The organism is Streptomyces nanhaiensis (assembly GCF_046614825.1).
GTDB classification, from domain to species: domain Bacteria; phylum Actinomycetota; class Actinomycetes; order Streptomycetales; family Streptomycetaceae; genus Streptomyces; species Streptomyces radiopugnans.
In genome coordinates this window covers 1-55,281 of record NZ_JBKJFM010000022.1, presented here as the reverse complement: position 1 = coordinate 55,281, position 55,281 = coordinate 1, and the positions used below count along the sequence as shown (strand labels likewise).

The window sequence follows — 55,281 nt, the reverse complement described above, 5'->3', positions numbered from 1 at the left end:
AGACGGCCGACCGGGTGCGGGCGGAGGCGAACGCCGCCGCCGAGCGCATGGGCGCCGAGGCGGCCGAGGCGCTGGCCGCCGCCCAGGAGGAGGCCTCCAGGCGCCGCCGCGAGGCCGAGGAGCTGCTCACCGGCGCCCGCCAGGAGGCGGACCGCGAGCGGGCCCAGGCCCGTGAGCAGAGCGAGGAGTTGCTCGCCTCGGCCCGCAAGCGGGTCGAGGAGGCGCAGGCCGAGGCCGAGCGGCTGGTGGCCGAGGCCGAGCGGCGGGCGGCCGAACTGGTCTCCGCCGCCGAGCAGAAGGCCCAGCAGGTACGCGACTCGGTCGCCGGCATGCACCAGCAGGCCGAGGAGGAGATCGCCGGTCTGCGTTCCGCGGCCGAGCACGCCGCGGCGACCCTGCGCCGGGAGGCGAAGGAGGAGACGGACGCCGCCAAGTCGCTGGCGGAGCGCACCGTTTCGGAGGCGATCGCCGAGGCGGACCGGGTCCGGGCCACGGCGGACGAGGAGGCCGAGCGCACGCGCGCCGAGGCCGACCGCGTACGGGACGAGGCCCGTGAGGCGGCGGCGCGCCGGCTGGGCGACGCGGCCGAGCAGGCCGACCGGCTGGTCACCGAGGCCCGCGAGGAGGCCGTACGCATCGCGGCGGCCGCCGAGGAGCAGGCGGACACCATGGTGGGCGTCGCCCGCAAGGAGGCCGGGCGGCTGGTGGCCGAGGCGCGGAGCGAGAGCACCTCGCTGGTGGAGAAGTCCCGCAGCGACTCCGACACCATGCTGGAGGAGGCCCGCCGCGACGCGAGCGCCATCCGGGAGCGGGCCGAGGAGCTGCGCTCGCGCACCGAGGCCGAGGTCGAGGAACTGCACGAGCGGGCGCGCCGGGAGGCCGCCGAGGCGGTGCGGTCCGCCGGCGAGCGCGTGGACAAGCTGGTGAAGGCGGCCGACGAGCAGCTGGCCGAGGCGAAGGAGAAGGCCCGTCAGACCCGCGCGGAGGCCGACTCCGAGGCGAGCAGGGTCCGTATCGCCGCGGTGCGCAAGGCCGAGGGGCTGCTCAAGGAGGCCGAGCAGAAGAAGGCCGCGATCGTCCGGGAGGCCGAGAAGGTGCTCGCCGAGGCGGAGGCCGAGGCGAAGCGGACCCTGGAGAAGGGCAAGCGCGAGCTGGAGGTGCTGACCCGCCGTCGTGAGGACATCAACGCCGAGATCTCGCGCGTGCAGGACGTACTGGAGGCTCTGGAGTCCTTCGAGTCACCCGGCAGGGGCAAGTCCGACAAGGACGGCAAGGGGGGAAAGGGCTCTGACGGAGGATCGAACGGAGCGATCAAGGCCGGTGTGGGAGCGGGAGCGGCGCATGGCGGCGGCAAACAGGGCAAGAACTGAGCCACTCGAACGGGCGTACATTCTGCATATCAAACCGGCATCTTCTCGAAGACACGCCGTTTTCCCCCCTAGGATTCCCTCTATCACTCTCCCGTCCGACCCCGTCTGACCGACAGGAACCCCATGAGCGACAACACCTCTCCCTTCGGCTTCGAGCTCGTGCGGCGCGGCTACGACCGCGGTCAGGTGGACGACCGCATCGCGAAGCTCGTCGCCGACCGTGACAACGCGCTGGCCCGTATCGCCTCGCTGGAGAAGCGCATCGAGGAGCTGCACCTCGAGACGCAGAACGCACAGGCGCAGATCAACGACTCCGAGCCGTCGTACGCCGGACTGGGCGCCCGTGTCGAGAAGATCCTCCGTCTCGCCGAGGAGGAGGCCAAGGACCTGCGCGAGGAGGCCCGCCGGGCCGCCGAGCAGCACCGGGAGCTGGCCGAGTCCGCCGCGCAGCAGGTGCGCAACGACGCCGAGGCGTACGCCGTCGACCGCAAGGCCAAGGCGGAGGACGAGGGAGCCCGGATCGTCGAGAAGGCCAAGGGCGAGGCCGCCACGCTGCGCGCGGACGCGCAGAAGGACGCCCAGGCCAAGCGCGAGGAGGCCGACGCCCTCTTCGAGGACACCCGGGCCAAGGCCGCGCAGGCCGCCGCCGATTTCGAGACCAACCTGGCCAAGCGCCGCGAGCAGTCCGAGCGCGACCTGGCGTCCCGTCAGGCCAAGGCCGAGAAGCGGCTGGCGGAGATCGAGCACCGCGCCGAGCAGCTCCGCCTGGAGGCCGAGAAGCTGCGCACCGACGCCGAGCGCCGCGCCCGCCAGACGGTGGAGACCGCCCAGCGCCAGGCCGAGGACATCGTGGCCGACGCCAACGCCAAGGCCGACCGCATCCGCAGCGAGTCCGAGCGCGAGCTGGCGGCGCTCACCAACCGCCGCGACAGCATCAACGCCCAGCTCACCAACGTCCGCGAGATGCTGGCCACGCTCACCGGCGCGGCCGTCGCCGCGACCGGGCAGCCGAGCACCGACAGCGGCGAGGAGTCGCTGGGCGTCCCCGCCCAGCAGTCGCGCTGAGGCACGCCGACCGGGTCGGCCGCACCGGCAGACGGTGGGACACCGCGCCCCGTACCGCCCTTCGGCGGTGCGGGGCGCCGCCGTCTCCGCCCCCTTTCGCGGAGAACGCCGCGCCCCGGGGCGGACGGGAACCGGACTCCCCCCGGTAGCCTCCTAGTCCAGACGGGGCCCAGCGCCCGGACCGCGACGGCCAGCAGGGGCGGAAGAAGCATGATCGAAGCAGTCGGCCTGACGAAGCGCTACGGCGCCAAGACGGCCGTGTACAACCTCTCCTTCCGGGTGAGGCCGGGGATGGTCACCGGCTTCCTGGGCCCCAACGGCTCGGGGAAGTCCACCACCATGCGGATGATCCTGGGGCTGGACGCCCCCACCGAGGGGCGCGTCACCATCGGCGGCCACCCGTACCGCGGGCTCCCCAACGCGCCCCGGCAGGTGGGCGCCCTGCTGGACGCCAAGGCGGTGCACGGCGGGCGCAGCGCCTACAACCACCTGCTCTGCCTGGCCCAGCTCTCCGGCATCCCCGCGCGCCGTGTGGACGAGGTGCTGGGCGTCGTGGGCCTGCGGGAGGTGGCGAAGAAGCGCTCCAAGGGCTTCTCGCTCGGCATGGGTCAGCGGCTGGGCATCGCCGCGGCGCTGCTGGGCGATCCGCAGGTGCTGCTGTTCGACGAGCCGGTCAACGGCCTCGACCCGGAGGGCATCCTCTGGATCCGCAACCTGATGAAGAAGCTGGCCTCCGAGGGGCGCACGGTCTTCGTCTCCAGCCATCTGATGAGCGAGATGGCCCTGACGGCCGACCATCTGATCGTCATCGGCCGCGGCCAGTTGCTCGCGGACATGTCCGTGAAGGACTTCATCGCGCACAACTCCGCCGACTTCGCCCGGGTGCGCACCCCCGACGGCGCACCGGAGCAGCGCGACAGGCTCACCGCCGCCCTCACCGAGGCCGGCGGCGCCGTCCGGCCGGAACCGGACGGCGCGCTGCGGGTGTCCGGGCTGCCGCTGCCGCGGATCAGCGACCTGGCGCACGGGGCGGACGTACGGCTGTGGGAGCTCTCCCCGCACTCGGCCTCCCTGGAGGAGGCGTACATGCGCATGACGCAGGGCGCGGTGGACTACCGGTCCACCGAGGACACGCGGGCCGGGCTCCTGGCGCAGCCGGCGGCGGGGTACGCGGGTCCGCCCGCGGGGTACGCGGCGCCGCCGGCGGCGGGGCAGAACCCGGGGTGGCCGAACCCGTACGCGGTACCGCCGCAGCAGACCTGGCAGCCGCCGCAGCCGCACGTGCCCGCGCCGGTGCCCGCCCCCGCCGACCCGACCGAGCGCGACAGCGAGGACGCCCGATGAGCACTCCCCAGCAGAGCCAGGCCGTGCCCCCCGTGCCGCCGGGCGCCCAGCAGGCGGCCGCACCGCAGAACACACCGCAGACCGCACCGCAGGCGTTCTCCGGCCCGCCCCCCGGCGGCCACGGCTACGCCTCGCCGATCCCCGTCCGGCGCACCCACCTCGGGCACGCCGTCGCCTCCGAGTGGACCAAGATCCGCTCGGTGCGCTCGACGGTGTGGACGCTCGCCGTGATGTTCGTCCTCGTCGTCGGCGTCGGCCTGCTCATGGCCCTCGCCCTCGGCAGCCAGGACGGCCTCGGGATGCCGGTGCTGGCCGGCGGTTTCTTCGGCCTGATGCTGGGCCAGCTGTGCGTGATCACGCTCGGGGTGCTGGTGATCACCTCCGAGTACAGCACCGGGATGATCCGCACCACCCTCACCGCCTGCCCGCGGCGCGGCCGGGTGCTTGTCGCCAAGGCGCTGGTCTTCTTCCTGCTGTCCTTCACGGTGACGCTGGTCGCCTGCGCGCTGACCGCGTTCCTCCAGGCGGCGATGATCGAGGGCAAGCCCGTCCCCGAGTACATCGATCCGCAGATGCTCAACGAGCAGACGACCGCCACCGGGCAGGCCGTCGCGTCCGCCGGCGAGTGGCTGGGCGCGACGGTCGGCGCCGCGCTCTACGTGGCGCTGCTGGGCCTGCTGTCGCTGGCGGTCGGCACACTGCTGCGCAGCACCCCGGGCGCGATCACCACCATGCTCGGGCTGGTGCTGCTGCCCTTCATCGTCTCCCTGTTCCTCTTCACCGAGAGCGTGCGGGAGTTCGGCGAGAAGCTGCGGGAGTACTCGGTGCTCAACGGCCTGTCCTCGCTGTTCCGCATCCCGTTCGAGGGCGGTTCGGCCGACACCGGTTGGCCACTGCTCTGGCTGCTGGCGGGTGTCACGCTCGCCGCGCTGATCGGCGCGTACGCCCGCATCTCCGCCCGCGACGTCTGACGGGCGCCTGCGCCCCGCGCGGTCAGTACCGCGGGGCCTGACGGGACCGCTGGAGCCGTGCGCTCCGGCGGTCCCTGGCGTTCCAGCACGCCCGGTGCCAGTGCCGCCGGTCGTCCACCCGCCCTTCGCGCTGCCAGGCCACGACGTGCGGCACCCCGGGCGGGATCTCCTGGTCGCAGCCGGGGCAGCGGTAGTGCTTGGCGGCGGACTGCCCGCTGATCTGCCGCACCACCCACTCCTCGCCGCGCCAGTCGTCGGTGCGCTCCATGCCGTAGCGGCCGTCCGCCTCCCCGTCGCGGCGGGCGGACCTGCCACCGCCGCGCGGGCGGTTTCGACGCGGGGACAACAGGCACCTCACGTGGTCTCGGGGGCTTTCGGGCCCGTCGGCGGACTGCTCCGTCCAGCCTACGCAGGTCGCGGGCGGCCTCGCGCCGCACGCCCTCGCTCCCCTCCTCTTCCCGTCTCCCGTGCGGTCCGAAAAAATTCCCGGCAGGCCGTGCCCTTGGCACGTGTCAGGCGTTGTTGCCTGAAGGGGATCGCTCGGAGACCCGTCACGGGGCGGCGCCGGGGCGGTCCGGTACCGGGCAGGAGGCTGTGGTGACGCACATCGGGACATTCGTACTGGCGGGGCAGTTCCCGGGGCAGGGGCAGGGGGAGGCGCTCCACCGCGCCCTGCGCTCCGCTGAGGCCGCCGAGCGGGCCGGACTGGACTCCGTGTGGGTGGCCGAGCACCACTTCGTCCCCTACGGGGTCTGCCCCTCGGCGATCACCATGGCCGCGCTGCTGCTGGGGCGCACCCGGCGCATCGAGGTGGGCACGGCCGTGAGTGTGCTCCCCACCGTGCATCCGGTCGCCCTGGGCGAGCAGACCGCGCTGCTGCACCTCGTCTCCGGCGGCCGGTTCACCCTCGGCGTCGGCCGCGGCGGCCCCTGGGTGGACCTGGAGGTCTTCGGCGGCGGCGCCGAGGCGTACGAGCGGGGCTTCCCCGAGTCGCTGGACCTGCTGCTGCGCTGGCTGCGCGAGCCGCGCGTCGGCGCGGACGGCGAGCGCTACCGCTTCCGCGAGGTTCCCGTCGTACCGCGCCCGGACCAGGGCCTGGGCGGGCCGGACGCACCGCCCGTGCTGGTCGCCTGCACCTCCCCGACCTCCGTACGGCTGGCCGCGGCACGCGGGCTGCCGATGCTGCTGGGCATGCACTGCGGGGACGAGGAGAAGGCGGACATGGTCGCCCTGTGGCGGCGCGAGGCGCTGGCGGCGGGAGCCGACCCGGAGGCCGTGGCGGCGGCCGGACACGTGTCGGCCGGGGTGGCGCAGGTGGCCGACACCCGCGACGAGGCCGTGGAGACGCTCACCAAGGCGATGCCCGGCTGGCTGCGGCAGGGGCTGGAGGCCCACACGACCGTGGACGGCCGGGCGCGCTCGATGCGCGACCCGCTCGCCTACACCGAACTGCTGTGCTCACTGCACCCGGTCGGCCCGCCCCGGCTGTGCGCGGACCGGCTCGCGGCCACCGCCGAGCGGACCGGGATCGGCCGGTTCGCACTGCTGGTCGAGGGCTCCGGCGACCTGGCCGGCACCGAACTGAACGTTCAGCGCCTGGGCGCCGAGGTGCTGCCGCTCCTCCCCCGAGCAGCGGCAGCCCTTGCGCCTTCGGGCACGCCATCGGGCACAGCGCCGGACGAGGGCGCGGGGACGGGTGAGGGCGCGGGGACGGGCGAGGCGCCCTGACCGGCCGCCGGCCCGCTCGCCGCCGCTCACCGCCCGCCCGCGGTCAGCAGTCGCGCAGTTCCGGCGACTGGTTGAGGAGCTGACCTCGGACGGAGGTGAAGCGGGCGAGCCGCTCGTCCGCGGAGGGGTCCAGCGGGAAGACCGCGACCCGGTGGCAGTTCTGGAAGGCCAGTCTCACACCGAAGTGGCGCTCCAGCGCACCGCGTATCGCGTCGCTGGCCAGTGCGCGCAGCAGCTGGCCACGCGCCTGCTCGTCCGGCGGCGGTGTCTGGTTGTCGGCGAACTCCCCGCCGTCCACCCTGAGTTCGGCCACCAGAGAACTGATCATGTCCCATGCGTAGGGCAGGGACGTACGGACGCAGTCGACGAAGGCCGCCTCGTCGACCTCGCCTCGCTCGGCCTGCTCCAGGAGGGCCGGTGAGACGTCGAGCGACATGGGTTCTCCTCTCGCGATCCCGGGCATACCAGGACCTCAGGGACGGAATGTCGGGGCTGCGCGTAACCGAACGATCTCGTACGGCGACCCCCAGGCTGCAACGTTATGCCCGCGCGTACCGCGGCACCAGGCTCGTGGGCACACAACAAGCCACGCCCGAACGGTGATCGAACGGGGAGAAGCAGGGGCGAATCGCGTGGACAGCCCGTCGTCCAGTAGCGTGGCCGACCATGCGTCTCGTCATCGCCCGCTGCTCCGTGGACTACGCCGGAAGGCTCACAGCCCACCTCCCGTCGGCTCCCCGTCTCATCCTGGTGAAGGCCGACGGATCGGTCTCGGTCCATGCGGACGACAGGGCCTACAAGCCCCTCAACTGGATGTCTCCGCCATGCACCCTCAAAGAGGGCGAGGAGGACGGCGTCGGCGTCTGGACGGTGGTCAACAAATCGGGGGAGAAACTCATCATCACGATGGAGGAGGTCCTGCACGACTCCTCGCACGAACTCGGCGTCGATCCCGGCCTGATCAAGGACGGCGTGGAGGCCCACCTACAGGAACTCCTCGCTGACCGAATGGAGACCCTCGGCGAGGGCTGGTCGCTGATACGGCGTGAGTACCCCACCGCCATCGGGCCGGTGGACATCCTGTGCCGGGACGCGGAGGGGACCACCGTCGCGATCGAGATCAAGCGGCGCGGCGAGATCGACGGCGTCGAGCAGCTCACCCGCTATCTGGAACTGCTCAACCGCGATCCCCACCTCGCCCCGGTGCGCGGGGTGTTCGCGGCCCAGGAGATCAAGCCGCAGGCACGCGTGCTGGCCACGGACCGCGGCATCGACTGCGTCGTCCTCGACTACGACGCGCTGCGCGGCATCGAGGACGACAAGCTGCGGCTGTTCTGACCTCCCCTCACCCACCCGGTACGCACGCCGGGGCCGGGGCCGCGCACCGAGCGCGGGACTCCGGCCCCGGCGTGTCCGGCCGGGCTCCGGTCAGATGACCGGGCTCTCCGTGGAGTCCTGGGACGCCTGGCCGCTGCTCGGCGCGGCACTGTCGGACGCCGTCCCGCTGGCGGTGACGCTTCCGCCGGCTCCGCCCGTCGTCGGCTCCGAGGAGGTGGATGTGGAAGGAGACGGGGACGGGGACTCGTCTCCTGGCGGGGGGTCCTCGCTACCAGGGTCTCCCGACGTACCGCCCGAGGGCGGGTCCTCGTCGTCCGGGTCTCCTGCACCGCCCGCGCCGGAGCCGCCCGAGTCCGAACCGCCGGAGTCCGAACCACCCGAACCGCCGCCCGAGGTGGTCGACCCACCAGGCTTCTCGGTGTCCTTCCCCGCGCCGCCGGATGTCGTGCCGCTCTCCTCCTCCGCCTCCTCCGAGGGCTCGCCCGTGCCGGACGCCTCCGGGTCGGCCGAGCCCGTCCCGCTGTCGGACGGTTCGCCGGGGACGGCCGGTGCGCTGCTCGCCCCCGGCTTCTCACCGCGCTCGTCGCCGTCGTCCGGCGCGGGCTCGTCGACGGTGATGCCGTCGTCCTCACGGGAGGTGACCGCCGGGTTGACGTTGCCGGCGGGCTCCTCGCTCCCCGAGGTCATGCCGATCGTCACGACCGTGCCCACCAGTGCGGCCAGCAGCGCGCCCGCGCCCGCCGCGAAGACGTTGCGCCGGGCTCCGCGGATCGCGAGCCCGCGCGGGCCGCGGCGGCCGTCGTCCGGGCCGGCCGCGCCGTGCGCGGTCCGTACGAACGGCGTCGGCCGGGTCAGCGCCTCGCTGCCGTAGGTGCCGCTGCCGGGCGCCTCGTCGAAGGCGCTGCCGACCGTCACCGGCGGAACCGCCAGGGCCGGAGGGAGCTTGTCGAGCCTCGGCGTGCCGCCGGTGGTCTGCGGACCGGACGGGGCCGGCGCCACGGCCGGCGGTACGGAGGCCCCGGACTGCTTCGCCGGAGTCGGGCGTCTGGGAAGCGCGGGCGGAGTGGAGGCGTCGGCCGCGGCGGGCGGCACCGCGACGGCCGGCAGCGCCCCGCCGAGGGCCTTCCCCGCCTCCCCAAGCCCCCCGGCGGCCTTGTCCCGGCCGCCCTCGGACTCGATCACGAAGCGGTCCTCGACCAGGGCCAGCGCACGCCGTCCGGCGACCGTGCCCCGGCGGTCCGCGAGCACTCCGCGCAGCCCGATGGAGGCCTCGAGCTCGGCGCGGGCCCGGTCCAGGTGGCCGGTGCACAGGGCGAGCACCCCGAGGTCGTGGTGGAAGTACGCCTCCTCGGCGACCTCGCCCGCCGTACGCGCCGCCTCCTGGCCGCCGCGCAGGATCCGCTCCCAGGGGCCCCAGTGCAGCGAGGCGGCGAGCATGGGCGCGGCGGTACGGGCCAGCAGCACGGCCGCGCTGGCGTGGCCGCCGCGCTGGGCGCCCTGGACGGCGGCGAGCACCGCCTCGGCCTCCTGCGCCACCCGCTCCGGGGTGACCGAGGGGTGGCCGGTCCACCAGGCGTAGTGCTGGGCGGCGGTGCGGGCGCGGTCGTCGGCTCCGTCGGCGTATCCGGCGTCGGCCAGTTGCCCGGCCACGTCCGGGGCGAGCCGGTGGTACGTCCCGGCGGTGGTGACCAGGCCGCAGGCGAGCAGCTCGCCCAGGGAGGCGTCGGCGTCGGCGTCGTCCACCAGCGCGGGCAGGTGTGCCGGGTGCGGCAGCACGCCGCCGAGCGCCACGGCGAAGCGCAGCACCTCGCGGGTGCTCTCGGACAGCCGGGCGGCCAGGAGGGCGGCGGGGGCCGCGCCCTCGGCGAGCGTCGGCAGCGGTGAGCCGGTCCGGCCGCTCCTCCCGGTGCTCTCGGCGCTCCCCGCGGCCTCGCCGTCCTCGGCGTCCGCCTCGTCACCGCCGCTGCCGTCGCCGCCGGCCGCCGGCCGCGCGGCCTCCGCGTCGCGCTGCCGCAGCAGCGCGCCGGCCTGGACGAAGCGCAGCGGAAGCCCCTCGGACTCGAACCACAGGTCACCGACCCAGCCGGCCTCGTCCTCGGTCAGCGGGCGGCGGACGATGTGCTCCATCAGCTCCCGGCAGGCGGAGCGGCTGATGCCGGAGAGGGCGACCTCCTCCAGGGGCGCGTCGGCGGAGGGCGCGGGGGCCTCGGGCGCGACCGTGATCAGGAAGGCGCACTCGGGGGTGGCGTCGAGGAGGGAGTCGAGCGCCTGGCCGCCGAACTCGATGTCGTCCAGCAGGACGACCGCGCCCACGCCGCGTACCGCCTCCTCCAGCTCGGCGCGGTCGGGGCGGTGCCGGGGCGCGTCGTGGACGGCGGCGAACAGCTCGTACAGCACGTCCGCGGCCGTGCGCTGGGTGCCGCTGAGCCGGATGACGCCGTCCGGGGCGAGGTCGGCGCACTCGGTGGCGACGGCGGCCAGCAGGGAGCTGCGTCCGGAGCCGGGCGCCCCGGTGAGCCGGACCGAGCGTCCGCGCCTGAGCAGTTGGAGGAGGCGCTCGCGCTCCGCCGTGCGTTCCAGCAGCGGCAGGTCGGGCAGGGAGATCCCGGCGGGGAGCGGTGCCACGGCGGCGCGCTCCCGCTCGGCGCGGGACTCGGGGGTGCGCCGGCGGGGTGCGCCGGGGCGCTCGCCGGGCGGGCAGGGCTCGATCTCGCTGCCGTCGACGGGATTGACGGTCAGCAGGTACTCGCCCGCTATGAGCGGGATCGCGCGGGTGGTGCTCCCGCTGTCCTGATCCTCGGATCCCCGGTCGTTCGGGTCCATGGTGGTGCCCCCAGATGCGGTGCGTACTCGAAGCTCAGCTCTCCAGGGCCGACCGCACGCTCGCCTTCGCTCGTGGTCCGGTGGCCGTCCGCAGCGCAGTGTAGGCGGCGGGTCCCAGAACCCTATTGCCTGGCCCGGGAGTGGGGGCAAGCCCGGACGGGGCCCCTGACCCAATAGTTATGGCTTGGTCAGGGTCCCGCCCTCGGCGAGCCCGCCTCCCTCGATGGCCAGGATGCGGTGCAGGCGGGTGGCCACCAGCAGGCGCTGCATCTGGGGCGGCACGTCCCGCAGGACGAGGCGGCGCCCGCACCGGCCCGCCCGCCGGTGCGCGCCCATGATCACGCCGAGGCCGGTCGCGTCCCACGAGTCCAGCTCGGCGAGGTCCAGCACGAGATCGCCCTCTCCGGAGTCGACCGCGGTGTGCAGGACCGATCGGGCGTCCGCCGCGCTGCGGACGTCGAGGCGACCTCCGACGACCAGTTCAGCGTGGTCGCCCCTGATGTGCATATCCGCTCCCCCGGAAAAGAAGTGGTCCGTCTGTGACTGTTGTCTGCCTATGTCTCACCACAACTGACTGCCCGTTCGGCGGCGGAGTTGCCGCCCGCCGCCGAATCGGCACCGAATTCACCCGTAGGGGCGACCCGCCTGTGTGCCGTACGGGCCCTTCAGTAGCGGTAGAAGCCCTGGCCGCTCTTGCGGCCGATGTCCCCGGCGTCCACCATGCGCCGCATCAGCTCCGGCGGGGCGAACTTCTCGTCCTGGGACTCGGTGTAGATGTTCTCCGTGGCGTGCAGCAGGATGTCGACGCCGGTGAGGTCCGCGGTGGCCAGCGGGCCCATGGCGTGCCCGAAGCCCAGCTTGCAGGCGATGTCGATGTCCTCGGCGGTCGCCACGCCCGACTCGTGGAGCTTGGCGGCCTCGACGACCAGGGCCGAGATCAGCCGGGTGGTGACGAAGCCCGCGACATCCCGGTTGACGACGATACAGGTCTTGCCGACGCCCTCGGCGAACTCCCTTGCCGCGGCGAGGGTTTCGTCGCTGGTCTTGTAGCCGCGCACCAGCTCGCACAGCTGCATCATCGGCACCGGGGAGAAGAAGTGGGTGCCCACGACCCGCTCGGGGCGCTCCGTCACCGCCGCGATCTTGGTGATCGGGATGGCGGAGGTGTTGGAGGCGAGCACGGCCTCGTCCCTCACCAGGCCGTCGAGCGTGCGGAAGATCTCCTGCTTGACGTCGATCCGCTCGAAGACGGCCTCGACCACGATGTCGGCCTCGGAGGCGGCGTCGAGATCGGTGGTGGCGGTGATGCGGCCGAGCGCAGCCTCCGCGTCCTCGGCGGTCAGCTTCCCCTTCGAGACGAACTTGTCGTACGAGGCCCGGATCCCGTCCGTGCCGCGCCTGAGCGCCTCGTCGGTGACGTCGCGCAGCACCACGTCCCAGCCCGCCTGGGCGGAGACCTGGGCGATGCCCGATCCCATGAGTCCGGCTCCGATGACGGCGAGCTTCTTGGCCACGTGTATGTCCCCTCTGCGGCTTTGCGGTGCGACTCTCAGGCGGACCCTAGCGCCCGTGAGCGCGCGGTGGGCGGGGAAGAGATGCGCGTCACGTCTCACATGGCGGACATCACACTCGCGCGGGTCATCCGGCGGCCCGCCGCGCCCAGTTGGGGGGTACGGCGGGCGGGGGCGCGCGGCCCGTGACGGTGGGCACACCTCTGCTCCGGCGGGCCGGAGCGTGGCTAGGCTCGGCCCATGGTCAACCTGACACGCATCTACACGCGCACCGGCGACGACGGCACCACCGCCCTCGGCGACATGAGCCGTACCGCCAAGACCGACTCCCGCATCTCGGCCTACGCCGACGCCAACGAGGCCAACGCCGCGATCGGGGTGGCCATCGCGCTCGGCGATCTGCCCGAGGAGATCACCAAAGTCCTGGTCCGGGTGCAGAACGACCTGTTCGACGTGGGTGCGGACCTGGCCACGCCGGTGGTGGAGAACCCCGAGTACCCGCCGCTGCGGGTGCGGCAGAGCTACATCGACAAGCTGGAGGCGGACTGCGACCGCTTCCTGGCCGATCTGGAGAAGCTGCGCAGCTTCATCCTCCCGGGCGGCACCCCGGGCGCTGCCCTGCTCCACCAGGCGTGCACGGTCGTTCGCCGCGCCGAGCGCTCGACGTGGGCGGCGCTGGAGGAACACGGCGAGGTCATGAACCGGCTGACGGCGACCTACCTCAACCGGCTGTCGGACCTGCTGTTCATCCTGGCCAGGTCCGCCAACAAGGAGGTGGGCGACATCCTCTGGGTCCCCGGCGAGAACCGCTGACCCGCGGGGGGCTGCGGCCCGCCGGCGTCCGAAAGCCCCCGTCCCGCCCCCGGGGACGGGGGCTTCGGCCGTCTCCGGCGCGCATAGGCGCGGGGCGTCAGTGCCCGGCCGCCTCCCGCTCGGCGGGCCGGGGGCCGCCGAGGTCCCGCGGCTCCCCCCGGAGCGTCCTCGGCTTCTTGGGCCAGATCGTGTAGCTGAGCGCGATGACCACGCTGACGCCGATGACGAGGAGCATCCTGGTCTGCCACTGCACCAGCGACCCGCTCCGCCCGGCGTCCCCCACGTACCAGACCGCGCCCTGGAGGAGCGCCAGGGCGATCGCCGCGCCGAGCACCGAGCGGGCGCACATCCTCCACTCGTGGACGGCGCGCGCCCTCCCGTACCTCGGAGGCCCGGCAGGCGGCGGACCGCCCGCGAAGCGGTGGGCGAAGTGCCCGTCGGCCCACTTGATCATGTAGTGGCCGTAGGCCACGGTGAAGCCGATGTAGACGGCCGCCATGCCGTGCGTCCAGTTCCCCTCGGCGCCGTTGCGCAGGTCGACCGCGGTGGCGCACAGCAGCACCACCTCCAGCAGCGGCTCGCACAGCAGCACGGCGGCGCCCAGGCGGGGTTTCCGGGCGGCGTAGCGCAGCGCCAGCCCGGCGGCGAGCAGCACCCAGAAGGCCACCTCGCAGGCGATGATCAGTGTGACGACCACGGCGGACCACTCCTCTTCCCTCTGCGGCTCCAGCCTGGCCGCCGCCCGGCCCCGGCGCGTCGTCTGCCGTGACGATCCCGGACTGCATCCTTCGATGTACTCCGCCCGCTCCCGTACCGGCCCGTGCGTGGAGGCGGGCGGGCGGTGCGGCGGTGTTGGATGGCGGGGTGAGCACCACCCGTTCCGCGTTGCCCCGCCCGCCCCGGGAGGACCTGCTGATCGCCGCCGCCGGCCTGGTGGGCGGGGTGGCGATGTGGGCCCTGGGGCTGTTCAACAACCCTCGTCCCCCGCTCGGGGGCGGCTGGGTGCTGCTGCCGCTGGCGGTGATGGCACTGGCGGAGGCGCTGCGCCGTACCGCGCCGTCCGCCGCGCTGGTGCTCGGGGTGGTCGCGCTGGCCGGCGACCTGCTCACCCGGTCGCTGCTGGCGACGATCGTGATGTTCTCCGACCTGGTCTACGCGGCCGTGCTCTACGGCGGACCGAGGCTGTCGCGGGCCGTACCGCCCGCGAGCGCCGCGCTGACCGCAGCCGTGACCGTGGGCGCCCTGGCCGCCGTCCGCGACCCGCAGGCACTGCTGGTGGGGTTCGTCTGCGGGCTGATCACGGTCGGTCCGGCGTGGACGGGCGTCATCGTCCGCGACCACCGCAACGCCGCCGCAGCCGAGCGGCTGCGCGCCGAGCAGACCGCGCTGCTGGCGGAGATGGACCGCGTACAGGCCGTCACCGCCGAGCGCTCCCGGATGGCCCGCGAACTGCACGACGTGGTCGCGGGCCACCTCTCCGCCATCGCCGTCCACGCCACCGCGGCGCAGTCGCTCGACGACCGCGCCGCCACCGGGGACGCGCTGGCCGTGATCCGCGAGAACAGCGTGCAGGGGTTGGCCGAAATGCGCCGTCTGATCGGTCTGCTGCGGACCGCCGGCGGCGATGAGGAGGTGTCCGCCGCGCCGACCCTGGACGGCCTGGACGCGCTGCTGGCCCACGCACGCAGGCACGGTGCGGCCGGAGGGCTCTCCTTCTCCCTGCGCGACGAGCGCTCCGGCGGCGCCCTTCCGGCCCCCGTGGAACTGGCGGCCTACCGCATCGCCCAGGAGTCCCTGACCAACGCGCTCAAGCACGCCTCCCCCGGAGAGGTGGCCGTCGTCCTGACCTCGCCCGGCGGGGGCGGGGAGGGGGGAGGGGACGGCGGCGGCGAGGACGCGCTGACCATCACCGTCACCAGCCCCTGCGACCGGCGCCCCGGCCCGCGCGCCCCCGGCTCGGGCGCCGGGCTGGTCGGGATGCGCGAGCGCGCCGAACTGCTGGGCGGCGCCTTCGGAGCGGGTCCGGTCGAGGCGGCCGGCGGCACACGGTGGGAGGTGCGGGCGGTACTGCCCCTCGGGGAGACCGCCCGGAAGGACACCGCGGAAGGCGGGACCGGAAGCGGCGGAAGCGGTGGAAGCGGCGGAGACGGAACGAGGGGAAGGGGCGGGGGATGACCATCCGGGTGCTCGTGGCCGAGGACCAGTCGGCGGTGCGCGCCGGGCTCGTCCTGATCCTGCGCGGTGCGGCGGACATCGAGGTCGTGGGGGAGGCGCCGGACGGCGAGGAGGCGGTGCGGCTGGCCCGTGAGCTCCGGCCGGACCTGGTGCTGATGGATGTGCGGATGCCGCGCCTGGACGGGGTCTCGGCGACCGAGCGGGTGGTCGGCGAGGGACTGGCCGACGTGCTGGTGCTGACCACCTTCGACCTCGACGCGTACGTCTTCGGCGCGCTGCGCGCGGGTGCGGCGGGCTTCCTGCTCAAGGACAGCGAGGCGGCGCAACTGGTGGACGCGGTAAGGGCGGTGGCGCGCGGCGAGGGGGTGATCGCCCCGGTCGTGACGCGGCGGCTGATCCGGGAGTTCGCCCGCTCCTCCGCGGCCCCCGGGGGCGGGCGCCGGGCCGATCCCGCCGTGCTCGACGTCCTCACCCGGCGTGAGCGCGAGGTGCTGGCCTGCCTGGGCGAGGGACTGTCCAACGCGGAGGTCGCCGCGCGGTTGGCGATGGCGGAGGCGACGGTGAAGACGCACGTCAGCCGGCTGCTGGCGAAGCTGGAGCTGCGCAGCAGGGTGCAGGCCGCGGTGCTGGCGCAGGAGTTGGGGGTGACCGAGGGATGAATTCCTTATTGGTGCATACCTGTTGACCGGTGGTCCAGACCAATCTACGCTCCAGGTCAACTGCACGCCCATGCCATGCACATGGCACTCTCCACGAGCGGCGCAGGAGACCCCCAACGGCCCGGTCCGGCACCGGGCCCTGTGCGAGGAGCGCTCTTGAGAACGAAGACCACCGCACACCGCATCAGACGGAAAGCCATAGCCGTCGCGGCCGCGATGCTGATGCCCCTCGGCGCCCTGGTCGCCCTGGCCTCCCCGGCCCAGGCCGCCGAGCAGGCGACCGCCACCTTCTCCAAGCCCTCCGACTGGGGAAGCGGCTTCGAGGGCAAGTGGACGATCAAGAACACCGGTGACACCACCATCAGCAGCTGGACGCTGAAGTGGGACTTCCCCACCGGCACCAAGGTCGGCTCCGCCTGGGACGCCACCGTCACCAACTCCGGCAACACCTACACCGCCAAGAACATGGGCTGGAACGGCACCCTGGCCCCCGGCGCCAGCGTCAGCTTCGGCTTCAACGGCACCGGCACCGGCTCCCCCTCCAACTGCACCGTCAACGGCCGCCCCTGCGACGGCTCGGGCGGGGGGAACCCCGAGGACGCCCCGCCCGGCGCACCCGGCACCCCCACCGCGAGCGGCATCACCGACACCTCCGTCAAGCTGAACTGGGGCGCCGCGAGCGACGACAAGGGCGTCAAGAACTACGACGTCCTGCGCAACGGCACCAAGGTCGCCACCGTCACCGGCACCTCGCACACCGACTCCGGCCTGACGGCGGGCACCACCTACACCTACTCGGTGGTGGCGCGCGACACCGCCGACCAGACCGGACCGGCGAGCGGTTCCGTCACCGTCAGGACCACCGGCGGCGACGGCGGGGGCGGCACCCCGGGCCAGTACGTCAACCTGGGGTACTTCACCGAGTGGGGCATCTACGGGCGCAACTACCACGTGAAGGACATCGTCACCTCCGGCTCCGCCGAGAAGCTGACGCACATCAACTACTCCTTCGGCAACGTCCAGGGCGGCAAGTGCACCATCGGTGACGCCTTCGCCGCGACCGACAAGGCCTACACCGCCGAGCAGAGCGTCGACGGCAAGGCCGACACCTGGGACCAGCCGCTGCGCGGCAACTTCAACCAGCTGCTGAAGCTGAAGAAGATGTACCCGCACATCAAGGTCCTGTGGTCCTTCGGCGGCTGGACCTGGTCCGGCGGCTTCCCCGACGCCATGAAGAACCCGGTCGCGTTCGCCAAGTCCTGCAACCAGCTGGTCAACGACCCCCGCTGGCAGGGCCTGTTCGACGGCATCGACCTGGACTGGGAGTACCCCAACGCCTGCGGTCTGACCTGTGACACCAGCGGCCCGGCCGTGATGAGGACCATGGCCCAGGCGTTCCGCGCCGAGTTCGGCAAGCAGCTCGTGACCGCGGCGATCACCGCCGACGCCTCCAGCGGCGGCAAGATCGACTCGGCGGACTACGGCGGCGCGGCCCAGTACCTCGACTGGTACAACGTGATGACGTACGACTACTTCGGCGCCTGGGACAAGACCGGGCCGACCGCCCCGCACTCACCGCTGACGTCGTACGCCGGCATACCGAACCAGGCGTTCAACTCCGACGCCGCGATCCAGAAGCTCAAGGCCAAGGGCGTCCCGGCCAAGAAGCTGCTGCTGGGCATCGGCTTCTACGGCCGCGGCTGGACCGGTGTGACCCAGAAGGAGCCCGGCGGCACCGCCACCGGCGCCGCGCCCGGCAAGTACGAGGCCGGCATCGAGGACTACAAGATCCTCAAGGAGCGCTGCCCGGCCAACGGCACCGTCGCCGGCACCGCGTACGCGCACTGCGGCAACGAGTGGTGGAGCTACGACACCCCGGCCACCATCACGGGGAAGATGAGCTACGCCAAGCAGCAGAACCTCGGCGGAGCCTTCTTCTGGGAGATCAGCGGAGACACCGCGAACGGCGAGCTGATCACCGCCATCCACAACGGGCTGAACAAGTGACGCCCGGGCGGTGACCCGCCCCACGCACCACCGGAAGTGACAGAACCGGGGAGACGGCCCGTAAGCCGTCTCCCCGGTTCGCTGTCCGTGCAGGCCCTCCTCCCCCGGACTCCGTCCGGGGGGACCCCCAGGCACCGGGGGAACCGCTCAGGCGACATTCACCCTCCCCCAGACTCCGTCCGGGGGGACCCCCAAGCACCGGGGAAACCGCTCAGGCGACATTCACCCTTTGGCCTGGGGGGGCTGCTTCGAGCCAGGCGAGGAAGCCGGTCAGGGCGTCCTCGCTCATCGCCAGCTCCACCCGGGTGCCGCGGTGCGAGCAGGCCAGGATCACCGAGTCCGACAGGAGCGCCAGCTCCTCGTCCCCCTCGGGCCTGCGGCGCTCCAGCACCTCGATCGCCTCCCGCTCCAGCAGCCTGCGCGGCCGCGGCGCGTAGGAGAAGACCCGGAACCACTCGATCCGGTCACCGCTGTAGCGGGAGACGCCGTACACCCAGCCCTTGCCGCCGGCCTCGGCTCCCTCTCCGGCGTCCGGCGCGTTCCACCGCAGACTGCAGTCGAAGGTGCCGCCCGGCCGCTGGATCAGCCGCCGCCGCAGCCCGAAGGCGAACAGCCCCAGCAGCACCAGAGCCAGCACCGCCCCGAACAGCACGAGAGCGAGGACCATCTTCACCGACCTCCTCGCCTCGTCCGTCCGTACAGCAGCCAGCAATCACCTCAGCCGCGGACCGCTCCGGAGCGATGCTCCGGTGCGGTCCGCGGCTGGGGCACGTACATGTGCGCGGGTCTCAGCGCGCGCTCGCCAGGGCGGCCCGAAGCCGGATCTCGGCGCGGCGCTCGGCGGCGGCGTCCGCCTCCGACTTCGCCCGCTCCAGCGCACGCTCGGCGCGCTGGACATCGATCTCCTCGGAAAGCTCCGCGATCTCCGCGAGCAGCGACAGCTTGTTGTCCGCGAAGGAGATGAAGCCGCCGTGCACCGCGGCGACGACGGTGCCGCCCCCGCTCTCGCCGGTCGTACGGATCGTCACCGGGCCCGGCTTCAGCACACCGAGCAGCGGCTGGTGGCCGGGCATGACGCCGATATCACCCGACGAGGTGCGCGCGACGACCAGGCTGGCCTCGCCCGACCAGACCTTGCGGTCCGCGGCGACCAACTCGACGTGCAGCTCAGCCACAGTGGCTCCTCGAAACTGGGGTTTTCACAGGATAACGGTGCGCGGGGGCAGGGGGCGGGTGGACCCGCCCCCTGCCGTGGGGCGCGGACGTCAGGAGACGCCCAGCTCCTTGGCCTTGGCCTTGAGGTCGTCCAGGCCACCGCACATGAAGAACGCCTGCTCCGGGAAGTGGTCGTACTCGCCGTCGGCGATCGCGTTGAAGGCCGCGATCGACTCGTCCAGCGGAACGTCCGATCCGTCCAGGCCGGTGAACTGCTTCGCCGCGTGGGTGTTCTGCGACAGGAAGCGCTCGATACGGCGGGCGCGGTGGACGACCAGCTTGTCCTCCTCGCCGAGCTCGTCGATACCGAGGATGGCGATGATGTCCTGGAGGTCCTTGTACTTCTGCAGGATCCCCTTGACGCGGGTGGCGCACTGGTAGTGCTCCTGCGAGATGTAGCGCGGGTCCAGGATCCGGGAGGTGGAGTCCAGCGGGTCCACCGCCGGGTAGATGCCCTTCTCCGAGATCGGACGCGACAGAACGGTGGTCGCGTCCAGGTGGGCGAAGGTCGTCGCCGGGGCCGGGTCGGTCAGGTCGTCCGCGGGCACGTAGATCGCCTGCATCGAGGTGATCGAGTGGCCGCGGGTGGAGGTGATGCGCTCCTGGAGGAGGCCCATCTCGTCCGCCAGGTTCGGCTGGTAGCCCACCGCGGAGGGCATGCGGCCCAGCAGGGTGGAGACCTCGGAACCGGCCTGGGTGAAGCGGAAGATGTTGTCGATGAAGAACAGCACGTCCTGCTTCTGGACGTCGCGGAAGTACTCCGCCATCGTCAGACCGGCCAGGGCCACGCGCAGACGGGTGCCCGGGGGCTCGTCCATCTGGCCGAAGACCAGCGCGGTCTGCGGGAGAACGCCGGACTCGGCCATCTCCTCGATCAGGTCGTTGCCCTCACGGGTGCGCTCGCCGACGCCGGCGAACACGGAAACGCCCTCGTGCAGCTTGGCCACACGCATGATCATTTCCTGGATGAGGACGGTCTTGCCGACGCCCGCGCCGCCGAACAGACCGATCTTGCCGCCCTTGACGTACGGGGTCAGCAGGTCGACGACCTTCAGGCCGGTCTCGAACATCTCGGTCTTGGACTCGAGCTGGTCGAAGGCCGGGGCCTTGCGGTGGATCTCCCAGCGCTCGGTGACCTCGGACTCGGCCTCCGGCTCGTTCAGGATGCGGCCCAGGGTGTTGAACACCCGGCCCTTGGTGACGTCGCCGACGGGCACGGTGATGCCGCGGCCGGTGTCGGTCACCGGGGCCTGGCGGACCAGGCCGTCGGTCGGCTCCATGGAGATCGCGCGGACCAGGCCCTCGCCCAGGTGCTGGGCGACCTCGAGGGTGAGGGTCTTCTTCGCACCCTCCTCGGCCGGGTCGGCGACCTCGACGGTCAGCGCGTTGTAGATCTCCGGCATCGCGTCGACGGGGAACTCCACGTCGACGACCGGGCCGATGACCCGCGCGACGCGGCCGGTGGCCACGCCCGCCGCAGCGGTCGGCTCAACAGTGGTGGTCATAGTTGTCAGTCACTCCCCGCAGAAGCGTCGGCCAGCGCGCTGGCACCACCGACGATCTCGCTGATTTCCTGGGTGATGTCGGCCTGGCGGGCCTGGTTGGCAAGCCGCGTGAGCGACTTGATGAGGTCCTCGGCGTTGTCCGTCGCCGACTTCATCGCACGCCGGCGGGCGGCGTGCTCGGAGGCGGCGGACTGGAGCAGCGCGTTGTAGATCCGGCTCTCGACGTACCGCGGCAGCAGGGCGTCGAGAACCTCCTCCGCCGACGGCTCGAAGTCGAACAGCGGGAGGACCTGCTCCTTCCTCTCCACCTCGCCCCTGGCCTCGCCGAGGCTGAGGGGAAGCAGCCGCTTGTCGACCGGGTTCTGCGTCATCATCGACACGAATTCGGTGAAGACGATGTGCAGCTCGTCCACTCCGCCCTCGGCGGCGTCCTTGCGGACCGCCTCGATCAGCGGTCCGGCGACGGCCTTGGCGTCGGCGTAGACCGGGCGGTCGGTGAAGCCCGTCCACGACTGGGCGACCTTGCGGTCACGGAAGCCGTAGTAGGCCACGCCCTTGCGGCCGACGATGTAGGCGTCGACCTCCTTGCCCTCGGACCGCAGCCGCTCGGTCAGCCGCTCGGCCTTCTTGATGGCGTTGGCCGAGTAGCCGCCGGCCAGTCCGCGGTCGCTCGTGACGAGCAGGACCGCGGCCCGGACCGGCTTCTCGGACTCGGTGGTCAGCGGGTGCTGGGTGTTGGAACCGGTGGCGACGGCGGCGACGGCCCGGGTCAGCTCGTCGGCGTACGGAGTCGACGCGGCCACCTGGCGCTGTGCCTTGACGATGCGCGAGGCGGAGATCATCTCCATCGCCTTGGTGATCTTCTTGGTCGCGCTGACGGAGCGAATCCGCCGCTTGTAGATCCTGACCTGCGCGCCCATGGATCAGCCCTCGCCCAGCAGCTTGCCGTCCGAGGTCTCGAACTGCTTCTTGAAGGAGGCGATGGCGTCCGACAGCGACTGGAGGGTGTCGTCGGACATCTTGCCGCCCTCGCGGATGCCGGTCATCAGGTCCTTGCGCTCGCGGTGCAGGTGCTCCAGCAGGTCGCTCTCGAAGCGCCGGATGTCCTCGACGGGGACGTCGTCCATGCGGCCGGTGGTGCCCGCCCAGATGGAGACGACCTGGTCCTCGGTCGGGTACGGCGCGTACTGCGACTGCTTGAGCAGCTCGACCATGCGCTTGCCGCGCTCCAGCGCCGCCTTGGAGGCGTCGTCCAGGTCGGAGCCGAAGGCGGCGAACGCCTCCAGCTCGCGGAACTGGGCGAGGTCCACGCGGAGCCGGCCGGAGACCTGCTTCATGGCCTTGTGCTGGGCCGAGCCACCGACTCGGGAGACGGAGATACCGACGTTCAGCGCCGGGCGCTGGCCCGCGTTGAACAGGTCGGACTCCAGGAAGCACTGGCCGTCGGTGATGGAGATGACGTTGGTCGGGATGAACGCCGACACGTCGTTCGCCTTGGTCTCGATGATCGGCAGACCGGTCATCGAGCCGGCGCCCATCTCGTCCGAGAGCTTGGCGCAGCGCTCCAGCAGCCGGGAGTGCAGGTAGAAGACGTCGCCCGGGTAGGCCTCGCGGCCCGGCGGACGGCGCAGCAGCAGGGACACGGCGCGGTAGGCGTCGGCCTGCTTGGACAGGTCGTCGAAGATGATCAGGACGTGCTTGCCCTGGTACATCCAGTGCTGGCCGATGGCCGAGCCGGTGTAGGGGGCCAGGTACTTGAAGCCCGCCGGGTCGGACGCCGGGGCGGCGACGATGGTGGTGTACTCCAGCGCGCCGTTCTCCTCCAGCGCCGCGCGCACGGAGGCGATGGTGGAGCCCTTCTGGCCGATGGCGACGTAGATGCAGCGGACCTGCTTGTTCGGGTCGCCGGAGCGCCAGTTGTCGCGCTGGTTGATGATCGTGTCGATCGCCAGGGCGGTCTTGCCGGTCTGGCGGTCGCCGATGATCAGCTGGCGCTGGCCGCGGCCGATCGGGGTCATAGCGTCGACGGCCTTGTAGCCCGTCTCCATCGGCTCGTGCACCGACTTGCGCTGCATGACCGTGGGGGCCTGCAGCTCGAGGGCGCGGCGGCCCTCGGTCTCGATCTCGCCGAGGCCGTCGACCGGGTTGCCCAGCGGGTCGACGACGCGGCCGAGGTAACCGTCGCCGACCGCGACGGAGAGGACCTCGCCGGTGCGGCGCACCGTCTGGCCCTCCTCGATGCCGCTGAACTCGCCGAGGACGACCGCGCCGATCTCGCGCTCCTCGAGGTTGAGGGCGAGGCCGAGGGTGCCGTCCTCGAACTTCAGCAGCTCGTTCGCCATGGTCGAGGGCAGACCCTCGACCTTCGCAATGCCGTCACCGGCAAGGCTGACCGTCCCGACCTCTTCGCGCGAGGCCGCGTCCGGCTTGTACGACTGGACGAAGTTCTCCAGCGCGTCCCGGATCTCATCCGGCCGGATCGTGAGCTCCGCCATCTGGGTTCCCTGCTCTCCTTGTTGGGCCCGTATATGTCTGCTACGGCCCAACTCGGGCCGCCAGTACTGCTTCTTGAGTTGGTTTGGTGCCTGCGGCCGTACCGTCCGCCGGCCGCCGGGTCAGCCCGCCATCCGCCGGGTCGCCGACTCCAGGCGCTCCGAGACGGTGCCGTCGATGACCTCGTCGCCGATGCGCACCCTGATTCCGCCGAGGATCTCGGGATCCACGTCGAGGTTGAGGTGCACCTCGCGCCCGTACAGCTTCGCCAGCGCGGCGCCCAGGCGCTGCTTCTGGCGGTCGCTGAGCGGTACGGCGGTCGTGACCACGGCGACCGAGCGGTTGCGGCGCTCGGCTGCCAGCCCGGAGAGGGCTTCGAGCCCTCCCTCAAGACTACGGCCACGCGGCTGCTTCACGAGGCGGACGACCAACCGCTCGGTGGCGGGCTTGGCCCGGCCCCCGAGCAGCCGGTGCAGCAGCTCGGCCTTGGCGGCCTTCAGCTCGTCGTCGGCGACCTTGCCGCCGAGGGCGGCGCGGAGCTCCGGCGAGGAGGCGACCGTCCGGGAGAACCGGAACAGCTCGTCCTCGACGTCGTCCAGGGTGCCGTCGCGCTCGGCCGCGGTGAGGTCGGCCACGTCGGCGAGCTGCTCGACCGCGTCCACCAGGTCGCGCGAGCGCGACCAGCGGGAGCGGACCATGCCGGAGACCAGGTCGACGGCCTCGCCGCCCACCTGGCCGGCCAGCAGGCGCCCGACCAGCTCGGCCTTGGCCTCGCCGGGCTGCGCCGGGTCGGTCAGGACCCGACGCAGCGACACCTCGCGGTCGAGCAGCGCGGTGACCGCGGCCAGCTCGTCGGCGAGCCGGGCCGCGTCGACGGACGTGGAGTCCGTCAGCGCGTCCAGTCGCTCCCGCGCTGCGGCCAGTGCTTCGCGGCTCGCTCCGTTCATCGGGCGGCTCCGGTCTCGGCGGAGGCCGCCTTCGTCTCGAGCTCGTCGAGGAAGCGGTCGATCGTGCGGCTCTGGCGGGCGACGTCCTCGAGGGACTCGCCGACCAGCTTGCCGGCCAGGTCGGTGGCGAGCTTGCCCACGTCCTGGCGCAGCGCCTGCGCGGCCTGCCGGCGGTCGGCCTCGATCTGGGCGTGACCGGCGGCGATGATCTCCTCACGCTGCCTCTGACCCTCCGCGCGTATCTCGGCGATGAGCGCGGCGCCCTGCTCCTGCGCCTCCTGGCGCAGGCGCGCGGCCTCGTGGCGGGCCTCGGCGAGCTGGGCCTTGTACTGCTCGAGGGTCTGCTGCGCCTCGATCTGGGCCGCCTCGGCCTTCTCGATGCCGCCCTCGATGGCCTCCCGCCGCTCGTCCAGAACCTTGTTGATGTTCGGGAGGAGCTTCTTGGCGAGGAACCCGAAGACGATGGCGAACGCGATCAGGCCGATGACGAGCTCTGGGATCGGCGGGACCAGAGGATTCTGAGGCTCCTCCGCCGCCAGCTGTACCAGGGCGTTCACATCAGTGCCTTTCGTCGAAAGAGGCTGTCAGTGGGTCTTGCTCACTGACCGAACACGAACGGCATGACGATGCCGATCAGGGCCAGGGCCTCACAGAAGGCGAAGCCGAGGATCTGGTTGGCGCGGATCAGACCGGCGGCCTCGGGCTGGCGGGCCAGGGCCTGGGTGCCGTTGCCGAAGATGATGCCGATGCCCACGCCGGGACCGATCGCGGCCAGGCCGTAGCCGATGGAGCCGAGGGAACCAGTGACAGCGGCGAGGTTCGCAAGGTCGGACATGCCGTATCTTCCTTCTTCTTCATGAACCGGTGGGGGTTGGCCACCGGACAGCCAGGGGTTGGGTGGCGCGAGGGGGCTCAGTGGTGCTCGGCGAGCGCGCCCTGCACGTAGTTGGCGGCCAGGAGGACGAAGACGTACGCCTGGACTGCCTGGATGAAGAGCTCGAACGCGGTGAGGACGATCACCATCACGAACGAGACGCCGGCGTAGGCGATGCCGATGCCGTTCAGCAGGTACCAGGCGGCGATGGTGAACATCACCAGCAGCAGGTGGCCGGCGAACATGTTGGCGAAGAGCCGGACCGCGTGCGTGAACGGGCGGACCAGCGTGTTCGAGAAGAATTCGATCACGACGACCAGCGGGAGGACCGCGCCGAGCGACTTGTCGTAGCCCGTGAGGTTCTTCAGACCGCCGCCGAAGCCGTGCTTCTTGAACGTCAGGTACATCCACGTGACGTAGACGAGCAGCGCCATACCGGCGGGGAAGGCGATGATCGAGGTCACCGGGAACTGGGCCAGCGGGACGATGGACCAGAGGTTCATGATCCAGATGAAGAAGAACAGCGCCACCATGAAGGGCACGAACTTCTCGCCGTCGCGCTTGCCGAGCGTCTCGTAGACGATCCCGCGGCGCACGAAGTCGTAGCCGGCCTCGCCCACCATCTGCAGCTTGCCGGGCACCAGCTTCGGCTTGTTGAAGGCGGCCCAGAAGAAGCCGACGACCACGACCGTGCTCAGCAGCGCCAGCAGGATCGGCTTGTTGAACTCGAACCCGCCGATCGTGAACATCGGCTCGAAGATGAACGAGTGCAGGCCCGGAGCAGGGAAGCCGCACCCGTCGAAGATGTGGCAGTCGACCTCGAAGGCGAGCATCTGGTCAGAACTCACCGCGGGCTCCTTCAACATGGCGCATGGGTACGGCAACCTCGATGTGTCGGCGCGGCGCACGGCCGCGGAACGGCACTGGACTGGACTTGCGATTCTGGGGGCGGCTGATGGGCTGCGCTGGCTGCCGCTTCCGTCCCGGAGAACCTGTGGACGAACCAGCGGATTCAGCCACCCGCGCCTGCGATACCGCAGTTGGCACCGGACGATAGCAGGAGTTCGAAAGCGCCTTTATCCCGGCCCTACGCGTCACGGCTTGGACCCCTGCACGGCGGGGCCGTTCTCCTTGGACGACTCGGGCTCCACGTACAGGATCTTGGCCTTCATGTGCGCGCGGGCCTGGGCGGCGATCCACACCAGGGTGGTCCCGAGCAGGGAGAAGGCGAACACCTTGGTGTCGAACAGCGTGGTGTTCTTGAAGACTGCGAGCACGACCGCGAGCAGCAGGATCTGCGTCGTGTAGAGCATCAGGCCCATGGCCTGGAACAGGTACGGGAAGGACCTGGCGACCCACTGGAGCACGGTGAGACCGATCCCCATGAAGAGGATCACGATGACGGCTCCGAACGCCGCGCCGATCACACCCTGGCCGCCGGCGAACACGCCACCCGCGACCGCGGCCACGGCACCGGCGGCGGCGGTCGGGACGGCGCAGTGCAGCAGCATGCGAACGTCGTTCGACTGCATGGGGAAGGCTCCGAGTTTCGGGGGCGTCTTGCGTCGCTGGTGAGCGTATCCCCGGCGAACGAGGACGAAGGCCTCGCCCCGTCGGACCGCCGCACTACGGTCCTTACAGGGGGTTACCGGGTTCTCGTGAACGGTATCACAAACTATTTGATGAGGTCTTTACCTACATCGTGTGCGGACTCTCACACGAGCGGGGTAGCTCGCGCGGCGTCGTACTGACGGACGCCGGGAAGACTGCTATGTGGGGCGCACGGCCGCTCACGACCGGCTGTCGACCCGGTCGTCGGCCCTGTCCTCGCGCCTTCCCCCGCGCCGCGCCAGGCGGTCGTGCTCCCGCAGCGATGTCGCTCCGTTCGCCATGCCCCCGGGCTTCGCGGCGGACTCCGCCGGACCCTCCGCCCCCGCTTCCGGCTCCTCCCCCGGCCCGCGCCGGGCGCGGTAGCGCGGCGGCACGACCGCCTGCGCCCAGCGCGGCACCCTCGGGGTGAACCTCGGCAGCAGCAGGATCACCAGTCCCACCGCGCTCAGCAGCACGATCGCGAGCACGATGACCAGGCTGGAGGAGCGCACCGAGAAGGCCACCGCGCCGAAGGCGATCAGCGCCGACCAGAAGTACATGATCAGCACGGCGCGGCTGTGGGAGTGGCCGATCTCCAGCAGCCGGTGGTGCAGGTGGCCGCGGTCGGCGGCGAACGGCGACTGGCCCCGCCAGGTGCGCCGCACCACCGCCAGCACCAGGTCGGCGATGGGCACCGCGATGATCGTCAGCGGCAGCAGCACCGGCATGTAGACCGGCACCATCGTCTGGACCGTGGTCTTGACCGAGCCGGTGGTGTCGGTGATGACGTCCGGGTCGACCTGCCCGGTGATGGAGACCGCCCCGGCGGCCAGCACCAGGCCGATGAGCATCGACCCGGAGTCGCCCATGAAGATCCGCGCGGGGTGCATGTTGTGCGGCAGGAAGCCCAGGCACATGCCCATCAGGACGGCGGCGAAGAGCGTCGCGGGGGCCGCGGCCTCGATGCCGTAGCCGTACCAGATCCGGTAGGCGTACATGAAGAACGCCGCGGCCGCGATGCCGACCATGCCGGAGGCCAGGCCGTCCAGGCCGTCGACGAAGTTGACCGCGTTGATGGTGACGACGACCACCGCCACCGTCAGCAGCGTGCCCTGCAGCGGGGTCAGCGCCACGTTGCCCACGCCCGGCACCGGCAGCCACAGGATCGTCAGGCCCTGCCAGACCATCACGCCCGCGGCGATCATCTGGCCGCCGAGCTTGATCAGCGCGTCCACGCCCCACTTGTCGTCCAGGACGCCCAGCAGCCAGATGAGGCCGGCGCCGGCCAGCAGCGCCCGGGGCTCGTCGGAGAGACGGAAGACGTCGCCGACGTTGGTGAGCTGGGAGGCCGCCAGCAGACCCGCGCACAGCCCGCCGAACATGGCGATGCCGCCGAGCCGGGGCGTCGGTTCGCGGTGCACGTCGCGGGCCCGGATCTCGGGCATCGCGCCCGCCGCGATCGCGAACTTCCTCACCGGGCCGGTGAGGAGGTAGGTGACCGCGGCCGTGACGCACAGCGTCAGCAGGTATTCACGCACGGATTCCCCAGAACTCTCGCGGGCTCACCGGGCTCACGCCCGGGACACCACACCTTAGACAACGGCCCGGTGCAGGCGGTTGCGCGCCCGGCACCGCCCGGTACGGTCTCACGTCCGCGCCGGAACCCCCGTCAGGGCCGTGACCACCGGGTCCAGGGCCGCGCTGATCTCCTCGCCGACACTGCGGAAGTACGTGATGGGGGCGCCGTAGGGATCGTAGACCTCGTCGGCCTCCGCGCTGGGCGCCAGCAGCCAGCCGCGCAGCGCCGCGGCGGCCCGCACCAGGGCGCGGGCGCGCTCGACGACCCCGCCGTCGGCGTCGGGTCCGGGCAGGGTGGCGGGGTCGATGGCCCGCACCAGGCGGGTGAACTCCTTGAGCGTGAAGGTGCGCAGTCCCGCCGAGTGGCCCATGGAGATGACCTGCGCCCGGTGGTCGCGGGTGGCGGTCAGCACCAGGTCGGCTCTGATGACGTGCTCGTCCAGCAGTTCGCGGCCGAGGAAGCCGGACGGGTCCGCGCCGTACTCCAGCAGGACCTCCGCCGCGTGCTCCTCCATCGGCGCGCCCTCGTGCCCCCACGTCCCCGCGCTCTCCACCACCAGCCCGCCGGCCCGCTCGTCGCCGAGTCTGGCCACCAGGGCATGCCTGGTCAGCCGCTCGGTGATGGGCGAGCGGCAGACGTTTCCGGTGGAGACGTGGAGGATGCGGAAGACCGGTATGCCATGCTCCTCGGACGCCCCGGCGGGCGGGGTCAACTGGCGACCTCGAGGTCGGGCACGACCTTGCGCAGTTCCTCCGCGCTGATCGCGCCCGCGCGCAGCAGCCTGGGCACCGGGCCGGTGACGTCGACGATCGAGGAGGGCACCGAGTCGGGGGTGGGGCCGCCGTCCAGGTAGACGGCGACGGAGTCGCCCAGCATCTCCTGGGCGGCGTCGCAGGTCTGCGGGGCCGGGTGTCCGGTGAGGTTGGCGGACGACACCGCCATCGGGCCGGTCTCGGTCAGCAGCTCGATCGCCACCGGGTGCAGCGGCATGCGGACGGCGACCGTGCCGCCGGTCTCGCCCAGGTCCCAGGTCAGCGACGGCTGGTGGCGGGCGACGAGGGTGAGCGCGCCGGGCCAGAAGGCGTCCACCAGTTCCCACGCCTGCTCGGAGAAGTCGGTGACCAGGCCGTGCAGGGTGTTCGGGGAGCCGATCAGGACGGGTGAGGGCATGCCGCGCCCGCGTCCCTTGGCCTCCAGCAGGTCGCCGACGGCCTCCGGGGTGAAGGCGTCGGCGCCGATGCCGTAGACGGTGTCCGTGGGCAGCACGACGAGTTCGCCTCGGCGGACCGCCGAGGCTGCCTCGCGCAGGCCGGTCGCGCGGTCGGTCGCGTCGGAGCAGTCGTAACGCCGTGCCATTTACGGCACCTCCCTGCGGGCTGTGGCAAAACGGGGCCGGTTGTTGAGGTCGGGGTGGTCCGCGGCGTCCGCCCAGCCGCGGTCCTCGGTGAAGATCCAGGGGACCTGGCCGCCCTGGGTGTCGGCGTGCTCGACGACGACCAGGCCGCCGGGGCGCAGCAGGCGGTGCGCGGTGCGTTCGATGCCGCGGATGACGTCCAGTCCGTCCTCGCCCGAGAACAACGCCATCTGCGGGTCGTGGTCACGTGCCTCGGGGGCGACGTACTCCCACTCGGTGAGCGGGATGTAGGGCGGGTTGGAGATGACGAGGTCGACCTGGCCGTCCAGCTCCGGCAGGGCGGTCAGGGCGTCGCCGTGGTGGAGGGTGACGCGGGAGCCCTCGGTGTTCCTGCGGGCCCACTCAAGCGCGCCGTCGTCCAGTTCCACGGCGTGCACGCGCGAGCGCGGCACCTCCTGGGCGAGCGCGAGCGCGATGGCTCCGGAGCCGGTGCACAGGTCGACGATCAGGGGCTCGGCGACGTCCATGGCGCGCACGGCGTCTATCGCCCAGCCGACCACCGACTCGGTCTCGGGGCGCGGCACGAACACCCCCGGGCCCACCTGCAGCTCCAGGTAGCGGAAGAAGGCCCGGCCGGTGATGTGCTGGAGCGGTTCGCGGGCCTCGCGGCGGGCGACGGCCTCCCAGTAGCGGGCGTCGAAGTCGGCGTCGGCGACGCGGTGCAGCTCCCCGCGCCTGACGCCGTGCACGTACGCCGCCAGCTCCTCCGCGTCGAAGCGCGGGGAGGGCACTCCGGCGTCGGCGAGCCGCTGGGTGGCCTGGGCCACCTCGGCGAGCAGTACGTTCACGTTCCTCGTCCTCCACCCGTCCCTGCGCGCCCCGCCCCGGGGCGCCGCACGGTTACTGAGCCGCGGCCAGCTTGGCCGCGGAGTCGGCGTCCACGCACGCCTGGATCACCGCGTCCAGGTCGCCGTCCAGCACCTGGTCCAGGTTGTACGCCTTGAAGCCCACCCGGTGGTCCGAGATCCGGTTCTCCGGGAAGTTGTAGGTGCGCACCCGCTCCGACCGGTCCACCGTACGCACCTGGCTGCGGCGCGCGTCGGAGGCCTCCCTCTCCGCCTCCTCCTGGGCCGCCGCCAGCAGCCGGGCGCGCAGGATGCGCAGCGCCTGCTCCTTGTTCTGCAGCTGGCTCTTCTCGTTCTGGCAGGAGACGACGATGCCGGTGGGCACGTGGGTGATGCGGACGGCGGAGTCGGTGGTGTTCACGGACTGGCCGCCGGGGCCGGAGGAGCGGTAGACGTCGATCCGCAGGTCGTTCGGACTGATCTCGACGTCGACGTCCTCGGCCTCGGGCAGGACGAGGACGCCCGCGGCGGAGGTGTGGATGCGGCCCTGGGACTCGGTGGCGGGCACCCGCTGGACGCGGTGGACGCCGCCCTCGTACTTCAGCCGGGCCCACACGCCCTGGCCGGGCTCGGCGGTGCTCTTGGTCTTCACCGCGACCTGGACGTCCTTGTAGCCGCCGAGGTCGGACTCGTTGGCCTCGATGACCTCGGTCTTCCAGCCCTGCCGCTCGGCGTAGCGCAGGTACATGCGCAGCAGGTCGCCGGCGAACAGCGCGGACTCCTCGCCGCCCTCGCCCGCCTTGATCTCCAGGATGACGTCCTTGTCGTCGCTGGGGTCGCGCGGGACGAGCAGCAGCCGCAGCCGCTCGGTGAGCTCCTCGCGCCGGGCCTCCAGCTCCTTGACCTCGGCGGCGAACTCCGGGTCGTCGGCGGACAGCTCGCGGGCGGTGGCGATGTCGTCGCCGGTGCGCCTCCAGTCGTGGTACGCGCCCACGATCGGGGTCAGCTCGGCGTAGCGCTTGCCCAGTCTGCGGGCGTTGGCCTGGTCCGCGTGGACGGCGGGATCGGCGAGCCGCTTCTCGAGGTCGGCGTGCTCACCGATCAGTTCCTCGACCGCCTCGAACATCGTTGAGTCCTTCGTGTGGAGAGAGGGCTGCCGGGACGGCAAAACGCCGGTCCGGCCCTCCCTGGGGGACGGCCGAGGACCGGCGTTCGGGGTCGCTACTTCTTGTTCCTCGACCCGGCGTTCTTGCCGAAGCGGGCCTCGAAGCGGGCCACGCGGCCACCGGTGTCGAGGATCTTCTGCTTGCCCGTGTAGAACGGGTGGCACGCGGAGCACACGTCGGCACGGATGGTGCCGTCGGTGACGGTGCTACGGGTGGTGAAGGAGTTTCCGCAGGTGCAGCTGACCTGGGTCTCCACGTACTCCGGGTGGATGTCGCGCTTCAAGGTCTCTCCTAGGTATCGGGAGGGTTCCGGGTCGCACCGGCTCCTCGCGCCCGATGGGCGGGCTGCGGGGATGTCTGCCTGCGCGTGAACCGGGACCGACGCACCAGTCTGCCACTACTGGCCGCACCTCCCAAAACCAGGTGGCGGCGGATGCTATTCCCCGGCCTCCCCGGCCTCCCCGGCCTTCCCGGTTTCCACGGCGTCCCCGGCCTCCGCGGCCTCCTGGGCCGCGGAGCCCTTGGTGACGGAGTCGGGAATCGGCCGGTCAGCCTTGAGCGCGTCCCAGATCCGCTCGGTCTGCACCCCGATCGGCACCACCCGGTTGGGATCGGCGGAGGAGTAGCGCACCGGCAGGGTGACGGTCTCGATGTCCTCGGAGCCGATGTCCTTCAAGGCCCCGGCCAGGCCGGCCAGGTCGGAGGCCGACGCCAGGGCCGCGTCGGTGGTGAGATGGGAGGTGACGGCGTCCAGGAGGTCGTAGGTCTTCTTGGGGTCGGAGAACACCCCGACCTCCGCCACCCGGTCGGCGAAGGCCCCGACGAAGGCGTGCTGGAGCTTTATGCGGCCCAGGTCGCTGCCGTTGCCCACGCCCTTGCGGGTGCGGACCAGGCCCAGGGCCCGCTCCCCGTCCAGGGTGTGGCGCCCCGGATCCAGGCTCAGCCGGCTGTCGTCGTCCTCGATCGGCTCGGTGACGGTGATCTCCACCCCGCCCAGCTCGTCGACCACCTTCTTGAAACCCGTGAAGTCGAGCTCCACGTAGTGGTCCATGCGGATGCCGGTCATCGACTCGACCGTCTTGACGGTGCAGGCGGGGCCGCCGATCTCGTACGCCTGGTTGAACATCGCGCGCCGGGCGGCGGGCGCCGTGCCGCCGCCGGTCTTCTCGCACTCGGGCCGCTCGACGAGGGTGTCGCGGGGGATGGAGACGACGGACGCCCGGTCGTGGGCCTTGTTGACGTGGACGATCATCGCGGTGTCGGAGCGGGCCGTGCCGTCGTCGCGGCCGTAGCGGGAGTTGCCCCCGGAGCGGCTGTCGGAGCCGAGCAGGAGGATGTCCAGCGTGCCGTCGGGGACGTCCGCGGGCCGGTCGGGGCCCAGGACGGAGTCGATGTCGACGCCAGCGATGTTGCCGTCGATCCTGAGGTAGACGAGCCCGAGCCCGGCCCCGGCCAGCACGAGGGCGCCGACGGTGGCCCACACGGCCGCGTACAGCCCCCTGCGCCGCCGCGGGCGCGGGCTCCGGCGCTCCTGCCCACCGCTCTCCCCGCCGCCGGTGGTGGTGTCCTCGTCCGCCATGTCGTTCCTCGTCTGCCGTACGTCTCCCCTGCCGTGTGGGGCTGCCGCGGAGCCGTCCGGCGCCGTGGGAGCCGCCGGGCCGGGCCGGGCCGGACGGACGGCGGTCGGCGAGGGGCTTCCCTCTCCACTTGCGACGACGTACCCCCATCGGGCCTGATCACTCCGCGCCTCCTCCGGGGCGGGCCGGACGGGCACGGCGGCAGACCGGTGGCACGGCGGTGACGCACGGCGAGGGCCGCCCCACCCTGTGCGGTGGAGCGGCCCTCGCCGTGCTGTGCTGTGCTGTGCTGCCGGCGCCGGTCAGTCGCCGTTGCCGGGCGCCGGCGTCGTCTTCTGGATCTGCATCAGGAACTCGGCGTTCGACTTCGTCTGCTTCATCTTGTCCAGCAGCAGCTCGATGGCCTGCTGCTGGTCCAGCGCGTGCAGGACGCGACGCAGCTTCCAGACGATGCCCAGCTCCTCGGCGCCCATCAGGATCTCCTCCTTGCGGGTGCCGGACGCGTCGACGTCCACCGCCGGGAAGATCCGCTTGTCGGCGAGCTTCCGGTCGAGCTTGAGCTCCATGTTGCCGGTGCCCTTGAACTCCTCGAAGATGACCTCGTCCATCCGCGAGCCGGTCTCGACCAGCGCGGCGGCCAGGATCGTCAGGGAGCCGCCGTCCTCGATGTTCCGCGCGGCGCCGAAGAACTTCTTCGGCGGGTAGAGCGCGGTGGAGTCGACGCCACCGGACAGGATGCGGCCCGAGGCGGGGGCTGCCAGGTTGTACGCGCGGCCCAGGCGGGTGATGTTGTCCAGCAGCACCACCACGTCGTGGCCGAGCTCCACCAGCCGCTTGGCCCGCTCGATGGCCAGCTCGGCGATGGTGGTGTGGTCCTCGGCGGGACGGTCGAAGGTCGAGGAGATGACCTCGCCCTTGACCGACCGCTGCATGTCGGTGACCTCCTCCGGCCGCTCGTCCACGAGCACGACCATCAGGTGGCACTCGGGGTTGTTGCGGGTGATGGAGTTGGCGATCGACTGCAGGACCGTGGTCTTGCCCGCCTTCGGCGGGGCCACGATCAGGCCTCGCTGCCCCTTGCCGATGGGCGAGACCAGGTCGATGATCCGCGAGGTGAGGTGGTTCGGCTCGGTCTCCAGCCGCAGCCGCTCCTGCGGGTACAGCGGGGTGAGCTTGCCGAACTCGGGCCGGCCCTTGCCGCTCTCGGGCGACATGCCGTTCACCGAGTCCAGGCGGACCAGCGCGTTGAACTTCTCGCGCCGCTCGCCCTCGCGCGGCTGGCGGACCGCGCCGGTGACGTGGTCGCCCTTGCGCAGGCCGTTCTTGCGGACCTGGGCCAGGGAGACGTACACGTCGTTCGGGCCGGGCAGGTAGCCGGAGGTGCGCACGAACGCGTAGTTGTCGAGGATGTCCAGGATTCCGGCGACCGGGATCAGGACGTCGTCCTCGGAGATCTGCGGCTCGGCGGCGAAGTCGTCGCGGCCCCTCCGGCCCCGGCGGTCGCGGTAGCGGCCCCGGCGCCCGCGGCGGCCGCCCTCGAAGTCGTCGTCGCGGTCGCCGCGGTTGTCACGGTCGCCGCGGTTGTCGCCGCGGCCCTGGCGGTTGCCGCCGTCCTGGCCCTGCTGCTGGCCGCCGTCCTTGTTGCGGCGGTCGCGGTCGCGCTGGCGGCCCTTGCCCTGGCGGTCACCGCCCTTGTCCTGGCGGTCACCTCCCTTGTCCTGCTGCTTGTCCTGCTTGGCGCCGTCGCCCCTGTCCTCGGCGGCCTCGGCGGCGGCCGGGGTCTCGGCGGCCCTGCCCTCGCTCTTGCCGCCGCGGCGACGGCGCTCACCGGCGGGCTCGTCGCTGACGGGCTGGCCGGGGATGTCGATCTGCTGCTGAGCGGCCTCACCGGCGCCCTCGGCGCTCTCGCCCGTGCGCGCCTTGGAGGTCGCGCGACGGCGCGGCTTGCTCTCGGCGGGGGCGGCCGGGGCCTCGGCAGCGGCGACGGGGGCGGGGCCCGAGCCGTTCTCGGCCTGCTTGGCCCGGATCGTCTCGATCAGCTGGCTCTTGCGCATCCGCGCCGTGCCCTTGATACCGAGACCGGAGGCGACTTGCTGCAGTTCGGCGAGAACCATGCCCTCGAGGCCCGTGCCGGAGCGGCGACGCCTGGGGGCGGTACCGGATGCGGGCGCGGCAGGGGCGTCCGTGGCGGGCGCGGCGGCTTCGGCGGCGTCCACGCCCATCAGATCGGTGGTATCGCTCACGAAGGGTCCTTCCCTGGAGCGGGCGTCGGCCTGTCTGGCTCGGCGACCGGTTGTGCTGTCCGGCTGCGGTCTTCGTCTCGACCGGGCCGGGGCGGTGGTTCCGCCCGGATGTACGGCGGAGGAATCAGTACACAGTCAATACATGGTGTGGCGTGAGGGGATGACGTGCGTCAATCACGCCGTTCCGGAGCGAGCTCGACACTGCTCGGCAGGCTGCTCAGGCAGTTCTGGAGGCTCCCGGAAGAAGGAGTGTTCCCTTGTGGGACTGTACCCATGGGATCACGGAGAGCACCGCACCGCCCTCGGGTCGTCCCAGGAGGCTGCGAGTGCAGACTTGAGGTTAACACTACCGGACCCAACAAACATTCCCCCTCTCCGAGGCCCGCATTCGTGTCACCGGCCCGTGCCGGCCAGCGGCAGCACACCGGCTCCCGCCGTGTCGAGGGACAGCCGGTTGGCCGCCCATCCGTCGCCCGCCAGGCGCGCGACCTTGTCGGCCGTGGCCTCCTGCGCCAGCGCCAGGACCGTGGGCCCGGCGCCCGAGATGACGGCGGGCACCCCGTCGGCGCGCAGCCGGTGCACCAGTTCCACGCTCTCCTCCATCGCGGGGGCGCGGTACTCCTGGTGGAGCCGGTCCTCGGTGGCGGGCAGCAGGAGTTCGGGGCGGCGGGTCAGCGCCTCGACGAGCAGTGCGGCGCGGCCCGCGTTCGCGGCGGCGTCCACGTGCGGGACGGTGCGGGGCAGCAGGCCGCGGGCGGTCTCGGTGAGCACCGGCCGGTCGGGGACGAAGACCACCGGGACGACGGTGGGGTCCGGGTCCATCCTGATCGCCCGCGCGGCGCCGCCGTCGGTCCAGGCGAGGGTGAAGCCGCCGAGCAGGCAGGCGGCCACGTTGTCGGGGTGCCCCTCTATCTCCGTGGCCAGCTCCAGCAGGGCGGTGTCGTCGAGTTTCTCGGCGCCGCCGGTGGTCACCGCGCGGGCGGCGATGATGCCCGCGCAGATGGCCGCGGAGGAGGAGCCCAGGCCGCGGCCGTGCGGGATGCGGTTGGCGCAGACGACCTCCAGTCCGCGCGGCTGGCCGCCCAGCAGGTCGAAGGCCGTACGCAGGGAGCGTACGAGCAGGTGGCTCTCGTCGCGGGGCAGGGTGTCTGCGCCCTCGCCGGCGATGTCGATGTGCAGTCCGGAGTCGGCGACGCGGACCACGACGTCGTCGTACAGGCCGAGGGCCAGACCGAGGGCGTCGAAGCCGGGGCCGAGGTTTGCGCTGGTGGCGGGGGTGCGCACCCGGACGGCGGCGGCGCGGAACGCGGGACCGGCCATCGCTCGTTGACTCTCCTTGGTGTGACTGTCCTGGGGGACTGCGGGGGCTGTGCTGCTCGGATGCTCGGTCGGATGTGCGGGCGGACGCCGGTCCGGTGCGGGTCGCGGACGCGCTGCGCGACGTCTTGGGGAACCGCGGCTGGGAGCCGGACCGGTCCACTGACCTCTGGCACATGCCGTGTGACAGGTCGGGACGTAGTCCCACCCTATCGAAGGACGGTTCGGTGGCGGTACAGGGCGTACGGGAGGCGCACGATGCGTGTCGCGCGCCACCGGTGCGCCCCCGTGCCGGACGCGTGCCCACCAGGGGCCGCGCCCGGCACGGGGGCGTCACACGTCCCGCGCCCTCACACCAGGCCGAGGCGCTCGGCCGCGGCGTCCGCGTCGACGGGGACGACGGTCGGCTGGGGAGCGCCCTGCACGGCCCAGTCCGGGTCCTTCAGCCCGTTGCCCGTGACGGTGCAGACGATCCGCTGGCCGGGGTCGACCTTCCCCTGCTCGGCCGCCTTGAGCAGGCCGGCGACCGAGGCGGCCGAGGCCGGCTCGACGAAGACGCCCTCCTGCGCGGCCAGCAGCCGGTAGGCGGACAGGATCTGACGGTCGGTCACCTCGTCGATGAGCCCGCCGGACTCGTCGCGGGCCGCCTCCGCGTACTCCCAGGAGGCCGGGTTGCCGATGCGGATGGCGGTGGCGATGGTGCGCGGGTCCTTGACCGGCTCGCCCCGCACGATGGGCGCCGAGCCGGAGGCCTGGAAGCCCCACATCCGCGGTGTGCGGGAGGCGTGGACCCCGCCGTCGGGGCCGGGCGCGGCGTACTCCCGGTAGCCCCTCCAGTAGGCGGTGATGTTGCCCGCGTTGCCGACCGGCAGGACGTGGATGTCGGGGGCGTCGCCGAGCATGTCGACGACCTCGAACGCGGCGGTCTTCTGGCCCTCGATACGCACCGGGTTGACCGAGTTGACCAGCGACACCGGGTAGTTGTCCGACAGCCCGCGAGCCAGGGTGAGGCAGTCGTCGAAGTTGCCGTCGACCTGGAGGATGCGGGCGCCGTGCACCAGCGCCTGGCCCATCTTGCCCATCGCGATCTTGCCCTGCGGCACCAGCACCGCGCAGACCATCCCCGCGCGCACCGCGTAGGCGGCGGCCGAGGCGGAGGTGTTGCCGGTGGAGGCGCAGATGACGGCCTTCGCGCCCTCCTCCTTCGCGCGGCTGATGGCCATCGTCATCCCGCGGTCCTTGAAGGATCCGGTGGGGTTGGCACCCTCGACCTTGAGGTGGACCTCGCAGCCGGTGCGCTCGGAGAGCACCTGTGCGGGCACGAGCGGAGTGCCGCCCTCGCGCAGGGTGACGACGGGGGTGTCGTCGGTGACCGGGAGCCGGTCGCGGTACTCCTCGATGATGCCCCGCCACTGGCGGGTGCCGGACATTCGAGGAGTGCTGGTGCCAGGACTGGCGGTGGTGGCGGTCATCTCTCTCATTCCCCTTCGACCCGCATGGTGCTCGCGACACCCCGTACGGTGTCCAGTCTGCGCAGCGCCTCGACGGTCGCCGACAGGGCCGCGTCGGAGGCACGGTGGGTGACGACGACCAGCGACGCGCCGTCGCCGGGGCCGTCAATGCCCTGCTGGCGCACGGTGTCGATGGAGACCCCGTGCTCGGCGAAGACGGTGGCGCACTGGGCGAGGACGCCCGGTTTGTCGGCGACGTCCAGGCTGATGTGGTAGCGGGTGACCACCTCGCCCATCGGGCTCACCGGGAGCTGGGCGTAGGCGGACTCCCCCGGGCCCCGGGCGCCGGCGAGCCGGTTGCGGCAGACGGCGACGAGATCGCCCAGCACCGCCGAGGCGGTGGGCGCGCCCCCCGCGCCGGGCCCGTAGAACATCAGCCGGCCGGCGGCCTCCGCCTCGACGAAGACCGCGTTGTACGCCTCGCGGACGGAGGCGAGCGGGTGGGTCAGCGGGATCATCGCCGGGTGGACGCGGGCGGTGACCGACCGCCCGTCGGCGGCGCGCTCGCAGATGGCCAGCAGCTTGACCGTGCAGCCCATGCGCCGCGCGGAGGCGATGTCGGCGGCGGTGACCTCGGTCAGCCCCTCGCGGTGCACGTCGTCCAGGCGGACGCGGGTGTGGAAGGCGATGCCGGCCAGGATCGCGGCCTTGGCGGCGGCGTCGAAGCCCTCGACGTCGGCGGTCGGGTCGGCCTCGGCGTACCCCAGGGCGGTGGCCTCGTCCAGCGCCTCGGAGTACCCGGCGCCGGTGGAGTCCATCCGGTCGAGGATGAAGTTGGTGGTGCCGTTGACGATGCCCAGGACGCGGTTGACCTTGTCGCCGGCCAGGGACTCGCGCAGCGGGCGCACCAGCGGGATCGCGGCCGCGGCGGCGGCCTCGTAGTAGAGGTCCACCCCGTGTTTCTCGGCGGCCTCGTGGAGGGCCGGGCCGTCCTCGGCCAGCAGCGCCTTGTTGGCGGTGACGACACTGGCGCCGTGCTCGAAGGCGGTGTTGATCAGGGTGCGGGCCGGCTCGATGCCGCCGATGACCTCGACGACCACGTCGACGTCCTCGCGGGCGGCCAGGGCGGCGGCGTCGGTGGTGACCAGCTCGGGCGCTATGCCCTCGCGGACCCTTCCGGGGCGGCGGACGGCGACCCCGGCCAGTTCGACCGGGGCCCCGATCCGGGCGGCGAGGTCCTCCGCGTGCGTCGTCATGATGCGCGCCACCTCTGAGCCGACGACCCCACAGCCCAGCAGCGCCACCTTCAGCGGACGCGTACGCATCATCAGACCTCGCTTCTTCACAGTCCTGTGGACTCAAGTCTCACGCACGGGTGGCCGGATCCCCCGCCCCATCCAGCATGCGAGACGTCGTCCTCTCCTTTTGAGACGGCCCGGTCTGGGCCGCCGTCCGGACGGCCGGTCTGCGTCCGGCCGTCCCGTACCGCCCGGCGTCGGCCGACGCCGGGCGGTGCCGGTCGGTGCCGGCCTGCGTCGGCCGTCCTCAGCCGACGTCCAGGCCGAGCAGGTCCTCCTCCGTCTCGCGCCGCACGATCACCCTGGCGCTGCCGCCCGAGACCGCCACCACCGGCGGCCGCAGGGCGTGGTTGTAGTTGCTCGCCATGGACCGGCAGTACGCGCCGGTGGCCGGGACGGCGAGCAGGTCGCCGGGGGCCAGGTCGGCCGGGAGGAAGGCGTCGCGCACCACGATGTCGCCGCTCTCGCAGTGCTTGCCGACCACGCGCGAGAGCATCGGCGCGGCGTCGGAGGTGCGGGAGGCCAGCGCAACGGAGTACTCGGCGTCGTACAGCGCGGTGCGGATGTTGTCGGACATGCCGCCGTCCACGCTGACGTAGGTGCGCAGGCCCTGCAGCTCCTTGACGGTGCCGACCTCGTAGAGGGTGAAGGTCGTCGGGCCGGCGATGGCCCGGCCCGGCTCCACCGACAGCCGCGGCACGGCCAGTCCGGCGGCCCGGCACTCGTGGGCGACGATCTCGTGCAGCGACTTGGCGATCTCGTGGGGCTCGCGCGGGTCGTCGTCGGGGGTGTAGGCGATGCCCAGGCCGCCGCCGAGGTCGATCTCGGGCAGCTCCACGCCGTGCTCGTCGCGGACCTCGGTCAGCAGCTGCACCACGCGGCGCGCGGCGACCTCGAAGCCGGCCATGTCGAAGATCTGCGAGCCGATGTGGGAGTGGATGCCCACCAGCTCCAGGCTGTCCAGCTTCAGCACCCGCCGCACCGCCTCGGCGGCCTGCCCGTCGGCGAGCGCGAGCCCGAACTTCTGGTCCTCGTGGGCGGTGGCGATGAACTCGTGGGTGTGCGCCTCCACGCCCACCGTCACCCGGATCTGCACCCGCTGGCGCCTGCCGAGCCGCTCGGCGATGTGCGCGACGCGGGCGATCTCCTGGAAGGAGTCCAGCACGATCCGGCCGACCCCGGCCTCCACGGCCCGCTCGATCTCGGCGGTGGACTTGTTGTTGCCGTGCAGCGCGATGCGCTCGGCGGGCATCCCGCCGGCCAGCGCGGTGGCCAGCTCGCCGCCGGAGCAGACGTCGAGGTTGAGGCCCTCCTCGGTCAGCCAGCGCACCACCGCGCGGCACAGGAACGCCTTCCCCGCGTAGAACACGTCGGCCTCGTCGCCGAAGGCCTCGCGCCAGGCGCGGCAGCGGGCCCGGAAGTCGTCCTCGTCCAGGACGTAGGCGGGGGTGCCGAACTCCTCGGCCAGCGCGACGACGTCCAGTCCGCCGACGGTGGCCACCCCCCGCTCGTCGCGGGCGACGGTATGGGCCCACACGCGCGGGTCGAGGGCGTTGAGGTCGGCGGGCGGCGGGGCGTAGTGGCCCTCGGGCAGGACGTCGGCGTGGCGGGGCCCGGCGGGATGTGCGGAACGGCTCATGATCGCTTCGTGATCTCCATCACAGGTGTACGGGTGCGGTGACGCCCAGTCGGGACAGGCCGCCGGCCAGCACCGTCCCGGCGGCCTGGGCGAGGGCCAGCCGGGCCCGGTGGGCGGCCAGGGGTTTCCGCTCTCCGGCGGGCAGCACGGACCCGTGTATGCCGAGGAGGCCGTCGGCGACCGTTCCCAGGTGGCGGGCGAGCCGGCCGGGGTCACCCAGCGCGGCGATCCGCTCGTACTCGGCCAGCGCCCCCAGCAGGTCCGCCTCGCGCGGCGCGTCGTAGGCGTATCCGCCGGCCCCCGCCTCGGGGGCGAAGCCCAGGGCGCGCGCGCCGCGCAGCAGCGCCCGGGAGCGGGCATGGGCGTACTGGACGAGGAAGAGGGGGTTGGAATCGCGCTGCTCCAGCAGCCCGGGGCCGGGCTCCTCACCGGTCGCGGCGGCCCACTCGCGCACGTCGCGGGCGGGGTCGGTGCGCTCCGCCGCCGCGTACTCCCCGCAGCGCGCCGCCAGGGCCCCCACCAGTTCCGCGCGGGCCCCGCCCGCCACGGTGATGTTGAGGAACCCGGGACCGGCGACCGCCACCTCGGCGATGCCCTCCTCGCGCGCCAGCCTCTCCCGCAGGACCTCGGCGACGCCGCGGGCGGGCCGCCCGGTGACGGCGGCCAGCCGCAGCGCGGCGTTGGTGGCGTAGTCCCCGCAGCCGGGCCGCGGCGGACGCCCCACGGTGATCCGCTCCGGCAGCCCGTCCAGCGCCTCCAGCGCGTCCGGGGACAGCTCGCCCAGCGCGCCGTCGCCGGCCGCGCGGCGCACGGTGCGCAGCACGGTGCGCGAGAGCTGGGCGGGAGTCACGCGTCAAGGGTATGGGAGAGGGGGTGGAGGTGCGCGAACGCGTTCCGAAGGATGACACGCACCTCACACCGGCCCGTGCCCACCGCCCGTCCCGCGGGGCCCGTCCCGCGGGGCCCGTCCCGCTCACCCGGGCTGCCGTGTCATCCCGGCTGCCGTACGACGGGCTCCGTCCCGCACGTCCCGCCGTCACCGCGCCCGCCGGCGGCCAGCCGCCGCACCGTCCGCACCAGCTCAACCGGCTCGAACGGCTTGGCCACGAACGCGTCCACCGCCGCCGCCCGCACCTGCTCGCCGCCCAGCTCCGACCGCGTACAGGCGCTGACGATCGCCAGGCGGATGCCGCGCGTCCGCTCGTCGGCGCGCAGCCTCTCGGCGGTCCGCAGGCCGTCGAGCCGGGGCATGGCCACATCGAGCGTGATCACGTCGGGCCGCACCCGCTCCACGATCTCCAGACACTCGGCACCGTCGGCCGCGGTCACGACCTCGAAGCCTTCGAGTTCGAGGTTGACCCTGATCAGCTGCCGGATGACCTCGCTGTCGTCCACCACAAGGATCCGGCCGGACATGCCAGGCACACCCCAGAGACTAGGCCCACACCTCCGCCTGCGTCCGGCTTTCGCCCTTTTCCGCCCGCCCGGCACCGGCAAACCCTGTCCGATCCACCCCCGGGAAGCTGGTAGTGTTCTACCCGTCGCCGCGATCAACCGACCGCCGCCGACAGGCCCCCGTAGCTCAGGGGATAGAGCAACGGCCTCCGGAGCCGTGTGCGCAGGTTCGAATCCTGCCGGGGGCACCTTGGATGAGGTGCCAGAAGACCCCGCCACCAGCGAGAACGCTGCGAGCGGGGTTTTTCGCTGTGTGCAGCCGGAGGCAGGCGGATGCCGCCGAAGGCAGCCGGATGTCAGTGATCACGTAGTAATGCCGTAGTAGCCGGGAGCGGCCTCCGCGCAGGTCAGGCCCCGGTTTCGGGCCGCTTGCGGAGCACTTGCTCGGACATGCCGAGAGCCCCGGAATTCTCCGGGGCTCATGGGCTCAGCGGGTACGGCCCTCGCCGTCTCGTCCCGCTACCGGCTTCCCGGCAGCGCGGAGATCACGAACGAGCGCGTAGACGGCGATCAGGAAGATGAAGACCCCGCCCACTGCCCACAGCACGGACGCCCCTGCCTGGTACTCACCTATGCCGGTGAGGAGGAACATCGCGCCGGCGAGGACGCCGAAGGCTGAGATCAGTGTGCTGATGCGGTTGGCCACGCGTACATCTTCGACGACGGCGGCACGCCTGCACAGGAAGGTTCGATCCGCAGGACGGGCTTTGCAGCGCCTGGCACGGACCCGGGGCGCTCCCCCGCCCGTCAGGTCGGGCACGACGACCTCGGCCAACTCGTCCAGGCCCGCTGTGACGGAAGGCGGCCCGCACCGCCGGGGGTCAGGTACGGGCCCCGCGTAGCCGGACGCGCCCGTAGCGGCTCGGGATACACGCCTCAGCGAGCCGAGCATCCTCGGGCGGACGTCGACCACTCAACCCTGGACGAGTCCCGAAAGCATGAGTAACTCCAGTTATAATAGATACACCTATTCATGCAGAGGTGCACTGTGGACAAGCCCGCCGAGATGTTCGACCGCGACTTCGAATGGGCCGAACTGACCCGCTTCGCCACCCTGCCCGGCCCGCGCGCCACCCTGGGCGTGGTCTCCGGCCGGCGTCGGCAGGGCAAGACCTTCCTCCTGGACGCCGTCACACGGGCGAGCGGCGGCTTCATGTTCACCGCCACCGAGACCACCGAAGCCGACGCCCTGCGACAGTTCGGAGAAGCGCTCGCCCGACACCGCGGCCAGCCCACCCCGTTCCGCTTCGCCCACTGGGACGAGGCGATCACCGAGCTCATGCGCATCGCCGACGGAGGCAGCCCCACCGTCGCGGTCATCGACGAGTTCCCCTTCCTCGCCAAGGCCTCCCCCGCCCTCCCCTCGATCATCCAGCGCGCTCTCGACCCCGCCGCCCAGCACTCCAACACTCCCGTACGGCTCCTGCTGTGCGGCTCCGCCCTGTCCTTCATGGGCGGGCTCCTCGCCGGCAACGCCCCGCTGCGCGGCCGTGCCGGGCTGGAACTCGTCGTGCCCACCCTGGACTTCCGCCTCGCCGCTGAGTTCTGGGAGATCACCGACCCGCGCACCGCGCTGCTCACCCACGCCATCCTCGGTGGCACCCCCGCCTACCGCCGTGAGTTCACCCAGGGGGACGTCCCGACCGGCCCCGAGGACTTCGACGCATGGGTCGCCCGCGCCGTCCTCAACCCCGCCCGTCCTCTCTTCCGCGAGGCCCGCTATCTGCTCGCGGAGGAGCCTGAGCTCCACGACACCGCTCTCTACCACTCCGTCCTGGCCGCCATCGCCGCCGGGAACACCGCACGCGGCGGCATCGCCGACTACCTCGGCCGCAAGTCCACCGACCTGGCCCACCCGCTCAGCGTCCTCCATGACGTTGGCATGATCACCCACGAGGCCGACGCCTTCCGCCGTAACCGCTCCGCCTACCGCATCGCCGAACCCCTGATCGCCTTCTACCACGCGGTCATGCGCCCCGCCTGGGGCGATCTGGAGCGCCCAGGACGCGCACCCGCCGTCTGGCGCCGCGCCCAGTCCACCTTCCGCAGCAAGGTCGTCGGCCCGCACTTCGAGCAGGTCTGCCGCGAGTGGGCCCGCTGGCACGCGGCCCCCGCCACCCACGGCGGGCAGGCCACCCGGGTCGCCGCCGGGACCGTCAACGATCCCGCCGCGAAGACCGGCCACGAAGTCGACGTCGCGGTGCACGGCGAGACCGACAGCGGCCGCGAGGCACTGCTCGCCATCGGCGAGGCCAAGTGGAACGACGTCATGGGTATGGGGCACCTCGAACGCCTCCGGCGGATCCGCGCCCTCCTCGTCGCGCGCGGCACCGCACACGGCACGACCCGGCTGCAGTGCTACAGCGGCGCCGGCTTCACCGGCGAACTGCGCCGCCTCGCCGAGGAAGACCCCACCGTTCAGCTGATCGACCCATTCCGTCTCTACCACGGCGACTGATCCGACCGGAGTATCAGATACCGTCACGTGCCTCGGTGAGCAGCCGCTGCGCCTCCAGCACCGCATCGCGCAGACGCCCCGGCCGTACGCCCTCACGCGCCAGCCACTCGTCCAGGCGGGGCCGCAGGTGGCGGACCATCGCCGGGTCGTGCCGCCGCAGCACCGAGCGGCAGACCGAGATCTCCTCCTGGATCTCCCGGCGGAGGTCGTCGGTCCAGCCCTGTTCCGTGTCCGCCGGGCCCAGAGGTGCCTTGAGGGCGGCCACGGCCCCGTCGAGCGACGCGAGCAGGTCCATGGTCCTCCGAGGGGCGCGGGGAGAGGCGTCCCGGCGCGGCGGGACGGGCGTCGGGGCGGGCGGGGCGTCGTCGTGTGCGTCGATCGGCACCGGGCAAGGATGCCATCCGCCTCGGACAGGTGCGTGGTCGCGCGGGGCCGTTCGACTCGGGCCGGCGGTGGGAAGGTTCCCGCTGGAATCGGCCCGGCCCGGCGGGGCCGCGACCTCGACGGGATGTGCCCATGTTGCATGTGCGCTTCGACAGCGGGGAGTTGGCCCGGTTGCGGGTGGCGCGGCGGACCGACCCGCTGTGGGAGGCCGTCCTGAGCCTGCACCTGCTGCAGAACCGGCAGGCCGCGCTCGTCTTCGACCCCTGGCGGCAGGAGGTGCGCGCGGCGCTGGAGCGGCACCGGATGCTCCCGGTGGTCCGGGAGCTGATGCGGCTGTGCCCGCCCGCCCCGTACTTCCCCGACTTCCTCACCCCCGGCCGCGGCGAGGACGACGTGGACGCGGCCCTGGACCGGGTGCTGGCCACGCCCCGGCGGCGGCTGGCCGAGGAGCTGGCGCGGGTGTACGTGCGCGGTCCGGTGCCGCGGAGCGTGCGGTGGGTGGCCGAGGGCGGGGCGGAGGCGCTGCGGTGGCTGGGAGACGCCCTGCGCCGCTACCACGACGTGGCGGTGGCGCCGTATCTGGCGGCCGTCCGGGCGCGGGCCGCGGCCGACCGCGCCCGGCGGGGCGAGGCCGCCCTGACGGGGGGCGCGCAGGCACTGCTGGAAAGCTACGCCGCGCCCGAGGGCTGGGAGTACGACGGGCACACGCTGCGGGCGCCCTATCCGCTGGAGCGCGAACTGCGTCTGGAGGGGCGGGCGTTGACGCTGATGCCCGGCTTCTTCTGCGTCCGCACCCCGCTGGTGCTGGCGGACGACTCGCTGCCGCCGGTCCTGGTGCACCCGCTCTCCCCCGCGCCCGGCTGGCTGACCCGGCTGCGGCGGGACGAGGCGGCGCCGCCGGTGGCGCAGCTGATCGGCGGTACGCGCTCGCGGGTGCTGGAGTTGCTGGAGGAGCCGGTGACGACCACCGGCCTGGCGGCGCGTACGGGCCTGGCGCCGTCGACGGTGAGCCACCACGTGGCGGTGCTGCGGGACGCGGGGCTGGTGGCCTCGCGGCGGGACGGGATGCGGGTGCTGCACCGCCGCACCCCGCTCGGCACGGCGCTGCTGGACGGCCGCGTCCCCTGAACCGGACACTCGCCGGCGGTCACCGCGGAAGGCCGGAAGGCCTTGGCGCGCAAGGCATTCAAGCTGGTTCGAAAGGCTCCCGCCGCCCGTTGTGAGAGGGCGCCGGTCCGGTTACGTTCCCACCACCGCGCAGCCGGCGGCCGGCGCGTTCCGCGGGCCGCGTTCCCCCACCCTCACACCACGAGGAGCCACCGCATGTCTTCGCGATCCCTCACACCCTCCCCCTCGCGGCGGCGGCCGCTCCGGCGGCTCCTGGCCGTGCTGGCCGGGACGCTCGCCGTGCTGGCCGGGACGCTCGCCGCGACTCCGGCCGCGGCGGCGGAGGCCGGCACGCTGGCCGCCCCCAACTTCAAGGCCCCCTACGCCTGCGGCCAGAGATGGACCTACAGCCACCACTCCGCGGAGGTGCGCCGCGCGCTGGACTTCGTACGCGCCGACGGCGGCTCCACCGCGGGCGCCCCCGTCCTGGCCTCGGCGGCGGGCACCGCGACACGGCACTACCAGGCCGGTGGCGCGGGCAACTACATCGTCATCGACCACGGCGGCGGCTGGAAGACGTACTACTTCCACCTGGCGTCCTTCTCCGTGGCGAGCGGCGCCTGGGTCGGGCAGGGGCAGCAGATCGGCACCACCGGCAGCACCGGCAACTCCTCCGGCGCCCACATCCACTACGAGCAGCTCTACAACGGCGTCGGGCAGAACATCCGCATCAACGGCTCGGCCCTGGCCTACCCCGGCGGCTACCACCAGTACTACCTCACCAGCGACAACGGCTGCGGCGGCGGGAGCAGCTTCATGACCTGGGGCTCGGGCGTACGCGTCCGGGCCGACGCCTACCTCTCCTCGGCCGTGGTGACCACCCTGGCCGGTCCCACCCGGGTCACGGTCGTCTGCCAGAAGCAGGGCGACACCGTCAACGCCGAGGGCTACACCAACAACTGGTGGAGCAAGCTCCGCGACCAGGGCGGTTTCGTCTCCAACATCTACATCGACCACCCCGACGCCAAGCTGCCGGGCGTGCCGAACTGCTGACGCGCGGCGCGACCGGAGGGGCGAGGGGGCCCGGCCGTGCGGCCGGGCCCCCTCGCCTCCCCCTCGGCTCCCCTCCCCTCAGCCGATCGGGTTGGATGGACCGGAGCGCCGCCAAGCCGCCGGCGGGCGGCCTTACACGGAAGAGGGGCAGTCCGCACATGGGATTCACGCCAGGCCGCCGCATCACCCACTGCCCGTACTGCGGGACGCCCTACCCGGACGGCGCCGGGTGGCCCAGGGACTGCGCGGGCTGCGGCGAGACGAGCTGGGCCAACCCCCTGCCCGTCGCGGTCGCGCTCCAGCCCGTCGCCACCGCCGGGGGCGGCAGGGGCCTGGTGGTGGTGCGGCGGGACATCGAGCCCTTCCGCGGTGAACTGGCGCTGCCCGGCGGTTACATGGAGCTGGGCGAGAGCTGGCGGCAGGCCGCCGTGCGCGAGCTGTGGGAGGAGACCGGGCTCGAGGCCGCGGCGGAGGGCGTGACCCTTCTCGACGTCCACAACGGGGGTACCAGCCTTCTCGTCTTCGGCCTGCTGCCCGAGCGGGACGCCGCCTCCCTTCCCCCGTCGGCGCCCACGGCCGAGGCCACGGAGTGGCTGGTGCTGGAGGAGCCGGCCGAGCTGGCCTTCCCGGCGCACACCGAGGTGATGCGGGCATATCTCACGGGGGAGGCCGCCGGTCAGGCCGTGTAGGTCGGCGCACCTCCGGGCCCCGGTACGGACCGGGAGCGGCACGGCGGTCCGGCGGTCCGGCGGTCCGGCGGTCCGGCGGTCCGGCGGCATGGAGCGTTCCGGCGCTCCGGAGCGGTCTCACGGGCCGGCGCCGGGAGGACGACATCGAGGGCCGGCATCAGGAGCGGGTGTCCGGGATGCGGCGCCGGAAGTCTGTTTCGCGGCGCTTTGCCCCACGATCGCACGGGACTTTCGAAGCGATCTCGCGAGAAGGCGTTTACGAGCGCTTCATACGGCGATACCTTGAAGCAATGGGAGCGCTCCCAGCGGCGGGTCGCGGACGACCCCCACGCCTTCCGGCCGACCGCCGCCGAGGGGAGCGCCTCCACGTATGGCTGCACACCCGCCGGCGGGTCGCGGCCGGCCCGGCCCGCTCCGCGGGCAGGCGCCGGCGGCCGCCCGCCGGCGCGGAAGACTCCGAAGGAGACCCCCCACCATGGCTGTTCAGCACACCGTCCGGCGCAGGACGCCGGCCCGCTCCCCCCGCCCCTTAGCCCTCCTCGGGGCTGCCCTGTTCGGCCTCGTCATGGCCTCCGCCCCCACCCCGGCGACGGCGCACGGCGCGACCATGATGCCGGGCTCGCGCACCTACCTGTGCTACCAGGACCTGGTCAGGAACGGGCACCAGACGCCGTCCAACCCGGCCTGCGCGGCCTCGGTCCGGGAGGACGGGACCACCGGGCTGTACAACTGGTTCGCCGTCCTCGACTCCAACGGCGGCGGCCGCACCACGGGCTACATCCCGGACGGCAAGCTGTGCAGCGGCGGCGACCGGGGACCGTTCGACTTCTCCTCGTACAACGCCGCCCGCAGCGACTGGCCGAAGACGCACCTCACCTCCGGCACCAACGTCCAGATCAAGCACAGCAACTGGGCGCACCACCCGGGACGCTTCGACGTCTACATCACCAAGCAGGGCTGGTCCCCGAACAAGGCCCTGGCCTGGGGTGACCTGGAGAAGATCAACACCGTGACCAACCCGCCGCAGTCGGGCAGCGTCGGCTCCGAGAGCGGCCACTACTACTGGAACGTCCAGCTGCCGCAGCGTTCCGGCCAGCACCTCATGTACATCCACTGGACCCGCTCCGACAGCCAGGAGAACTTCTACTCCTGCTCCGACGTCGTCTTCGACGGCGGCAACGGCAATGTGACGTGGTGACCGGAAGGCGCTCCGCCCCAGGGGCGCGCTGATCTCACAGGACCCCGCCGGACTCGTCCGGCGGGGTCCTTCCGTGTGCGCACGGCCGGGGGAGACCGGTGGGGGCGCACGCGGAAGGACCCCGCGGATTCGGCCGGTCCGGCGACCCGCGCCCCCGGACGGACACTCACCTCCCCGCCGTGGCGCGGCGGGGCCGTCCGGGCGGCGGGGCAGGCCGCTGACCTGCGGTGAGGTGCCGGCACCCTCACCCGTGCGGTGCAGCCGGGCGGAAAGCGCCTCCGGGTGGCCGCAAGGCCTCTGAGCTGGGCTTTAGCCGACTTGACTACCGAACGTGATGGATTGCGTGCACATATGTGCCGATTTAACGTGAATTGCGCGTGGTAGTGATCGGCTCATCACGGGCCGTGACGCAGTCCATGTGTCCTTTCCCCGGGCCCGGTCCCGCACCGGGCCCTCCCCTCCCAGGAGGTTTCTCCACAATGGTCAAGTCGAAGCTCAGCAAGCTCGCCCTGGTCGCCGCCGGTGGCGCCGTCGCACTCGCCACCGCCGCCGGGCCGGCCTTCGCCGAGCCGCCCGCCCCCTCCGCCGACCTCGGCCGGCAGAGCGTCGAGGCCCCGCGCGCCGGTGCCGAGACGCGCAACCCGGAGATGGCGCCGGAGTCGATGGACGACAGGCGTCACCACACCTACAAGGGCCAGGTCATCGCCCGCTCCGGCCTGAACGTCCGCAGCCACCCCAACACCCGCAGCCGGGTTCTGGCGACCCTGCCCTACGGCAAGGTCATCCACATCGAGTGCAAGGTCAACAGCCAGAACATCGACGGCAACCCGCGCTGGTACAAGCTGGACCGCAAGCACCACCACCACGACGGCTGGGTCTCCGCCCGCTACGTGAAGAACATCGGTCCGGCCCCGCACTACTGCCACCGCTGACGGCCGCGGCCGAACCATCGGCGCCCGTCCACGTCGCCTCCCGGCGGCGCGGGCGGGCGCCGCCGTGCGCGGGCCGTCCGAGGGGCGGAAAGCCCCGCGCCGCCCGGGCGCCCGCCACTACCGTGCGATCCATGACGACCAACGCCGCACACCAGCTCGCCCAGGTCAACATCGCCCGCCTCAAGGCGCCCCTGGACTCCCCCCTGCTGAGGGACTTCACCGAGGCCCTCGACCCGGTCAACGCCGTCGCCGACGGCGCCGACGGCTTCGTGTGGCGGCTGCAGGGCGAGTCGGGCGACGCCACGGACGTACCCGTCTTCGGGGACGACTGGCTGATCGTCAACATGTCCGTGTGGCGGGACCTCCCCTCTCTCACGGCTTTCATGTACACCGGTCGCCACCGGGAGCTGCTCAAGCGGCGGCACGAGTGGTTCGAGCGGGTCGCCGAGGCGATGACCGCCCTGTGGTGGGTTGAGGCCGGGCACCGCCCCTCCGTGGCCGAGGCCGAGGAGCGCCTGCTGCGCCTGCGGGAGCAGGGCCCCACGCCGTACGCGTTCGACCTGCGCACGACCTTCGGTCCGCACGGCCGGGAGGGCTGATCCGCGGCAGGCGGGGCGCCGGAGCGCGTCCCGCCCGGTCGTGCGCGGGGGATTGACGGGCTTGCTGACGAGCGGTCTCATAAGAGGCGAGTCAGGTGTGACCGTCAGTAACCCGACAGTGAGGTGGCCGTGCGATGACGACCGCGACCGACGCCAAAGGGCTCCGGGACGCCCTCGGGCCGCTCAGGGACCGCGAACAGGTGGCCGAGCGCCTGCTCGAGTCGTCGGCCAGGCACTCCTTCGACCCCGACCGGGAGCTGGACTGGGACGCGCCCTTCGAGGAGGGCAAGTGGTTCTGGCCGCCGGAGCTGGTCTCCCTCTACGGCACCCCGCTGTGGAGGCGGATGTCCCAGGAGCAGCGGATGGACCTCGCCCGCCGCGAGGCCGCCTCGCTCGCCTCGCTCGGCGTCTGGTTCGAGATCATCCTCATCCAGCTGCTGGTGCGCCACATCTACGACAAGCCCATGGACAGCTCGCACGTGCGCTACGCCCTCACCGAGATCGAGGACGAGTGCCGGCACTCCAAGATGTTCACCCGCTTCATATCCAGGGCGGGTGTGCGGCCGTACCCGGTCCCGCGGTTCCACCACAATCTGGCCCGGGTCCTCAAGACCGTCTCCACCACGCCCGGTTCGTTCACCGCGACCCTGCTGGGCGAGGAGGTGCTGGACTGGATGCAGCGGCTGACGTTCCCCGACGAGCGGGTCCAGCCGCTGGTGCGCGGCATCACCCGCATCCACGTCGTCGAGGAGGCCCGGCACGTGCGCTACGCGCGCGAGGAGCTGCGCCGCCAGATGGTGAGCTGCCCGCGCTGGGAGGCGGAGCTGACCCGGATCAGCTCCGGGCAGGCGGCCCGGGTGATGTCCGTGTCCTTCGTCAACCCGCGGGTCTACACCGATGTCGGGCTCGACCGCCGCGAGGCGGTCGCCCAGGTGAGGGCCAGCGGCCACCGCCGCGAGGTGATGCAGGCGGGCGCGAGGCGGCTGACGGAGTTCCTGGACGAGATCGGGGTGCTGCGCGGGGCCGGCCGCAGGCTGTGGCGGAGTTCCGGGCTGCTGGCGTAGGGCCGGGGCGGGCGCGGCGTCCCGGACGGGCGGTACGGGCGGTACGGGCCGTGCGGACGGGACGGAGGCGGCCGGCGGCGGCTACCCTGCCCGCATGACCGCCCCGGCATACCGCAGGCTCACCGTGGAGGAGCGGCGCGACCAGCTCATCGGCACCGCGCTGGTCCTCTTCGCGCACCGCGCCCCCGAGGACGTCTCGCTCGACGACGTCGCCGCGGCGGCCGGCGTCTCGCGCCCCCTGGTCTACCGCTACTTCCCCGGCGGCAAGCAGCAGTTGTACGAGGCCGCCCTGGGCAGCGCGGCCGAGGAGCTGCGGCGGTGCTTCGCCGAGCCGCAGAGCGGTCCGCTCAGCCGCAGGCTGTCGCGGGCGCTGGACCGCTACCTCGCCTTCGTCGACGGGCACGACGCGGGGTTCGCCGCCCTGCTGAGGGGCGGCAGCGTCGCCGAGACGTCCCGTACGGACGCGATCGTGGACGGGGTGCGGCGGGCCGCGGCCGAGCAGATCCTGCTGCACCTGAAGGTGGAGCCGGGACTGGAGCCGGGCCCGCGGCTGCGGATGGCGGTCCGCACCTGGATCGCCGCGGTGGAGGCCGCCTCGCTGATCTGGCTCGACGAGGGCAAGCAGCCGCCGCTGCCGCGGTTGCGCGACTGGCTGGTGGACCACTTCCTCGCCCTGCTCGCCGCCACCGCCGCCGGTGATCCGCGGACGGCGGAGATCGCCCGTGCCGCGCTGGCGCTGGAGCGGCCGGACGGACCGGCGGGCCGGCTGGTCCGGCAGGTGGCCCCGGTGGTCGGCGACGCCCTCCACCTGCTGTGACACTGGAGCGGTGAGAAGCGAGGAGACGGCGTTCACCGGCGGGCCGATGGACGGGCGGGTGCTGCCCGTCCTGCTCGGCCCCACGGGACGTCCGCCGAAGTACTACGAGATCCCCGTCCCCGATCCGGCGGGCGGCCGGCCCGTCGTCCACGTCTACCGCCTGGAGGCGGTCTCCGGCGGCGGGAGGTGGTCGGTGCTGCCGCGCGGCTGGCGGTACGTGTACCAGCCGGAGGGCAGGGAGCGGCGCGGGCCGAGGTGGCCGTGGAGCCGGCCGGGCGGTCGTCGCCCGCCGTCCGCCGGCGGCCGGTGAGCCCGGGGAAGCACGGGCTCAACTCGCCCCGGGGTTTCATGAGTTGTAGGAGAACCTTGAATGAGAGCGCTCTCACGCAAAAGTCTTGACCTTTGAACGCGCTCTCAGCACAGTGGCTTCATCCGGCCTTCCTCCCGCCCCTCCGGGCGGCGGCCGGGCGCACGGCCCTGCATGTCGTGCTCATGCCATTACCACGTCCGTCAGGAGATCCCCACCGTGGTGTCACGCAGAAGGTTCCTCGGCCTGTCCGCCGCAGCCGTCTCGGCCCCCGTCATCGGATACGCCGCCACGTCCTCGGGCTTCGCCGCCGGCCCGCCCGCCCGTACGGCCGCCGCCGTCCCCACCGTGCGGTTCGCCAACGAGACCGGCCGGTCCACCGCGTTCGCCTACGTCCACGCCGACGTGCCCGGCGGCGGGCAGGGCTTCCTCAACCCCTCCACCGGCCGCCTGGACCCGATCCCCAATCCGGCCGAGCGGATGCACGACCTGAGCGGCTTCCTCGAGTCGCACCGGATCCCGTTCGACCGGGACATCCCCCTCAACGACCACCTCACCGGTGGCCGGGCGTACGTCTCGCTCGGGCAGAGCGTCTCCTTCTTCGCCAACCCCAACGCGGGCGGCGCCGCGGGCGCCCTCGTCCAGCCGTCGGCCGCCAATCCCGCCGACGCCTCGTACCGCACCGCCTGGGACTACTGCGAGTTCACCTACAACCCGAGCGGGATCTGGGGGAACATCACCTGCGTGGACGGCGTCGCCCTCCCCATCTCCCTGACCCTCACCCCCGGCAGCGGGCAGGTGCAGCACGTCGGCGGCATGCCCGCCGGAGGGACCGCGGCGCTGGCCGAGCGGCTGCGGGGAGCCGGCGGCGACTGGGGCAGGTGCGCGCTGTACGACGGTGACAGGCTGGTGCGGGTCTCCAGCCCCGCCAAGCTCCCGGGCCTGGGCACGGAGGTGTTCGCCGGGCACTACCGGTCCTACGTCGACGAGGTGTGGCACGCCTACCGCGCCGACGGCGGCCGGGACCTGCGGATCGCCCTGGGCGACGTCTGGCCGGGGAAGACCGTCACCGGCCGGACCCACGGCGACCGGCTGGTCTTCGAGGGCATCACGGACGGCTCCCCCGCCTCCTTCGCCAAGCCGGGGACGGCCGGCACCACCGCCGAGGCCGACATCTTCGGCTGCGACGGCACCCTCCACGGGATCAACGCCACCCAGCAGGGGCGCATCGCCGCCGTGCTGGGCGCCGCGCTGTGCCGCACCACGCTGCTGAGCAACCCCTCCCAGCCCGACGCGACCTCCGCGGAGTTCTACACCCACGGCCCCCGGTACGAGTACGCGCGGGCCGTGCACGAGCTGGCGGCCGACGGCCGCGGCTACGCCTTCCCCTACGACGACGTCACGCCCACCGAGGAGAGCGACCTGGCGGGCGCGGTGATGTACACCGAGCGGCCCGACGACTGGGCGCTGGCCATCACCGTCAAGCGGCCCGTCTGAGGCGCCCGGCCGAGGCACCCCGTCCGGGACACCGGCCGGTGTCCCGGACGTCGTTCCTCACGGAGGTCCACGGCGGTCCACGGCGTCTTACGGCGTTTGCCGTAACCAGGACACCGGTCCGGAGGCCGGCCCGGGCCCCGCGTGCCACGATCGCCGCAGGAGCCCCGCTCGGAGACCCGCGGGGCGGTGCGGAGCGCGGAGGTGAGCCGGTGGTGAGGGTGCGGGTCCGTCTGGCGCGGGCGGTGGTCGCGGCGGTGACCGGCGCCGCGGTCGCCGCCGGGCCGGGGCAGACCGCCGCCGCGGCCCCGTCGCCTCCCCCGCTCCCCCCAGCGGTCCCGGACGGTCCGGCCCCGGCGGACGGGCCGCCCGGGAGTGCCGGAGCGGACGGCGGCGTACCCGTCAGCGAACTGCTGACCCGGATGCGGGACCTGTACCGGCGGGCCGAGGCCGCCGGCGAGGCGCACGGCGCCGTCGAACGGGAGGTGGCCGAGCGGCACGGGAAGGTCGACCGGCTCCAGCGCGAACTGGCCGGCACCCGCGTACGGCTGGCGGAGGCCCGCGACGAGACCGGTCGGCTGGCCCGGCAGCACTACCGGGGCGCCTCCGGGGTGCTTCCGCCCTCCCTCCGGCTGCTGTTCGGCCGCGACGAGCGGGAGGTGCGGACGGTGCTGGAGCACGGACGGGCGGTGGAGCGGGTGCTCGGCGAACGGGCCGCCGCGGCGGCCCGGCTGGCGGCGGAGGAGCGGCGGCTGGACCTGCTCGCGACCCGGGCGCGCGGCGCCCTGGACCGGCAGCTCGCGCGCGGCGCCGACAGCGTGCGCCGG

50 protein-coding genes, 1 tRNA gene and 4 pseudogenes are annotated in these 55,281 nt (G+C 72.7%); 23 read left to right on the top strand and 32 right to left on the bottom strand.

The window, feature by feature from the left end:
* The 4 genes and pseudogenes from ACLIYP_RS08590 to ACLIYP_RS08575 all read left to right on the top strand — a co-directional run.
* Positions 1-1,370, top strand: a pseudogene (locus ACLIYP_RS08590) (hypothetical protein); the annotation flags it as partial.
* 123 nt (positions 1,371-1,493) lie between these two features.
* Positions 1,494-2,435, top strand: a complete 942-nt coding sequence (locus ACLIYP_RS08585; RefSeq protein WP_412712528.1) for a coiled-coil domain-containing protein — start codon at positions 1,494-1,496, stop codon at positions 2,433-2,435.
* 210 nt (positions 2,436-2,645) lie between these two features.
* Positions 2,646-3,779 (top strand): ABC transporter ATP-binding protein, encoded by a 1,134-nt coding sequence (locus ACLIYP_RS08580; RefSeq protein ID WP_412712527.1) that lies wholly within the window; start codon positions 2,646-2,648, stop codon positions 3,777-3,779.
* Positions 3,776-4,750 carry an ABC transporter permease gene (locus tag ACLIYP_RS08575; protein ID WP_412712526.1) on the top strand — a complete coding sequence of 325 codons (975 nt, stop codon included), beginning with the start codon at positions 3,776-3,778 and terminating at the stop codon, positions 4,748-4,750. The genes ACLIYP_RS08580 and ACLIYP_RS08575 overlap by 4 nt, the downstream gene beginning before the upstream one ends.
* Positions 4,751-4,772: 22 nt before the next feature.
* On the opposite strand, the gene ACLIYP_RS08570 is transcribed toward ACLIYP_RS08575, so the two are convergent.
* Positions 4,773-5,096 carry an ATP/GTP-binding protein gene (locus tag ACLIYP_RS08570; protein WP_412712525.1) on the bottom strand — a complete coding sequence of 108 codons (324 nt, stop codon included), beginning with the start codon at positions 5,094-5,096 and terminating at the stop codon, positions 4,773-4,775.
* Between the two features lie 251 nt (positions 5,097-5,347).
* Between ACLIYP_RS08570 and ACLIYP_RS08565 the strand changes: the two are divergent.
* Positions 5,348-6,373 (top strand): annotated as a pseudogene (locus ACLIYP_RS08565) (LLM class flavin-dependent oxidoreductase); the annotation flags it as partial.
* Positions 6,374-6,521: 148 nt separating this feature from the next.
* Here ACLIYP_RS08565 and ACLIYP_RS08560 read toward each other — a convergent pair.
* Complete coding sequence (locus ACLIYP_RS08560) at positions 6,522-6,914, bottom strand: SCO5389 family protein (protein WP_093661915.1); 393 nt, start codon at positions 6,912-6,914, stop codon at positions 6,522-6,524.
* Positions 6,915-7,144: 230 nt separating this feature from the next.
* On the opposite strand from ACLIYP_RS08560, the gene nucS reads away from it, so the two are divergent.
* Complete coding sequence (nucS, locus tag ACLIYP_RS08555; protein ID WP_237878629.1) at positions 7,145-7,816, top strand: endonuclease NucS; 672 nt, start codon at positions 7,145-7,147, stop codon at positions 7,814-7,816.
* A gap of 90 nt (positions 7,817-7,906) precedes the next feature.
* On the opposite strand, the gene ACLIYP_RS08550 is transcribed toward nucS, so the two are convergent.
* The 3 genes from ACLIYP_RS08550 to ACLIYP_RS08540 form a co-directional block, all read right to left on the bottom strand.
* Positions 7,907-10,639: an ATP-binding protein gene (locus tag ACLIYP_RS08550; protein WP_412712524.1), complete on the bottom strand. Its 2,733-nt coding sequence runs from the start codon at positions 10,637-10,639 to the stop codon at positions 7,907-7,909.
* Between the two features lie 177 nt (positions 10,640-10,816).
* The gene (locus ACLIYP_RS08545; RefSeq protein ID WP_093661921.1) at positions 10,817-11,146 is read right to left on the bottom strand and encodes an STAS domain-containing protein; all 330 of its coding nucleotides are present in this window, start codon (positions 11,144-11,146) and stop codon (positions 10,817-10,819) included.
* Between the two features lie 158 nt (positions 11,147-11,304).
* Positions 11,305-12,153 carry a 3-hydroxyacyl-CoA dehydrogenase family protein gene (locus ACLIYP_RS08540; protein ID WP_093661923.1) on the bottom strand — a complete coding sequence of 283 codons (849 nt, stop codon included), beginning with the start codon at positions 12,151-12,153 and terminating at the stop codon, positions 11,305-11,307.
* Between the two features lie 237 nt (positions 12,154-12,390).
* Between ACLIYP_RS08540 and ACLIYP_RS08535 the strand changes: the two genes are divergently transcribed.
* Entirely contained in the window at positions 12,391-12,963 is a 573-nt protein-coding gene (locus ACLIYP_RS08535; RefSeq protein WP_412712523.1) for a cob(I)yrinic acid a,c-diamide adenosyltransferase, read from the top strand.
* Between the two features lie 97 nt (positions 12,964-13,060).
* On the opposite strand, the gene ACLIYP_RS08530 is transcribed toward ACLIYP_RS08535, so the two are convergent.
* Positions 13,061-13,660, bottom strand: coding sequence for a hypothetical protein (locus tag ACLIYP_RS08530; protein ID WP_412712522.1), 600 nt, complete (start codon positions 13,658-13,660; stop codon positions 13,061-13,063).
* A gap of 167 nt (positions 13,661-13,827) precedes the next feature.
* On the opposite strand from ACLIYP_RS08530, the gene ACLIYP_RS08525 reads away from it, so the two are divergent.
* From ACLIYP_RS08525 to ACLIYP_RS08515, 3 genes are all read left to right on the top strand, one after another.
* A complete protein-coding gene (locus ACLIYP_RS08525) occupies positions 13,828-15,138 on the top strand; it encodes a sensor histidine kinase (protein WP_412712521.1) in 1,311 nt (436 codons plus the stop codon).
* Positions 15,135-15,797: a response regulator gene (locus tag ACLIYP_RS08520; RefSeq protein WP_412712520.1), complete on the top strand. Its 663-nt coding sequence runs from the start codon at positions 15,135-15,137 to the stop codon at positions 15,795-15,797. Before ACLIYP_RS08525 ends, ACLIYP_RS08520 begins: the two co-directional genes overlap by 4 nt.
* Before the next feature lie 216 nt (positions 15,798-16,013).
* Entirely contained in the window at positions 16,014-17,804 is a 1,791-nt protein-coding gene (locus ACLIYP_RS08515) for a glycosyl hydrolase family 18 protein (protein WP_459076342.1), read from the top strand.
* Positions 17,805-18,015: 211 nt separating this feature from the next.
* Here the strand turns inward: ACLIYP_RS08515 and ACLIYP_RS08510 are convergent, their stop codons facing one another.
* From ACLIYP_RS08510 to ACLIYP_RS08395, 24 genes are all read right to left on the bottom strand, one after another.
* Positions 18,016-18,471 (bottom strand): DUF2550 domain-containing protein, encoded by a 456-nt coding sequence (locus ACLIYP_RS08510; protein WP_412712519.1) that lies wholly within the window; start codon positions 18,469-18,471, stop codon positions 18,016-18,018.
* 121 nt (positions 18,472-18,592) lie between these two features.
* Positions 18,593-18,979, bottom strand: coding sequence for a F0F1 ATP synthase subunit epsilon (locus ACLIYP_RS08505; RefSeq protein ID WP_093661929.1), 387 nt, complete (start codon positions 18,977-18,979; stop codon positions 18,593-18,595).
* A 90-nt stretch (positions 18,980-19,069) separates the two neighbouring features.
* Positions 19,070-20,524: a F0F1 ATP synthase subunit beta gene (atpD, locus tag ACLIYP_RS08500; RefSeq protein ID WP_412712518.1), complete on the bottom strand. Its 1,455-nt coding sequence runs from the start codon at positions 20,522-20,524 to the stop codon at positions 19,070-19,072.
* Positions 20,525-20,529: 5 nt separating this feature from the next.
* Positions 20,530-21,444, bottom strand: coding sequence for a F0F1 ATP synthase subunit gamma (locus ACLIYP_RS08495; RefSeq protein ID WP_412712517.1), 915 nt, complete (start codon positions 21,442-21,444; stop codon positions 20,530-20,532).
* Positions 21,445-21,447: 3 nt separating this feature from the next.
* Entirely contained in the window at positions 21,448-23,019 is a 1,572-nt protein-coding gene (gene atpA / locus ACLIYP_RS08490; RefSeq protein WP_412712516.1) for a F0F1 ATP synthase subunit alpha, read from the bottom strand.
* Between the two features lie 120 nt (positions 23,020-23,139).
* The gene (locus ACLIYP_RS08485) at positions 23,140-23,964 is read right to left on the bottom strand and encodes a F0F1 ATP synthase subunit delta (protein WP_412712515.1); all 825 of its coding nucleotides are present in this window, start codon (positions 23,962-23,964) and stop codon (positions 23,140-23,142) included.
* On the bottom strand, positions 23,961-24,521 hold the full coding sequence (locus ACLIYP_RS08480; protein WP_412712514.1) for a F0F1 ATP synthase subunit B: 561 nt from the start codon (positions 24,519-24,521) through the stop codon (positions 23,961-23,963). Before ACLIYP_RS08480 ends, ACLIYP_RS08485 begins: the two co-directional genes overlap by 4 nt.
* Positions 24,522-24,562: 41 nt before the next feature.
* Positions 24,563-24,799: an ATP synthase F0 subunit C gene (gene atpE / locus ACLIYP_RS08475; RefSeq protein WP_093661941.1), complete on the bottom strand. Its 237-nt coding sequence runs from the start codon at positions 24,797-24,799 to the stop codon at positions 24,563-24,565.
* A gap of 77 nt (positions 24,800-24,876) precedes the next feature.
* Positions 24,877-25,704, bottom strand: a complete 828-nt coding sequence (gene atpB, locus ACLIYP_RS08470) for a F0F1 ATP synthase subunit A (RefSeq protein WP_412712513.1) — start codon at positions 25,702-25,704, stop codon at positions 24,877-24,879.
* A gap of 228 nt (positions 25,705-25,932) precedes the next feature.
* On the bottom strand, positions 25,933-26,370 hold the full coding sequence (locus ACLIYP_RS08465) for a hypothetical protein (protein WP_412712512.1): 438 nt from the start codon (positions 26,368-26,370) through the stop codon (positions 25,933-25,935).
* Positions 26,371-26,628: 258 nt separating this feature from the next.
* Positions 26,629-27,966, bottom strand: coding sequence for an MraY family glycosyltransferase (locus ACLIYP_RS08460; RefSeq protein ID WP_412712511.1), 1,338 nt, complete (start codon positions 27,964-27,966; stop codon positions 26,629-26,631).
* 108 nt (positions 27,967-28,074) lie between these two features.
* Positions 28,075-28,719, bottom strand: a complete 645-nt coding sequence (locus ACLIYP_RS08455) for an arsenate reductase/protein-tyrosine-phosphatase family protein (protein ID WP_412712510.1) — start codon at positions 28,717-28,719, stop codon at positions 28,075-28,077.
* Positions 28,716-29,363, bottom strand: a complete 648-nt coding sequence (locus tag ACLIYP_RS08450; protein WP_093661951.1) for an L-threonylcarbamoyladenylate synthase — start codon at positions 29,361-29,363, stop codon at positions 28,716-28,718. The genes ACLIYP_RS08455 and ACLIYP_RS08450 overlap by 4 nt, the downstream gene beginning before the upstream one ends.
* Positions 29,364-30,209 (bottom strand): peptide chain release factor N(5)-glutamine methyltransferase, encoded by an 846-nt coding sequence (prmC, locus tag ACLIYP_RS08445; protein WP_093661953.1) that lies wholly within the window; start codon positions 30,207-30,209, stop codon positions 29,364-29,366.
* 52 nt (positions 30,210-30,261) lie between these two features.
* Positions 30,262-31,332 carry a peptide chain release factor 1 gene (gene prfA, locus ACLIYP_RS08440; protein WP_412712509.1) on the bottom strand — a complete coding sequence of 357 codons (1,071 nt, stop codon included), beginning with the start codon at positions 31,330-31,332 and terminating at the stop codon, positions 30,262-30,264.
* Positions 31,333-31,427: 95 nt separating this feature from the next.
* Entirely contained in the window at positions 31,428-31,655 is a 228-nt protein-coding gene (rpmE, locus tag ACLIYP_RS08435; protein ID WP_093661957.1) for a 50S ribosomal protein L31, read from the bottom strand.
* 153 nt (positions 31,656-31,808) lie between these two features.
* Positions 31,809-32,951, bottom strand: coding sequence for an LCP family protein (locus tag ACLIYP_RS08430; protein ID WP_412712508.1), 1,143 nt, complete (start codon positions 32,949-32,951; stop codon positions 31,809-31,811).
* A 300-nt stretch (positions 32,952-33,251) separates the two neighbouring features.
* Positions 33,252-35,192 carry a transcription termination factor Rho gene (rho, locus tag ACLIYP_RS08425; RefSeq protein WP_412712507.1) on the bottom strand — a complete coding sequence of 647 codons (1,941 nt, stop codon included), beginning with the start codon at positions 35,190-35,192 and terminating at the stop codon, positions 33,252-33,254.
* A 393-nt stretch (positions 35,193-35,585) separates the two neighbouring features.
* Entirely contained in the window at positions 35,586-36,512 is a 927-nt protein-coding gene (gene thrB, locus ACLIYP_RS08420; protein WP_412712506.1) for a homoserine kinase, read from the bottom strand.
* A gap of 347 nt (positions 36,513-36,859) precedes the next feature.
* Positions 36,860-37,939: a threonine synthase gene (gene thrC, locus ACLIYP_RS08415; RefSeq protein ID WP_412712529.1), complete on the bottom strand. Its 1,080-nt coding sequence runs from the start codon at positions 37,937-37,939 to the stop codon at positions 36,860-36,862.
* 47 nt (positions 37,940-37,986) lie between these two features.
* Positions 37,987-39,288, bottom strand: a complete 1,302-nt coding sequence (locus ACLIYP_RS08410; protein ID WP_412712505.1) for a homoserine dehydrogenase — start codon at positions 39,286-39,288, stop codon at positions 37,987-37,989.
* Between the two features lie 217 nt (positions 39,289-39,505).
* On the bottom strand, positions 39,506-40,897 hold the full coding sequence (gene lysA, locus ACLIYP_RS08405; RefSeq protein ID WP_412712504.1) for a diaminopimelate decarboxylase: 1,392 nt from the start codon (positions 40,895-40,897) through the stop codon (positions 39,506-39,508).
* A gap of 19 nt (positions 40,898-40,916) precedes the next feature.
* Positions 40,917-41,747, bottom strand: a complete 831-nt coding sequence (locus ACLIYP_RS08400; protein WP_412712503.1) for an arginine--tRNA ligase — start codon at positions 41,745-41,747, stop codon at positions 40,917-40,919.
* Between the two features lie 140 nt (positions 41,748-41,887).
* Positions 41,888-42,313, bottom strand: coding sequence for a response regulator (locus tag ACLIYP_RS08395; protein WP_412712502.1), 426 nt, complete (start codon positions 42,311-42,313; stop codon positions 41,888-41,890).
* Positions 42,314-42,468: 155 nt separating this feature from the next.
* Between ACLIYP_RS08395 and ACLIYP_RS08390 the strand changes: the two genes are divergently transcribed.
* A tRNA-Arg gene (locus ACLIYP_RS08390) sits at positions 42,469-42,540 on the top strand.
* A 239-nt stretch (positions 42,541-42,779) separates the two neighbouring features.
* On the opposite strand, the gene ACLIYP_RS08385 is transcribed toward ACLIYP_RS08390, so the two are convergent.
* Complete coding sequence (locus ACLIYP_RS08385; protein WP_412712501.1) at positions 42,780-42,998, bottom strand: hypothetical protein; 219 nt, start codon at positions 42,996-42,998, stop codon at positions 42,780-42,782.
* Between the two features lie 327 nt (positions 42,999-43,325).
* On the opposite strand from ACLIYP_RS08385, the gene ACLIYP_RS08380 reads away from it, so the two are divergent.
* On the top strand, positions 43,326-44,810 hold the full coding sequence (locus ACLIYP_RS08380; protein WP_412712500.1) for an AAA family ATPase: 1,485 nt from the start codon (positions 43,326-43,328) through the stop codon (positions 44,808-44,810).
* A 13-nt stretch (positions 44,811-44,823) separates the two neighbouring features.
* Here ACLIYP_RS08380 and ACLIYP_RS08375 read toward each other — a convergent pair whose 3' ends face one another.
* Positions 44,824-45,195, bottom strand: a complete 372-nt coding sequence (locus ACLIYP_RS08375; protein WP_412712499.1) for a hypothetical protein — start codon at positions 45,193-45,195, stop codon at positions 44,824-44,826.
* 131 nt (positions 45,196-45,326) lie between these two features.
* On the opposite strand from ACLIYP_RS08375, the gene ACLIYP_RS08370 reads away from it, so the two are divergent.
* From ACLIYP_RS08370 to ACLIYP_RS08320, 11 genes and pseudogenes are all read left to right on the top strand, one after another.
* Positions 45,327-46,322, top strand: coding sequence for an ArsR/SmtB family transcription factor (locus tag ACLIYP_RS08370; RefSeq protein WP_412712498.1), 996 nt, complete (start codon positions 45,327-45,329; stop codon positions 46,320-46,322).
* 195 nt (positions 46,323-46,517) lie between these two features.
* Positions 46,518-47,354 carry a M23 family metallopeptidase gene (locus ACLIYP_RS08365; RefSeq protein ID WP_412712497.1) on the top strand — a complete coding sequence of 279 codons (837 nt, stop codon included), beginning with the start codon at positions 46,518-46,520 and terminating at the stop codon, positions 47,352-47,354.
* A gap of 158 nt (positions 47,355-47,512) precedes the next feature.
* Positions 47,513-48,043, top strand: coding sequence for an NUDIX domain-containing protein (locus ACLIYP_RS08360; RefSeq protein ID WP_412712496.1), 531 nt, complete (start codon positions 47,513-47,515; stop codon positions 48,041-48,043).
* Between the two features lie 475 nt (positions 48,044-48,518).
* Positions 48,519-49,235, top strand: a pseudogene (locus tag ACLIYP_RS08355) (lytic polysaccharide monooxygenase auxiliary activity family 9 protein); the annotation flags it as partial.
* Positions 49,236-49,720: 485 nt separating this feature from the next.
* The gene (locus tag ACLIYP_RS08350; RefSeq protein ID WP_412712495.1) at positions 49,721-50,173 is read left to right on the top strand and encodes an SH3 domain-containing protein; all 453 of its coding nucleotides are present in this window, start codon (positions 49,721-49,723) and stop codon (positions 50,171-50,173) included.
* A 131-nt stretch (positions 50,174-50,304) separates the two neighbouring features.
* Positions 50,305-50,772 carry a DUF3291 domain-containing protein gene (locus ACLIYP_RS08345; RefSeq protein ID WP_412712494.1) on the top strand — a complete coding sequence of 156 codons (468 nt, stop codon included), beginning with the start codon at positions 50,305-50,307 and terminating at the stop codon, positions 50,770-50,772.
* Positions 50,773-50,906: 134 nt separating this feature from the next.
* Complete coding sequence (locus tag ACLIYP_RS08340; RefSeq protein ID WP_412712493.1) at positions 50,907-51,836, top strand: AurF N-oxygenase family protein; 930 nt, start codon at positions 50,907-50,909, stop codon at positions 51,834-51,836.
* Positions 51,837-51,930: 94 nt separating this feature from the next.
* Positions 51,931-52,653 (top strand): TetR/AcrR family transcriptional regulator, encoded by a 723-nt coding sequence (locus ACLIYP_RS08335; RefSeq protein ID WP_412712492.1) that lies wholly within the window; start codon positions 51,931-51,933, stop codon positions 52,651-52,653.
* A gap of 10 nt (positions 52,654-52,663) precedes the next feature.
* Entirely contained in the window at positions 52,664-52,963 is a 300-nt protein-coding gene (locus ACLIYP_RS08330) for a hypothetical protein (protein ID WP_412712491.1), read from the top strand.
* 216 nt (positions 52,964-53,179) lie between these two features.
* Entirely contained in the window at positions 53,180-54,457 is a 1,278-nt protein-coding gene (locus ACLIYP_RS08325; protein WP_412712490.1) for a glycoside hydrolase family 64 protein, read from the top strand.
* Positions 54,458-54,669: 212 nt separating this feature from the next.
* Positions 54,670-55,281: pseudogene (locus tag ACLIYP_RS08320) on the top strand (hypothetical protein); the annotation flags it as partial.

Bases quoted from the DNA above. Each gene is read 5' to 3' on its own strand.
- ACLIYP_RS08560 (WP_093661915.1), bottom strand. From the start codon at position 6,914: ATGTCGCTCGACGTCTCACCGGCCCTCCTGGAGCAGGCCGAGCGAGGC.
- ACLIYP_RS08585 (WP_412712528.1), top strand. From the start codon at position 1,494: ATGAGCGACAACACCTCTCCCTTCGGCTTCGAGCTCGTGCGGCGCGGC.
- ACLIYP_RS08510 (WP_412712519.1), bottom strand. From the start codon at position 18,471: ATGGTCCTCGCTCTCGTGCTGTTCGGGGCGGTGCTGGCTCTGGTGCTG.
- ACLIYP_RS08465 (WP_412712512.1), bottom strand. From the start codon at position 26,370: ATGCAGTCGAACGACGTTCGCATGCTGCTGCACTGCGCCGTCCCGACC.
- ACLIYP_RS08360 (WP_412712496.1), top strand. From the start codon at position 47,513: ATGGGATTCACGCCAGGCCGCCGCATCACCCACTGCCCGTACTGCGGG.
- ACLIYP_RS08335 (WP_412712492.1), top strand. From the start codon at position 51,931: ATGACCGCCCCGGCATACCGCAGGCTCACCGTGGAGGAGCGGCGCGAC.
- prfA (WP_412712509.1), bottom strand. From the start codon at position 31,332: ATGTTCGAGGCGGTCGAGGAACTGATCGGTGAGCACGCCGACCTCGAG.
- thrB (WP_412712506.1), bottom strand. From the start codon at position 36,512: ATGGCCGGTCCCGCGTTCCGCGCCGCCGCCGTCCGGGTGCGCACCCCC.
- ACLIYP_RS08515 (WP_459076342.1), top strand. From the start codon at position 16,014: ATGCTGATGCCCCTCGGCGCCCTGGTCGCCCTGGCCTCCCCGGCCCAG.
- lysA (WP_412712504.1), bottom strand. From the start codon at position 40,897: ATGAGCCGTTCCGCACATCCCGCCGGGCCCCGCCACGCCGACGTCCTG.
- ACLIYP_RS08430 (WP_412712508.1), bottom strand. From the start codon at position 32,951: ATGGCGGACGAGGACACCACCACCGGCGGCGGGGAGAGCGGTGGGCAG.
- atpE (WP_093661941.1), bottom strand. From the start codon at position 24,799: ATGTCCGACCTTGCGAACCTCGCCGCTGTCACTGGTTCCCTCGGCTCC.
- ACLIYP_RS08520 (WP_412712520.1), top strand. From the start codon at position 15,135: ATGACCATCCGGGTGCTCGTGGCCGAGGACCAGTCGGCGGTGCGCGCC.
- ACLIYP_RS08380 (WP_412712500.1), top strand. From the start codon at position 43,326: ATGCAGAGGTGCACTGTGGACAAGCCCGCCGAGATGTTCGACCGCGAC.
- ACLIYP_RS08575 (WP_412712526.1), top strand. From the start codon at position 3,776: ATGAGCACTCCCCAGCAGAGCCAGGCCGTGCCCCCCGTGCCGCCGGGC.
- atpA (WP_412712516.1), bottom strand. From the start codon at position 23,019: ATGGCGGAGCTCACGATCCGGCCGGATGAGATCCGGGACGCGCTGGAG.
- ACLIYP_RS08450 (WP_093661951.1), bottom strand. From the start codon at position 29,363: ATGGCACGGCGTTACGACTGCTCCGACGCGACCGACCGCGCGACCGGC.
- ACLIYP_RS08340 (WP_412712493.1), top strand. From the start codon at position 50,907: ATGACGACCGCGACCGACGCCAAAGGGCTCCGGGACGCCCTCGGGCCG.
- thrC (WP_412712529.1), bottom strand. From the start codon at position 37,939: ATGTCCGGCACCCGCCAGTGGCGGGGCATCATCGAGGAGTACCGCGAC.
- atpB (WP_412712513.1), bottom strand. From the start codon at position 25,704: ATGTTGAAGGAGCCCGCGGTGAGTTCTGACCAGATGCTCGCCTTCGAG.
- ACLIYP_RS08370 (WP_412712498.1), top strand. From the start codon at position 45,327: ATGTTGCATGTGCGCTTCGACAGCGGGGAGTTGGCCCGGTTGCGGGTG.
- ACLIYP_RS08495 (WP_412712517.1), bottom strand. From the start codon at position 21,444: ATGGGCGCGCAGGTCAGGATCTACAAGCGGCGGATTCGCTCCGTCAGC.
- ACLIYP_RS08580 (WP_412712527.1), top strand. From the start codon at position 2,646: ATGATCGAAGCAGTCGGCCTGACGAAGCGCTACGGCGCCAAGACGGCC.
- ACLIYP_RS08410 (WP_412712505.1), bottom strand. From the start codon at position 39,288: ATGATGCGTACGCGTCCGCTGAAGGTGGCGCTGCTGGGCTGTGGGGTC.
- ACLIYP_RS08535 (WP_412712523.1), top strand. From the start codon at position 12,391: ATGGTCAACCTGACACGCATCTACACGCGCACCGGCGACGACGGCACC.
- ACLIYP_RS08345 (WP_412712494.1), top strand. From the start codon at position 50,305: ATGACGACCAACGCCGCACACCAGCTCGCCCAGGTCAACATCGCCCGC.
- nucS (WP_237878629.1), top strand. From the start codon at position 7,145: ATGCGTCTCGTCATCGCCCGCTGCTCCGTGGACTACGCCGGAAGGCTC.
- atpD (WP_412712518.1), bottom strand. From the start codon at position 20,524: ATGACCACCACTGTTGAGCCGACCGCTGCGGCGGGCGTGGCCACCGGC.
- ACLIYP_RS08365 (WP_412712497.1), top strand. From the start codon at position 46,518: ATGTCTTCGCGATCCCTCACACCCTCCCCCTCGCGGCGGCGGCCGCTC.
- ACLIYP_RS08485 (WP_412712515.1), bottom strand. From the start codon at position 23,964: ATGAACGGAGCGAGCCGCGAAGCACTGGCCGCAGCGCGGGAGCGACTG.
- ACLIYP_RS08545 (WP_093661921.1), bottom strand. From the start codon at position 11,146: ATGCACATCAGGGGCGACCACGCTGAACTGGTCGTCGGAGGTCGCCTC.
- ACLIYP_RS08550 (WP_412712524.1), bottom strand. From the start codon at position 10,639: ATGGACCCGAACGACCGGGGATCCGAGGATCAGGACAGCGGGAGCACC.
- ACLIYP_RS08350 (WP_412712495.1), top strand. From the start codon at position 49,721: ATGGTCAAGTCGAAGCTCAGCAAGCTCGCCCTGGTCGCCGCCGGTGGC.
- ACLIYP_RS08395 (WP_412712502.1), bottom strand. From the start codon at position 42,313: ATGTCCGGCCGGATCCTTGTGGTGGACGACAGCGAGGTCATCCGGCAG.